The organism is Chitinophaga filiformis (genome assembly GCF_023100805.1).
In the GTDB taxonomy this organism is placed as follows: domain Bacteria; phylum Bacteroidota; class Bacteroidia; order Chitinophagales; family Chitinophagaceae; genus Chitinophaga; species Chitinophaga filiformis_B.
The window spans coordinates 1715001-1772671 of record NZ_CP095855.1; the positions used below are offsets into that span (position 1 = coordinate 1715001).

37 protein-coding genes and 2 rRNA genes (2 of these 39 cut by a window edge) are annotated in these 57671 nt (G+C 48.1%); 22 read left to right on the forward strand and 17 right to left on the reverse strand.

Annotated elements, in window-relative coordinates; translation table 11 throughout:
• Window positions 1-1831: ribosomal RNA gene (locus tag MYF79_RS07145) — 23S ribosomal RNA — on the forward strand; it begins 1047 nt to the left of the window's first position.
• 124 nt (window positions 1832-1955) lie between these two features.
• Window positions 1956-2067: ribosomal RNA gene (rrf, locus tag MYF79_RS07150) — 5S ribosomal RNA — on the forward strand.
• A gap of 65 nt (window positions 2068-2132) precedes the next feature.
• On the opposite strand, the gene MYF79_RS07155 is transcribed toward rrf, so the two are convergent.
• The 3 genes from MYF79_RS07155 to MYF79_RS07165 all read right to left on the reverse strand — a co-directional run bounded on the left by MYF79_RS07155 (window position 2133) and on the right by MYF79_RS07165 (window position 6714).
• On the reverse strand, window positions 2133-2948 hold the full coding sequence (locus MYF79_RS07155) for a hypothetical protein (protein WP_247813198.1): 816 nt from the start codon (window positions 2946-2948) through the stop codon (window positions 2133-2135).
• Window positions 2949-2978: 30 nt separating this feature from the next.
• Complete coding sequence (locus MYF79_RS07160; RefSeq protein ID WP_247813199.1) at window positions 2979-4001, reverse strand: LacI family DNA-binding transcriptional regulator; 1023 nt, start codon at window positions 3999-4001, stop codon at window positions 2979-2981.
• Between the two features lie 151 nt (window positions 4002-4152).
• On the reverse strand, window positions 4153-6714 hold the full coding sequence (locus MYF79_RS07165) for a zinc-dependent metalloprotease (protein WP_247813200.1): 2562 nt from the start codon (window positions 6712-6714) through the stop codon (window positions 4153-4155).
• A 725-nt stretch (window positions 6715-7439) separates the two neighbouring features.
• Between MYF79_RS07165 and MYF79_RS07170 the strand changes: the two genes are divergently transcribed.
• From MYF79_RS07170 to bla, 9 genes are all read left to right on the forward strand, one after another.
• On the forward strand, window positions 7440-8294 hold the full coding sequence (locus MYF79_RS07170; protein ID WP_247813201.1) for a MotA/TolQ/ExbB proton channel family protein: 855 nt from the start codon (window positions 7440-7442) through the stop codon (window positions 8292-8294).
• A 70-nt stretch (window positions 8295-8364) separates the two neighbouring features.
• Complete coding sequence (locus MYF79_RS07175; protein WP_247813202.1) at window positions 8365-9009, forward strand: ExbD/TolR family protein; 645 nt, start codon at window positions 8365-8367, stop codon at window positions 9007-9009.
• Between the two features lie 72 nt (window positions 9010-9081).
• A complete protein-coding gene (locus tag MYF79_RS07180; RefSeq protein ID WP_199657943.1) occupies window positions 9082-9675 on the forward strand; it encodes an ExbD/TolR family protein in 594 nt (197 codons plus the stop codon).
• 40 nt (window positions 9676-9715) lie between these two features.
• On the forward strand, window positions 9716-10552 hold the full coding sequence (locus MYF79_RS07185) for an energy transducer TonB (RefSeq protein WP_247813203.1): 837 nt from the start codon (window positions 9716-9718) through the stop codon (window positions 10550-10552).
• A 95-nt stretch (window positions 10553-10647) separates the two neighbouring features.
• On the forward strand, window positions 10648-12033 hold the full coding sequence (gene mnmE / locus MYF79_RS07190; RefSeq protein ID WP_247813204.1) for a tRNA uridine-5-carboxymethylaminomethyl(34) synthesis GTPase MnmE: 1386 nt from the start codon (window positions 10648-10650) through the stop codon (window positions 12031-12033).
• A gap of 98 nt (window positions 12034-12131) precedes the next feature.
• Window positions 12132-12854 carry an SDR family NAD(P)-dependent oxidoreductase gene (locus MYF79_RS07195; RefSeq protein WP_247813205.1) on the forward strand — a complete coding sequence of 241 codons (723 nt, stop codon included), beginning with the start codon at window positions 12132-12134 and terminating at the stop codon, window positions 12852-12854.
• 72 nt (window positions 12855-12926) lie between these two features.
• Complete coding sequence (locus tag MYF79_RS07200) at window positions 12927-13838, forward strand: helix-turn-helix domain-containing protein (RefSeq protein ID WP_247813206.1); 912 nt, start codon at window positions 12927-12929, stop codon at window positions 13836-13838.
• A gap of 313 nt (window positions 13839-14151) precedes the next feature.
• Window positions 14152-16797, forward strand: a complete 2646-nt coding sequence (locus MYF79_RS07205; RefSeq protein ID WP_247813207.1) for a non-ribosomal peptide synthetase — start codon at window positions 14152-14154, stop codon at window positions 16795-16797.
• Between the two features lie 13 nt (window positions 16798-16810).
• Window positions 16811-17701: a class A beta-lactamase, subclass A2 gene (gene bla, locus MYF79_RS07210; protein ID WP_247813208.1), complete on the forward strand. Its 891-nt coding sequence runs from the start codon at window positions 16811-16813 to the stop codon at window positions 17699-17701.
• On the opposite strand, the gene MYF79_RS07215 is transcribed toward bla, so the two are convergent.
• Window positions 17694-20810, reverse strand: coding sequence for a lantibiotic dehydratase (locus MYF79_RS07215; RefSeq protein WP_247813209.1), 3117 nt, complete (start codon window positions 20808-20810; stop codon window positions 17694-17696). The genes bla and MYF79_RS07215 overlap by 8 nt on opposite strands.
• A gap of 240 nt (window positions 20811-21050) precedes the next feature.
• Between MYF79_RS07215 and MYF79_RS07220 the strand changes: the two genes are divergently transcribed.
• The 4 genes from MYF79_RS07220 to MYF79_RS07235 all read left to right on the forward strand — a co-directional run bounded on the left by MYF79_RS07220 (window position 21051) and on the right by MYF79_RS07235 (window position 23430).
• Window positions 21051-21209 carry a hypothetical protein gene (locus tag MYF79_RS07220; RefSeq protein ID WP_188133776.1) on the forward strand — a complete coding sequence of 53 codons (159 nt, stop codon included), beginning with the start codon at window positions 21051-21053 and terminating at the stop codon, window positions 21207-21209.
• Between the two features lie 38 nt (window positions 21210-21247).
• The gene (locus tag MYF79_RS07225; RefSeq protein WP_199657935.1) at window positions 21248-21436 is read left to right on the forward strand and encodes a hypothetical protein; all 189 of its coding nucleotides are present in this window, start codon (window positions 21248-21250) and stop codon (window positions 21434-21436) included.
• Window positions 21437-21499: 63 nt separating this feature from the next.
• Window positions 21500-22711: a lanthionine synthetase C family protein gene (locus MYF79_RS07230; protein WP_247813210.1), complete on the forward strand. Its 1212-nt coding sequence runs from the start codon at window positions 21500-21502 to the stop codon at window positions 22709-22711.
• Between the two features lie 92 nt (window positions 22712-22803).
• Entirely contained in the window at window positions 22804-23430 is a 627-nt protein-coding gene (locus MYF79_RS07235) for a LuxR C-terminal-related transcriptional regulator (RefSeq protein ID WP_247813211.1), read from the forward strand.
• Here the strand turns inward: MYF79_RS07235 and MYF79_RS07240 are convergent, their stop codons facing one another.
• The 12 genes from MYF79_RS07240 to MYF79_RS07295 all read right to left on the reverse strand — a co-directional run bounded on the left by MYF79_RS07240 (window position 23431) and on the right by MYF79_RS07295 (window position 44673).
• Window positions 23431-24540 carry a hypothetical protein gene (locus MYF79_RS07240; RefSeq protein WP_247813212.1) on the reverse strand — a complete coding sequence of 370 codons (1110 nt, stop codon included), beginning with the start codon at window positions 24538-24540 and terminating at the stop codon, window positions 23431-23433.
• Between the two features lie 82 nt (window positions 24541-24622).
• Window positions 24623-25114, reverse strand: coding sequence for an MHYT domain-containing protein (locus MYF79_RS07245; protein WP_247813213.1), 492 nt, complete (start codon window positions 25112-25114; stop codon window positions 24623-24625).
• A complete protein-coding gene (locus MYF79_RS07250) occupies window positions 25098-26369 on the reverse strand; it encodes a condensation domain-containing protein (protein WP_247813214.1) in 1272 nt (423 codons plus the stop codon). Before MYF79_RS07250 ends, MYF79_RS07245 begins: the two co-directional genes overlap by 17 nt.
• 7 nt (window positions 26370-26376) lie before the next feature.
• Window positions 26377-27690: a condensation domain-containing protein gene (locus MYF79_RS07255; RefSeq protein WP_247813215.1), complete on the reverse strand. Its 1314-nt coding sequence runs from the start codon at window positions 27688-27690 to the stop codon at window positions 26377-26379.
• 16 nt (window positions 27691-27706) lie between these two features.
• On the reverse strand, window positions 27707-28906 hold the full coding sequence (locus MYF79_RS07260; protein WP_247813216.1) for a glycosyltransferase: 1200 nt from the start codon (window positions 28904-28906) through the stop codon (window positions 27707-27709).
• A 13-nt stretch (window positions 28907-28919) separates the two neighbouring features.
• A complete protein-coding gene (locus tag MYF79_RS07265) occupies window positions 28920-30149 on the reverse strand; it encodes a glycosyltransferase (protein WP_247813217.1) in 1230 nt (409 codons plus the stop codon).
• Window positions 30116-30943, reverse strand: a complete 828-nt coding sequence (locus tag MYF79_RS07270; protein WP_247813218.1) for an alpha/beta fold hydrolase — start codon at window positions 30941-30943, stop codon at window positions 30116-30118. Before MYF79_RS07270 ends, MYF79_RS07265 begins: the two co-directional genes overlap by 34 nt.
• Window positions 30925-31233, reverse strand: a complete 309-nt coding sequence (locus tag MYF79_RS07275) for an acyl carrier protein (RefSeq protein WP_199657925.1) — start codon at window positions 31231-31233, stop codon at window positions 30925-30927. Before MYF79_RS07275 ends, MYF79_RS07270 begins: the two co-directional genes overlap by 19 nt.
• Window positions 31221-35453: a type I polyketide synthase gene (locus MYF79_RS07280; RefSeq protein ID WP_247813219.1), complete on the reverse strand. Its 4233-nt coding sequence runs from the start codon at window positions 35451-35453 to the stop codon at window positions 31221-31223. The genes MYF79_RS07275 and MYF79_RS07280 overlap by 13 nt, the downstream gene beginning before the upstream one ends.
• 20 nt (window positions 35454-35473) lie before the next feature.
• Complete coding sequence (locus MYF79_RS07285; protein ID WP_247813220.1) at window positions 35474-42463, reverse strand: type I polyketide synthase; 6990 nt, start codon at window positions 42461-42463, stop codon at window positions 35474-35476.
• 611 nt (window positions 42464-43074) lie between these two features.
• Window positions 43075-43860: a DUF6515 family protein gene (locus tag MYF79_RS07290; protein WP_247813221.1), complete on the reverse strand. Its 786-nt coding sequence runs from the start codon at window positions 43858-43860 to the stop codon at window positions 43075-43077.
• A 156-nt stretch (window positions 43861-44016) separates the two neighbouring features.
• A complete protein-coding gene (locus tag MYF79_RS07295) occupies window positions 44017-44673 on the reverse strand; it encodes a GIY-YIG nuclease family protein (protein ID WP_247813222.1) in 657 nt (218 codons plus the stop codon).
• A 477-nt stretch (window positions 44674-45150) separates the two neighbouring features.
• On the opposite strand from MYF79_RS07295, the gene MYF79_RS07300 reads away from it, so the two are divergent.
• From MYF79_RS07300 to MYF79_RS07310, 3 genes are read left to right on the forward strand one after another with little or no spacing between them, the layout of a single operon-like run.
• On the forward strand, window positions 45151-46836 hold the full coding sequence (locus MYF79_RS07300) for an McrB family protein (protein ID WP_247813223.1): 1686 nt from the start codon (window positions 45151-45153) through the stop codon (window positions 46834-46836).
• Between the two features lie 2 nt (window positions 46837-46838).
• Window positions 46839-49115, forward strand: a complete 2277-nt coding sequence (locus MYF79_RS07305) for a DUF2357 domain-containing protein (RefSeq protein WP_247813224.1) — start codon at window positions 46839-46841, stop codon at window positions 49113-49115.
• A 36-nt stretch (window positions 49116-49151) separates the two neighbouring features.
• On the forward strand, window positions 49152-50048 hold the full coding sequence (locus MYF79_RS07310) for an aldo/keto reductase (RefSeq protein ID WP_247813225.1): 897 nt from the start codon (window positions 49152-49154) through the stop codon (window positions 50046-50048).
• 2 nt (window positions 50049-50050) lie between these two features.
• Here the strand turns inward: MYF79_RS07310 and MYF79_RS07315 are convergent, their stop codons facing one another.
• A complete protein-coding gene (locus tag MYF79_RS07315; protein ID WP_247813226.1) occupies window positions 50051-51613 on the reverse strand; it encodes a S41 family peptidase in 1563 nt (520 codons plus the stop codon).
• A 362-nt stretch (window positions 51614-51975) separates the two neighbouring features.
• Between MYF79_RS07315 and MYF79_RS07320 the strand changes: the two genes are divergently transcribed.
• From MYF79_RS07320 to MYF79_RS07335, 4 genes are all read left to right on the forward strand, one after another.
• Window positions 51976-54264: a GH92 family glycosyl hydrolase gene (locus MYF79_RS07320; protein ID WP_247813227.1), complete on the forward strand. Its 2289-nt coding sequence runs from the start codon at window positions 51976-51978 to the stop codon at window positions 54262-54264.
• Between the two features lie 119 nt (window positions 54265-54383).
• Window positions 54384-55220 (forward strand): N-acetylmuramoyl-L-alanine amidase, encoded by an 837-nt coding sequence (locus tag MYF79_RS07325; RefSeq protein ID WP_247813228.1) that lies wholly within the window; start codon window positions 54384-54386, stop codon window positions 55218-55220.
• A 16-nt stretch (window positions 55221-55236) separates the two neighbouring features.
• Window positions 55237-55992: a hypothetical protein gene (locus MYF79_RS07330; RefSeq protein ID WP_247813229.1), complete on the forward strand. Its 756-nt coding sequence runs from the start codon at window positions 55237-55239 to the stop codon at window positions 55990-55992.
• 375 nt (window positions 55993-56367) lie between these two features.
• Window positions 56368-57671: the 5' portion of a SusC/RagA family TonB-linked outer membrane protein gene (locus tag MYF79_RS07335; RefSeq protein WP_247813230.1), read on the forward strand. Its footprint extends 1894 nt past the window's final position; only the first 1304 of its 3198 coding nucleotides appear in the window; the start codon lies at window positions 56368-56370; its stop codon lies off the right edge, out of view.

Genomic DNA, 57671 nt, shown 5'->3' on the forward strand with positions numbered 1-57671 from the left:
GAACAAACGAAGTTCAAATCCTATAACAGCCAGGATGTTGGCTTGGAAGCAGCCATTCATTTAAAGAGTGCGTAACAGCTCACTGGTCGAGGGTTTGAGCACGGAAAATAATCGGGCATCAAACATACAACCGAAGCTTTAGGATCGCCACTAGGTGGTGTATCGGTAGGGGAGCATTCTAAACTGCATTGAAGGTGTATCGCGAGGTATGCTGGAGCGTTTAGAAAAGAAAATGTAGGCATAAGTAACGATAAAATAGGTGAAAAACCTATTCGCCGTAAGACTAAGGGTTCCTGATCAACGCTAATCGGATCAGGGTTAGTCGGGTCCTTAGGCAAAGCCGAGAGGCGTAGCTGATGGCAAACTGGTGAATATTCCAGTACCTGCTATAATTTCGATGGGGTAACGGAGTAGTGAAAGGACTGCGCACTTACGGAATAGTGCGTTAAAGGGGGTAGTTATATTCTGTGTAGGCAAATCCGCACGGGATGATGAACCTGATAGTACAGCAAAGCTTCGGCCGCGCTGATAATGTCCCTAATCAGACTTCCAAGAAAAACCTCTAAGGTTCGGTTATAGCAGCCCGTACCGTAAACCGACACAGGTAGTCGAGGAGAATATCCTCAGGCGCTCGAGTGATCCGTGGTAAAGGAACTAGGCAAATTGACGCTGTAACTTCGGGATAAGGCGTACTGCAGTGATGCAGTCTCAGTAAAATGGTCCAACCAACTGTTTAACAAAAACACAGGGCCCTGCAAAATCGAAAGATGACGTATAGAGCCTGATACCTGCCCGGTGCTGGAAGGTTAAGGAAGGATGTTCGGCGCAAGCCAAAGCTTCTGACTGAAGCCCCAGTAAACGGCGGCCGTAACTATAACGGTCCTAAGGTAGCGAAATTCCTTGTCGGGTAAGTTCCGACCTGCACGAATGGTCTAATGAGTTGGACACTGTCTCTACCACGAGCTCGGTGAAATTGTAGTATCGGTGAAGATGCCGGTTAATCGCAACGGGACGGAAAGACCCCGTGAACCTTCACTACAACTTAACATTGATTTTGAACAACAGATGTGTAGGATAGTTGGGAGACTATGAAGCAGCTTCGCCAGGAGTTGTGGAGTCAACGTTGAAATACCAACCTTCTGTTGTTTAGAGTCTAACCTGGAGACAGGGACATTGTTTGGTGGGTAGTTTGACTGGGGTGGTCGCCTCCTAAAAAGTAACGGAGGCTCGCAAAGGTACCCTCAGTACGGTTGGTAATCGTACGCAGAGCGCATTAGTAAAAGGGTGCTTGACTGTGAGGCCGACAAGCCGAGCAGGAGCGAAAGCTGGCTAAAGTGATCCGGTGGTTCTGTATGGAAGGGCCATCGCTCAAAGGATAAAAGGTACTCCGGGGATAACAGGCTGATCTCCCCCAAGAGCTCATATCGACGGGGAGGTTTGGCACCTCGATGTCGGTTCGTCACATCCTGGGGCTGGAGAAGGTCCCAAGGGTTCGGCTGTTCGCCGATTAAAGTGGCACGTGAACTGGGTTCAGAACGTCGCAAGACAGTTCGGTCCCTATCTGTTGTGATCGTTAGTAAATTGCGAGGACATGACCTTAGTACGAGAGGACCGGGTCGTACGTACCGCTGGTGTATCAGTTGTGCCGCCAGGTGCAGTGCTGAGTAGCTATGTACGGAAAGGATAAACGCTGAAAGCATCTAAGCGTGAAACCAACCTCAAGATGAGTTTACTTTTAAGGGCCGTCGGAGACTACGACGTTGATAGGCTACAGGTGTAAGGGTGGTAACATCGAAGCCGAGTAGTACTAATTGCCCGTAAGCTTTAATTTTATTTTTTGTGATAAACTATTACGACTTTCCCAATATGTATCTTATTGCAAGTCTGGAGTCAGATCAATCGCTGAAATAGTGCTGACTCAAAAGACGAAGATCATTCTAATATAGTAAAGATCTTATGGTGGTTATGCCGAGGGTGTTCACCTCTTCCCATTCCGAACAGAGAAGTTAAGCCCCTCATGGCCGATGGTACTGCACTATCATGCGGGAGAGTAGGTAGCTGCCATATTTATTTAAAAAAGCTCCGGACAGACGTCTCGGAGCTTTTTTATTTTATGCCTGTTCAACAGGCCCTTATTTTTTCTTCCAATCATCATACCAGTGCGCAATATTGACGGACACCCCCATGTTCAATGCCACAGGCTGAAAATAATCGTCGATATCATACCCTCCATACTTTGAATCGTTTAAGGGCACAGAGAACATCAGCTGCATCTGGAATTTTACGTATTTGTACCCGACGCGGAAGGTAAATGCAGGTTCATAAAAAGGCTGTACTTTATTGCCAATGCTCATGTAGTTTGCTCTTCTTGAAGAGTCCGTTTCAAATGCTTTGGCCCCCGCGTAGAGGTTATTGAACTTTACCAGGGAAAGCCGGGAGGTAAATGCTGCCTCAATCACAGGATGGGACAGCCCGATGCCTGGCTGGATGAAGTACTTGTTGAAATATGTTCTGAGCAGGTAGTCATTTATCACCCTGTTGGTACTACTTGTATAGTCATCTGAAAGCGTTTTAAAGCTTCCCCGTCCATAACCGGCATACACATCAAAGACCATTCTTTTCTTGGAATCCAGGGGCGTAAAATAGCCTATAGCGCCTTCTATTACGCCTCCTCTTGTATCGCTGTCTACAATGACATCTGAGCCTCCGTCGTCATTGCCACTATCCAGGAAGTCATATACATACTGGCCATTGGCCATCACCCCAATATGGTCAGTAAGCGCAAAGGCTGTCTGAAAGTTGCTTGGTGAGACACTTCCTTTGAATTCATGTTTTTCTTTTAATAATGGTTCGTTGACGGTATTCGGGACATAGATATGCTGATTACACGCAGTGAAGGTGAGGACGCAGCAAGAGGCCAGCATCGTCAGGTTGAGACAATTTCGCATATAACATATTAGGTTTAGGTAATTTGGATTTTACTGGCTGGATTCCCGTTCTATCAATTCAACGGGGAATACAAAGTGTTTAGTGATTTTCATAGTATCGCCATAGTTGATCAGCTTTATGATCGTATCTATCGCTTTTTGTCCCATCTCGTATCCTGATTGCTCTATTGTCGTAAGCGCAGGCGTAATGATCCTTGACGACTGGTCATTTGAATATCCTACTACTTTAATATCTCCCGGAACGGCAACGTGCTGCCGCTTTGCCTCCTGTATAAATGCTACGGCAGAAGTATCGTTTGCGGCAAACAGGCCATCAGGACACTGTTCTTTGGATAGTAGCTCTTTGGAGGCAATAGTAGCGGCTTCTGATGTCAGGTTATGAACGTACAGTAACTGTTCATCGAAAGGGATATCATATTTCTCCAGCGCAGCCTTATAGCCACGGAGACGTTGCTGATAAAGGTTACAGGTTAGTGTACCGGAGAAGTGCGCGATGCGTTTACAGCCTTGTTTGATGAGATGCTCGGTGGCAAGAAAACCTCCCCTGAAGTCATCTCCGGTGATAGTATACCCTGCAAAGTCGGCGGGAACACGATCATAGAATACAAGTGGTATATTGTTTTTAATAAAAGGTGTGAAGTGCTCGTAGGTAGTTGTGAACATGGACGATACTGCCAGTAATCCGTCTACACGCAGGGAAAAGAAGGTGTTTACTAATTCCTTTTCCATTTCAAGCGTATCATCCGATTGGCCTATCACAATGCTGAAGCCATATCTGTGCGCTTCATGCTGAATGCCACTGATCGCTGTACTTTGAAAATACATGGAAGTACGCGGGACTATCAATCCTATGATATTGGAACGGTTCCTTCGCAAGCTGGATGCAATCCAGTTTGGAACATAGCCCATTTCAGTGGCTGTCTGCCGTACTTTATCCCTGGTTTCCTGGTTGATCAGTTTATTGTTCTGCAATGCTCTCGACACCGTGGAAGCAGATAAATTAAGCACTCTGGCAATGTCGTAAATAGTGATCTTGGTACTTCGTTCTTTCACATTCTTGAGGTTCAGTATATAAATATAGCGATATATTGAGCAACTTTAATAAGAAGCAACATCATTATTTCCATAGAGTTAAATATTATCACATAAAAATGAGGAAGGCCCGGTATTACCGGGCCTTCCTCATTACGATAAAAAGAAATTATTATTTAGGTTCCAGTGCCTGCGAGATTCTCTCTGTCAGATCCGTAAGATGATAACGGCTTAAAGGATCCTGGACTGCTGCAGCGGCAGCACGGATATCGGCACGGAGTGATACCAGGTGAGCGCGTGCAATGCTGCTGACATCAGACTTGGTAGGATCTGCGGGTTGTATCCCGTACATGATCATCATAGGATTACCAGACTGGGAATCGCCTGCAGACAGCAGTTGTATGATATGCTGAACATATGATTTCTGCAGGTTACGGCGGAAAACGTCGATATTCTTCCGCGTATATATTTCACTGAAGACGCCTTTTTTCACATCATTGAGGAAGCTGCTTGCCTGGTAGCTTTCGGGGCCATCATTGGCTTCATTGTTGATTAATTTGGTCAGGGTCGTAGCACTCAGGATCCTGTCCAGTACAGGCGTCTGACGGGCACTGATGATAGCTGTGGCATTGTTTCCGGTGCGGGAAAGGATGTCTTTATTCAACAACCACTTAGGTGTTGTAAATATCTGCTCGTTGAGGAACAGTACGGCTTCCTGCTGAATATTTTTCGGAACTGCTTCATAAACGCCGCCTTCCTGCTCTACTGTTTTAGGTGTCTCATAGATGCCTCCGATGTTCTTGGCAACATGGCCCAGGTACCTGCCGAACTGGGTGTTCACCTCGCGATAGAGTTCTGTAAGATTCGCGTATCCTTCATTCTCTTCTTTGGTCCAGGTGAGAAGATTCGGTATAATACGCTGCAGGTTCTTAATACCATAAACGCCCGCTTTCATTGCATTGTCGCCAAGGTCTTCATTCTGCGACCTTGGATCGTCCGGATTTATCTCAGTACCGAACCAGTATCTCTTGTCTTTTAATTTTTCGATGGTCCATTTATTCAGGGTAGCCTTCTCTTCTTCCGGATTTTTTGCACCGGGTATCAGGCGATAACCCCATTCAATAGCCCATTTGTCGTAGAAATTAATGCGGGGATAGAGATCGCTTCCTGTAATACCATCTTCAGGTTGTGCAATGTAGTTGAAGCGGGCATAGTCCATGATGGAAGGAGCGTGTCCATTTTCTTTTACCCAGGCTTTATCTCTCAGTTTCTCAACAGGGTAGGCAGAACTGGATCCGAAGTTATGGCGGAGGCCAAGTGTATGACCTACTTCATGGGAAGACACAAATCTGATGAGTTCTCCCATCAGCTGGTCATCAAACTGCATTTTCCGGGCCCGGGGATCAGTCGGCGCACATTGTACAAAGTACCAGTTGCGCAGCAGGCGCATAACGTTGTGATACCAGTTGATATGGCTTTCCATGATCTCTCCGGAGCGGGGATCATGAATGTGAGGGCCGCTGGCATTAGGAATATCGGAAGGTTTATATACGATAGCTGAGAACCGGGCATCTTCAAGGCTCCAGGTAGAATCCTGTTCACGGGTAGGGGCCACCTTTGCCACGATGGCGTTCTTAAAGCCCGCTTTTTCGAAGGCCGCCTGCCAGTCATTAACGCCCTGAATAAGGTATGGTACCCACTTTTTAGGCGTTGCCGGATCAATGTAAAAGATAATAGGTTTAACCGGCTCTACGAGTTCTCCACGGTTGTATTTTTCCAGGTCTTCCGGCTTGGGTTCGAGGCGCCAGCGGGTGACCATAGAGAGGCGTTTGACGCCTTGTGGGTCCAGGTCGAAATCAGTTACTGAGGTGGTAAAGAAACCAACCCGCGGGTCAAAATACCGGGATTGCATGGGCACTGCGGGGAGCAGTATCATGGAAGAGTTGAGTTCAAGTGTAGCATTTCCGCCCGATACTGGGGCGCCCGGACCGGACTGTCCACCTGATTTTGAGTATGTCTTAACGGTTTTGATCTCCGTATTGATCGGATAAGATTTGACGTCAACTATATAGGATTTATCCTGTTGTACGGCGCCGAGTTTCAGACCGGTCTTAACACGGGTATCAAAAAAGAGGATCTCGTTATCGCCTTGTATATAGTCAGTCAGATCAATAACCGAGCTATTGCCTTTATCGGATATTGCCTTAATGTCAAACGCAGCTGCAATAGGTTGTATATTGGAATTCATTACAGCGTTAAACATTGGTTGACTGGAATCTTTCGAGATCTCAGTGTAGGAGATGTTTTTCAGGAAGATCCTGTTGTTCGGGCCTTTTTCAAAGCGGATGACATTTTCTCCTATTTCATCACCGCTGTATCCCATCATGGAAGAGCGCAGGCCGGCGGCTGATTTGGAGATACGGTTTACGACGAGTATGTCTCTGCCCAGCAGGGAATCAGCGATCTCGAAGAATACCTTGTCGTCCTGTTTATAAATATTGAACAGACCGGAATCTGCAATGGCGGCGGAAGTGATCACCTCCCCGAATTTCTTCGGCGCGGTTTTAGGACTGCTTTTGGCAGGCATAGGCGGACGGACGGTTGAATCTTTAGCTGCAATGGGTTGTTGCTCGGTCTTCTTTCTCTTTTGCGCTGACAGTGGATTGATAGTCAGCATTAACAGTAGCGTACCTGCGCTTGTAAGGGCCATGGTACGGATAAAGTGTTTGTTCATTTGCTTCTAATAACCAGATTTTAGGCAGGTAGGTGTTGAAAATACACATATTAAGCAGTAACTTATCGGGGAATTCCATGAGCGCTTAAAATGTTACAGGAATGGAGCGGGGGAAAATGAGGGACATATAGGGGTAGGGAGATGCAAGTGCCGTCTATGAATAAATTTGTTGATATGGTATCTTTTATGCTTATATTACAGGGTGAATGAAATGCGGCAGTAGCGCCATTACAAACGGTTTTCACTAATTTATGACGTTTATATTCCACGTTGAATAAGGTGAAACGGATATGTAAATCACTGTAATAGTGTAGCGTTAGAATGACACTAAAGGAAGTGAAAAGTGACGCAAAGTGCGGATGGTAGCGGGATAGCAGAAAAAAAGACGTCGGAAAATTTCTGTTGGAACATTTAAAAAATTTCTTAAATTGTGCGTCCAACTTTGAAAAAAATCAATAAATTTCAAGTTCTAAGGATAGTAATCATAAGGGGCGTAACCCATTTATTTGATATAGGTTGCATTTGACAATTAAAGTGTATGCTCAATAAAACAGGATGGTAAGGCCGGCTGCTGGCGGCTTTCGGCGCGAGCGTTAAATTTTGTGAGATTTTGAGAGCTGCACTTGTTTTTTTGGGTCAACCGTATAACTTTGCGAATCACGTATTTATATTGCAGAAATAACAAAAAACAATAGTTTAATCTTTAACACTAAAATTCAATCAACATGGCTGAGACTAAAACAACTGTGACTGCAGGTTCTGCCAAAGCAACTTCTCATCAAGCTAAAAAGTCATCCAACGTATTTGCAATGCTGGCTGTACCTATCTGTATAGTTATAGGTGTTACCTTTTATCTGTTCGTACTTGGTAATCCAGGTAACTTCCAGGGCGGTATCGTAGGCGCGCATCCAGTTGAAGAAGGTATCGGAAAATGGTTCGCAACAGTTTATCAGGGTGGTGCTATTGTACCTATTCTTATTTCTGTATTATTGATCTGTATCACTTTCGTAATTGAGCGTTTCCTGTATATCAGCAAAGCTAAAGGTAAGTTTAGCGGTGCTGACCTGGTAAGAAGAGTTCAGTTCCACCTGGCTAACAAAAACGTAGACGCAGCGCTGGCTGAGTGTGACAAACAGAAAGGTTCTGTAGGTAATGTAATGAAAGCTGGTCTGAAGAAGTACAAAGAAATGATCACAAACACTGAGCTGGATACTGAGCAGAAGATCCTGACCATCAAGAATGAGATCGAAGAAACAACTGCACTGGAACTGCCTATGATGGAAAAGAACCTGGTGTTCCTGTCCACTATCGCTTCAGTAGCAACCCTGTTAGGTCTGTTCGGTACAGTATTGGGTATGATCAAATCCTTCTCTGCGATGTCTGCTTCCGGTGCTCCAGATTCATCCAAACTGGCGTTAGGTATCTCTGAAGCGTTGATCAACACCGCTCTGGGTATCGGTACTTCCGCTATCGCAATCATCATGTATAACTTCTTTACCACCAATATCGATGGCATCACTTATGCAATCGACGAATCTGGTTTTACTTTAACTCAGAGCTTCGCTGCAAACCACAAATAATTTTTTAATTATTTGTATGGAAAACTAGCAGTTTTGAATCTATATAAAGTAAACCAAAAAAGGAGTAAAGATGCCTAAAGTTAAAATGCCCAGGAAGAGCACGCTGGTTGACATGACCGCGATGTGTGACGTGGCTTTCTTGCTGCTCACTTTCTTCATGCTGGCTACTAAATTTAAACCAGACGAGCCGGTAACTGTGGTTACTCCATCCTCCATCAATACCAAACTGCTGCCGGATTCTGATGTGATCATGCTGACAGTTGATAAGGACGGTAGAGTATTCTTCAGTATGGATGGTCAGCCCAAAAGGCAGCAACTGATTCAGGATCTGAATTCGCAGTATAAGCTCGGACTGACTGACAAGGAAATGAACAACTTTATCATCGGCGCCAGCGTTGGTACTGAAATCAAGAACCTGAAATCTTATCTCTCCATGAAACCGGAAGAGCGTAAGAAAGCAGGTCTGGAAGTAGGTATTCCAAGTGACTCAGCCAATAATGAAGTTGCGGTATGGATCGAGTATGCAAGGTCTGCACAGGGTGGAAATCCAAGACTACAGTACTGCGTGAAAGCTGATAACCAAACTCCTTATCCTAAGATTAAGGACATCCTGGATACCTTCAAAGAAAAGAAGATTCAGAAGCTGAACCTGGTTACGAATCTGGAGGCACCACCTCCCGGAACGGCAGCAGCGGAAGCTCGTGATGAACACTAAGCAATTTAAAAGTAAACAGCAGGCGGCGCTGCGGCGCTGAGTTGCTATTGACAACTTTAAAAAAGAGCTACTATGGCAGAAATGGATACCAGCAGTAGTGGCGGTAAAGGCAAACACCAGGGTACGAAATCAAAGAAGCAGTCTACACGCGTAGACATGACTCCGATGGTGGATCTTGGCTTTCTGCTGATCACATTCTTCATGTTGACTACAACCATGAGCAAGCCCAAGACAATGGACCTGATCATGCCGAAGGATACTAAGGATGAAAAAGAGCAGAACAAAGTAAAAGAAAGTACTGCCCTCACTATACTGCTTGGAAAAAAAGACCGGGTATATTATTACGAAGGTTTGGCGCAAGACCCGAATGCATCAGCCAATCCTGATTTTTTCAAGGCGACCACCTTTGCAAATAAAGGGGGAATCAGAGACGTAATTATTAAAAAGCGGGATGAGGTTGCTAAAGCGAGAAATGCAAAAGGCGAACCTGAAGATGTAGTGGTGATCATTAAAGCTGATGATGACGCTACATACAAGGATTTCGTTGACATTCTGGACGAAATGGCTATAAACCGTATTCAACGTTACGCAACGGTTGACATCAGCGATCAGGATAAAACCTGGATCCGTCAGACTGAAGCAGCTAACGGCGGTGGCTCGAAGTAATTGACAACTAACTTTTGCATCCATCCTTAAAATTTAAACAATGGATACCGCTAAAATCTTAAAGTCCGATTTTCTGGATATCCTGTTTGAGAACAGGAATAAAGAATATGGGGCTTATGACCTCAGACGACAGTACGACAAAAGGGTACGCAACTCCGTAATCGGAAGTGCTGCACTGATGTTGCTTGTTATCGCGGGTTATGCAATTAATAACTACATACTCAAGGTTGAAAGTGAGAACCCGAAGAAGCCTGTTATAGAGCAGATTAAGATGGAGGATGTGAAGCTTCCGGACGATCCGAAAACTCCACCTCCGCCTCCACCTCCACCTGCTCCGCCACCTCCGGTAAAACCTTCCGTACAGTTCACTCCTCCTGTAATTAAGAAGGATGAAGAAGTACCAGAAGATGAAGTACCGCCAAAAATCAAGGAAATTGAAAATAAGGCGATCAGTACTAAAACTGTAGAAGGTGATCCTAACGGTATCGACCCGGGATTGCTGGAAGACAGTAAAGGTACCGGTGTGGTAGAGGCCCCTCCTCCTCCTCCGAAAGAAGAGATCTTTACATTCGTAGAACAGCCGCCTACCTTCCCCGGTGGTGAGGAAGCGCTGGCTAAGTTCCTGAGCAAAAACATTCACTATCCTCGCGTAGCGCAGGAAAATGCGATCTCAGGTACTGTGTTCGTACAGTTCGTAGTAGATTCTGAAGGTAACATCAAAGATGTAAAAACTGTAGGCGCTGCAAAAGGCGGTGGTCTGGAAGAAGAAGCGATCCGTGTGGTAAAAATAATGCCTAAATGGAAAGCTGGTAAACAGAACGGCCGTCAGGTGTCTGTACAGTTCAACCTGCCAATCCGCTTTACTTTACAAGAGTAGCAGATCTAAGGATATTATCTTAAATCCCAGTACCGGTACAGCCGGGACTGGGATTTTTTATTTATTGGGTATATTGCTGCCTGAATTAGAATGTTATGCTAGGGAATAATCTTACAGGATACGATGATACGATAGTAGCATTGGCTACAGCGCCCGGAATAGGAGCCATTGCAGTGATCCGCCTGAATGGGACAAAAGCTATCGATATCTGTAATAAATTGTTCCCGGCAAAAGACCTGCATCAGCAGCCCGGCCACACGCTTCATTTCGGATCTATAGTCGAAAACGGCCGCACTATCGATGAAGTAGTCGTAAGCCTTTATAAAGCGCCCCGTTCCTATACCGGGGAAGATATTGTTGAAATCTCCTGCCATGGTTCTCCCTATATCCAGCAACAGATCATCGACGCCTGTATTCATGCCGGGGCCAGAATGGCTAAGCCTGGCGAGTATACCATGCGGGCATTCCTCAACGGTAAACTGGACCTTACCCAGGCAGAATCTGTTGCAGACCTTATTGCCAGTAATTCTGCCGCCAGTCATCAGACTGCTATGCAGCAAATGAGAGGTGGATTTTCAAAGGAATTACATGCCCTCAGGGAGCAACTGATCAGTTTTTCTGCATTGATCGAGCTCGAACTTGATTTTAGCCAGGAAGACGTCGAGTTTGCCGACCGTACCCAATTGTACCGTTTGATCAATGAAGCAGGCGAAGTAGTGAAACACCTGGTAGATTCCTTCCGTATGGGCAACGTGATCAAGAACGGCGTTAATACCGCCATCGTGGGTAAGCCCAATGCCGGCAAATCTACATTGCTCAATACACTCCTGAATGAAAACAGGGCAATTGTCAGTGACATCGCAGGTACCACACGGGACACCATAGAAGAAGTACTGAATATACAGGGAGTGCTGTTCCGCCTTATTGATACGGCCGGTATCCGGGAAAGCGCTGATGTTATTGAGAGTATCGGGGTACAGAAAACAATGGAGAAGATCAGGGAAGCGGGTGTTGTGCTGTACCTGTTTGATGTAAATGAAACTTCGCTGGCCGACCTTCAGGCACAGGTCGCCATATTCGAACAGGAAGGCGTCAATTACCTGCTCATAGGCAATAAGACAGATATTGCAGGACAGCCCGCGGCAACCGCGAAATTTGCCGGCATAGCCGGCATTCTGTTCATTTCTGCCAGGCAACATGAACACATCCAGGAACTGAAAGACCGCCTTGTACAGAAAGTAATGAGCGGCGATATCAACACCGAAGACACTATCGTAACAAATGCACGCCATTATGCCGCCTTGCAGGAGGTACTGAAAGCCCTGCAGGACGTAAGGGCCGGATTAGACAACCAGTTGCCCGGAGACTTGCTGGCACTTGATATCAGAAGATGCCTGCATTACCTTGGAGAGATCACCGGGCAGATCACGAACGAAGATCAGCTGGATTTCATTTTTAGTAAGTTCTGTATCGGAAAGTAGGACCGTAGATCTGGCATCAATAATCATAGAATTGGCGACAGCAGACTGCTCATGAACAAAGAACTTTGCCTTATCAAAAAAGGCAAAAATCTGAAAACATGAAACATGTATTGATAACTGGCGCCAACAAGGGTATTGGCTTTGAAGTTGCAAAACAAATGGCTCAGCTGGGGTATTATGTTTACCTCGGAAGCAGGGACGAACAGAACGGCCTTGCTGCCATCAATCAACTTAAGAACGAAGGGATCACCAATATAGCATTGCTGAAAATCGATGTATCAGATCTGGATTCGGTCAGGAATGCTGCTGCCATCCTTCAATCAAAAGTAGAAGCACTCGACATACTGATCAACAACGCGGCTATTGCCGGCCCGCAGCTACAGAACATATCGGCTTGCGATATTGCCACAATAAAAGAAACCTTCGATACCAACTATTTCGGTGCTATTCAAACCACGCAGTATTTCCTGCCCTTGTTAAAAAAGGCTCCCTTGCCGGTCATCGTCAATGTATCCAGTGAATTAGGCTCTCTCACTATGCAGACCAGCGAAGGCAGAAATCCTAACTGGGACAACTATTACCTGTATGGCACTACCAAGACTGCGCTGAATGCTTTTACGGTAAGCCTTGCAAATGAAATGCGTGGTACAAAATTCAAGATCAACAATGTAACGCCGGGTTCTACCGCTACCGGCCTCAATAATTTCGCCGGAATCAAAACTGTAGCTGAAGGCGCCAAACCTATTGTACGATTAGCGACTATCGGTGAAGACGGACCTACAGGCAAGTTCTTTCGCCAGGAGGGTGAAGTACCCTGGTAGAAGAGATGATATGACAACCCGCTAAAGACGTTGAAAGAATAATTAAATTGCTGTCTTCAATTGCGCATTACAATGAAAGAAGTGCGGAGATTAAAATCAATCACCGAGTTTCACCGTGTCAGAGGACTCCAGCCACCGGAGCATCCATTGATCAGTGTAGTGAATTATGCAGACGTGAAACTTTATCCTGAGAATAATAATATCAATTGGGTACTTGATTTTTATTCTATTTCTCTGAAAAGAGATCTGGCAGTAAAATTCAGGTACGGACAACAGCAATATGACTTTGATGAAGGCGTGATGTTCTTTATTGCACCGGGCCAGGTTTTTAATATAGAAGTACCACGGGAACAACCGCAAAAATCCGGATGGATGTTACTGATCCATCCGGATTTTTTCTGGAATACCTCTTTGGCAAAAGGTATAAAACAATATGAGTTTTTTGGTTATGCCACAAACGAAGCCTTGTTTTTATCTGACAGGGAAGAAACAACGCTCAACAATATCATTGAGCATATCCGGCAGGAATATTACACCAACATTGATAAATTCAGTCAGCAGATAATAATATCTCATGTTGAAGCGCTCCTGAATTATGCTGACAGATTTTACCACCGGCAGTTCATCACGAGGAAGATCAGTAATCATCAGATCCTGGAAAAATTAGAGCAATTGCTTGATGCTTGCTTTAAAAGTGAAAACCTGGTTACCAATGGCATTCCAGGTGTTCAGTTTGTATCCGAAAAACTGAATATTTCGCCCAATTATCTGACTGGTCTGCTTAAAACGCTTACCGGCCAGAGCACACAACAACATATACATAACAAGTTGATCGATGTGGCGAAAGAGCGGCTTTCAACAACCAATCTATCAGTCAACGAAATTGCCTATGAATTAGGCTTTGAACACCCTCAATCATTCAGAAAGTTTTTTAAGTCGAAAACAGAGATGTCTCCTTTGGCCTTCAGGGCCTCTTTTAGCTGACAGGCACTCACCTGCCAAGCCAATCTTCCCCCAAAGCCTGTTTGCTGATGGGCCTGTAACTCATCCTGTTTCTCCCATGTTCCTATTGTTCACCGTTTCGTATTTTTATATTACAGACAGTACAATTTTCACGGCTGGCGACAAACGTTTTTTGAATACTTATACTATCAGGAGGTATCTGCACGTTAGCATCTTTGGGGAGGTTTTTACTTACATTAGTATCGGATATAGATATGTTTTTTTTACATATTGAACCAATTCCATTTTTCCTTGTTTGAAGAATATAATCAGTACTATATCATTCTGAAGGCCTATGTGGGATAGACAAGAGAAAATTGAACGCAATCCCATACTCATATCGGACGACCATCGCAATTCAAATCCACTGGAATTACGTTCTTTACCAGAACTTATCCATGAAAAAGCGTCATTGTACCCCGATAAAGTAGCGTTACGCTTCAGGGATTACGCAATAACTTATCAGAAATTAAATAATTCCGTCAACCAATTCACAAGGCTGCTGGCCGATTACGGCATCAAACAAGGATGCATCGTCGGCCTGGCTGTCGACCGTTCTCCGGAAATGGTCATAGTCTTGCTGGCGATTATAAAATCAGGCGCTGCTTATGTTCCCCTCGATCCTGAATATCCCCAGGCACGGATTGAGTTTATGCTGGAAGACACAAAGGCAGGTTTTCTCATCACCGAAGAAAAATATGGCAACCGGTTTCACTATGAAGGCAAGCTAATCCTGATGCAGGATCTGCTCAGGCAGGTACAACAATATGCTACCTCCTCTCCGGAGATAGACATCGACATGGACAACCTGGTGTACATATTATTCACCTCCGGATCGACAGGAAAACCCAAAGGTGCACAGATCACACAACGGGGACTGGTGAATTTCCTGGTAGAAATGCAGTACGAACCTGGTCTGGATGAAAACGACCGTGTACTGGCGCTTACCACTATTTCTTTTGATATTTCAGGCCTTGAATTATACCTCCCGCTGATCACAGGGGCAGAGATCATTCTGACAGATGCACAAACCTCTAAGGATACACGGTTATTGATGGAGATCGTAAAAAAAGAGGAAGTAACTGTTATGCAGGCCACGCCGGCTACCTGGAGAATGATGCTGGAGTCGTGGGAAGAGAGGCTTCCGATAAAAGTACTGATCGGTGGTGAGGCATTGTCTAAAAGACTGGCAGAAAGACTACTGGAAAAGTGCGACTCTTTGTGGAATATGTATGGCCCTACCGAAACTACTGTATGGGCTACATACAAGCGGATATATGCCGATGATGAGATCATTACTGTCGGACGCCCTATATGCAACATGCATGTTTATATCCTGGATACTTATCTAAAACCGGTGCCTGATGGTACTGTCGGCGAGATCTTTATGGGTGGCGTGGGAGTAGGGAAGGGCTATCTCAACAGGCCCCAGCTGACAGCAGAGCTCTTCATGGACGACCCTTTTTCAGATATTCCCGGCGCCCGCATGTACAAAACGGGTGACCTCGGCAGGATCGTAAACGGCGGAGAGATCCAATGCCTCGGTAGAATAGACCACCAGGTCAAGATCAGGGGCTACCGGATAGAATTGGGGGAAATTGAACATACCCTTGGTAAACAGAAAGGGATAAAGGACGTTGTTGTGCTGCCTAAAGACGAACGCCTGGTAGCCTATGTGGTGCTCGAAAAAGATCAACACCCGCGGTTCGCCCAATGGCAGCAGGCCCTGAGAACTACCCTGCCGGAATATATGATACCCAGCAACTTTGTGACACTACCCGCCTTCCCCTTATCTCCCAACGGTAAGGTAGACAGGAACGCGCTGGAAGCGATGAGGCAGGAGATGGAAAAAGCGAACAGGGTATATATCGCTCCCCGTACTGAACAGGAAACACTGCTCGCTGATATATGGGCTGAGCTGTTGGAAGTGGACCAGGTAGGTATCCGGGACGATTTCTTTGAACTGGGAGGCACATCTATCGTTGCCATGCAGATCATGGCCAGGCTGGAAAGAGAAACCGGAAAGCGCCTGCCGCTGGCCGGATTGTTCACCGCCAATACGGTGGAAAAGCTTGCCAGGCAACTGGAGCTCGACGACCTGTCTATTTCCTGGGACCTGCTGGTACCTGTAAAGCCAACAGGTAATAAACCACCCATCTTTATCGTCAATGGGCTGGACATGAATGTGCTCCTGTTCAATAACATAGCCCGCAACGTAGATCCCGACCAGCCCGTATACGGTTTTCAGTCGAAGGGGCTGAATGGAGTGGATGAGCCTTTTGAAACGCTGGAAGATATGGCGGCAGAGTACATTGCCGCATTACTGGAAAAAGGCTTTACGGACAAGTACGCCCTGGCAGGATATTCATATGGGGGAATTGTAGCCTTCGAAATGGCCAGGCAATTACAAGCGATGGGCAAACAGGTGAAAATGCTGGCGATGTTTGATACCTATGCTTATAACAGGGGGCATTTCGAGACGGGATTGCCCAGGTATATCAGGAAAATAAAACGTCAGTTTCCCAAATTACTGTTTGTAACCGGTTCCCTGATGCGGCAGCCGATGGAGACGCTTCGCTATCAGCAGGCTTTTTTCCAGCGGAAATACAACGAGTTTGCCGTCTATATGGGACTGCAGAATCCGCAGCCTGTAGACAGTGCTGAAGACAAGATCAATGAAAAATATGAAGCGGCCTACCGTAAGTATCATATGCAGCCCTGCGATGCCTGTGTAATTGACCTGTTCCGCGTAGATACCCGCCTGTATTTCCTCGATGATCCGATCTACCTGGGATGGAAACCTTACGCATTGAAAGGTCTTGTTGTGCACAATGTGAAAGGAAACCACAAGACATTCCTGATGCCTCCCAATGATAAAGATTTTGCTATCTTGCTGCAGCAATTGCTTGACAAGCGAATGAAACCGGACGCCGATACTTAAAGTAACAACCCAAATGAGGAATCGTATTTTATCCGGCAGTATAATACTGCCTTTTTTATTGCTTACGCTTCATAGCAATGCACAGAAAAAAGCCGACAGAAAAAAGATCCATGAAATAGCAAAGACTGTCAAAGGCCATGTGGGAATGGCCATGATGTTGCTGGAAGATGGTGATACGATTACCCTGAATGGGAACGACCGATTCCCAATGCAGAGTGTATACAAGCTTCCCCTGGCAATAGCTGTACTCAACCAGGTCGATAAGGGTAAGTGCTCTCTCGACCAGGTCATCCATATTCGTAAACAAGACCTGTTGCCTGAAACGTGGAGCCCTATCCGTGAGAAATTCTCGGAAGGCACCGATATGAAACTGAGGGATATCCTGGCTTATACGGTATCTCAATCCGATAATAATGGATGCGATATATTATTCCGCCTCGCAGGAGGTACGGCCTATGTGGAGAACTATATTCACAGCCTTGGCGTAGACAGTATCGCGATCAGGGCTACAGAAGAAGAGGCCTCAAAGGCATGGAAAATACAATATACCAACTGGGCATCGCCACTGGCCATGTTACAACTATTAAAGGGTGTGCACACCGGCCGGTATTTGTCAAAACCGAGCAATGACTTTCTCCTGAAGATCATGCAGGAAACAACCACAGGTCCCGGAAGAATAAGAGGATTACTTCCTAAAGGTGCTGTAGTTGCACATAAAACGGGCACTTCCGAAACAAATGCAAATGGTTTGACCGCAGCTACAAATGACGTAGGGATTGTAACCTTACCTAACGGGAAGCACTACGCTATCGCTGTTTTCGTCAGCGATACCAAAGCAGATGCTACTGCCCGTGAGGCCGTTATTGCAAAGCTGACCCGCTTGTTCTGGAACGCTGCTAAATAAGCTGTTTCTTTTGCATGGCCACCCGGGATTCATAATATTTATTCAGGAAATGATAAATGACGAGTTCCTGTTTCCTTTGGTTGGATAGTAATATCCTGTTAAGGAACATGTGAATATAGCTGCCCATAAGGTGATCCCATCTCCCCGCGTGTGCGTTCCTGATCGCCTGCCGGATGCGGGATGACCTTATACTAAACAATGAAATAGCATCTTCTATCTCATTGCCTGCATCCTGCGCCGGATCCAGGAAACTGCTGATCTGGCGCATATATTTCCGGTAGCTGCTGTTTAACTGTGTCTGCAATGCCTGTTCGCCGCCAAACTCCTGGAAGAAATGATATTGCAGCCTTTTCAGGAAAGCCGATTTTTCCTGTAGCGAATAAGCAAAATCTTCCAGCAACATATCTACTCCCCGTAAGGCTATCAGCCACCTGTAATTTTCACCTTCTTCCCCTTCCAGCAGGTCAATGCACCCTGCTACAGCCTCACTGTCATAATAGAAAATACGCTCACTCAGTTCCATGGTAGCAGCTCCGTAGCGTTCTATTTCCCGGATATAGGTGTCGGTCTGTATCTTATGAATAAGCCCGGGATCCACCTCCCTTGAAATGATGCCATAAAGCTCGGAAAGTACCGTCTTCCAGAAGTTTTTGTCTGTTGCATGATGGAAACGTACCCTGATATGATCATCTGGATCGGTATAACGGATAAAGAACCATTGGTCTATAACGCGCTTGGCACAGAGGTCTTCTACCAGTGGCTTGATCACCGTTTTCAGGACCTTCTCTGTTGTATTGATGCCCGCATATATTTTTACGTATAGCCACTCGCTGCCCGGGGCGAAGTGCCGCTGTGGCAGCGGGGAAACTGCTGCAGGTACTATAGCGGCAGCCTGTTTGACCGTACTGCTTTTGAAAGGAATGATCAATTCGTTCGTGAACCGTCCTCCGGGGCCTGTGATCCAGCACTGATCCGGCGTCTGCAATATTTCCTGTAAGGTGATCTCTTCTTTTTTCAGCAGCGTAGTTACCAGCAGATGCACACAGGATTCATTGTCCAGGTCAATAAACAGTTCGTTATCTCCCGAAGTGATAGATACATACCTGGGTAAACGCAATGTTTGCCTGATATCCTGGAAGATGCTGAAATGTTCCTGCGCACGCGCATGCTTTACCAATGCGGGATAATCTTTCTTGTGTACTGCCCAGGTACATTTTTGCAGGATGAACTTTTTATACCGCACCCGTGGCAGGAAGGGGGCTGCAACAGGCAGATTCCATTGCCAGCCGGTAGCGTGATGTAATTGCTGGAATTGCAGATCGCACAGGAACTTGTACATAGGCAGGCTACCCATGCTGAAGTTATGGGCAGTGCTCAGGCGGGGCATGACCCGTTTATTGAACCTGCGGGATCGCAGTACGACTGCATTATTTTCTATCCTTACCATCAGGTCTGTTACCGGTATCTGATGATCTGCCGCTACGCTGCCATTGCCGAGGTAGACAATTTCGTAGTCTCTCAGCTGTGGCCGCAGCAGGATATTCCCTGTTCTTGCTTCCGGCAGGTGAATGATCTCAGCGTAGATCACATCAGGGTTGTGCTGTGCTTCTTCCACAAGGCACTCCCTTACCTTTTCTTTCAGCAGGTCATCGCCATGACAGAACCTTCCCAGCAGGTTGGCGGCAGAAGGTCCGCCGCAGGAACTGAAATCAAACAGGTAGTCCCCATTGTCTATTGCCTGCGCACTTTCGCTGACAATACTCCCCATGACATAAAAGCTGTCGGGAATGGGCGCTTCATTGCCAGTAGCAAGATGGTCTATATCCGCATCTGTTAACGTTATCTCCATCTGCTGTTGCTGCAGGCATTCCATGTACCGCTTCAGCTGGAATTGCCGCATCTCATTCCAGGAGATGCTCTCCTGGCCTTTACTGTTTTTTATAACAATATCGTCCAGCAGGGGCGCATAGGCGGAATAATGACTGGTATAAGCGCCATAGCCGATACCGGTTTCCGTATCCAGGGCAATGGCCAGTGGTATTTCCTGCTCCTCGTATCGCTCCCGGAAACTCTTTATGAAGTTTTGCAGATCACCGGTCCGCTCCGGCGCCGGTAGTTTCCATAAGGCCGTCACCTGTTCCTGTATCTCTGTAACTACCTGCTGGCTGATCGTGTTGGCAGATGTGGCAAGGAAAAGGTCCGTCTGTACCAGGTCTTTATTGTTGGTATCCGGCAGTAATTGCCTGACAAGCGTATGTGTTTGCAGGTATTTGTCAATGCCGGTAGCAGGCATGCCGAGTAAGTGCTGAATGGCCGACAATGTATCATGAATGCCTTCCGTATGTTGCAGTTCTCCCAGTCTCCTCACCAGTATACGAAAGAATTCTTCACCAGTGATAGTAGGTTCCAGTTCGCTGATCAGCAGCTGGCTTTCTATGAGTTCCAGTATGAACTCCCGGGCTTCCTCCTGCGAAATCTCGTCCTGGGTCAGGTATGCAGAAAGCTCCCCGATAGTGGCACCCCTGCCTGCCTTTTCCAGCACCTGCTCCAGGTATACAGAGTAGTTGACAGCAGTAAGGTCATACTGCCGGAATTTGTTTTTAACGGTGAATGCTGCGTACCTGTACGTATCGCCCGTTCTATAAACAGAGTTGTTGGGAAAATAGTGCAGTTGCTCCTGGACGGCCGGTATCTGTGCAATCTTCTCGGCCAGTTCGGCTACGTAGTTCATGTCCAGCCGGCAGTATTTCCGGTGTTGTTGGAGGGCTTCCAGGTGAATAGCAGTAGCCTGACCGAAAGCACCCGTTGCACAGCCGGCAAACAGGCCATATGGCGTACAACGGCTGCTCATGCGGAGCAGATACCGGAACAGCGACAATACCAGCTTATTGACGTCCTTTTCGGCCGTCAGCAATTCCTGTTGCCATTTCCGCAATTCATTGCTCAGCTCCGGCGACGCGATATAGATTGCTTCCGCCAGGTAAGGGTCCGTAAATGTCTGTTTGATCTCGTCGGCCAGTGCGGCATATGGAAGCTGTAAAAAGCGGGTTAAAAAATCTACCGGCAGCAGGGGAGACCTGAGCAGGTAAAAGCCTTTATTGGTCATCATAAGTCATGTGAATACAGATAAAAAGATAACCTTTCTACACGCATTCCAGGCCCCCCTTAAAAGGTGATATTTCAATTACTGGAAAAAAAGATCAGAAAATCCCCCTTTCCAGTGATGAGGTGAAGCAGCCTTTATCCTTATCTTTAAACATAATGAAAACCGTGCCCACATTCCCACTATAAAAACCTGACCGCTAAAGGAGATCATTCATTTCTTAATATTTAAAACCACTTGTTAACTATGAAAAAAGCGTCAAGCAGGAAGCTTACCCTTGGCAAGATCAAGATTGCCAAACTGAGCACAACAAAACAGGAAGTAGCAAACCAGCAGGCTAATGCTCCTACCTATACTGGTTGCAGCCTCTTTAAATGTCCTCCTCCTCAGGATGGCAGGAACTAAGTACAGCAGTTTATTCAAAATCTAAAACCGCATTTCTTATGAAAAAGAAAACAGAAAAAAAACTCGACCTCGGAAAGATCAGGATCGCAAGTTTAAACCGTGCAAAACAGGATATGAACAATGGTTTAGTAGCAGCTCCTACTACCACCATCCTGTCCTTTAAAGTTTGTACTGATGATATCAGCCAGGGCGCGCCTATTTGCAGCGTAGACTCCTGCCGATTCTAAATTTATCATGGTGCGGCGTAGCTGTGGTTGTCGGCCGCACCATGACTTTTGTACCAGATGAATATGAATGATAAAAGAACCGCCGGAAAAATATTACAGGATATCAGCCAATCCCTCGACCATTTTACAAAAGAAACAGCCGTTCCCGGTCTATTGGGCGGTTATACAGGCGCTGCTTTATTCTACGCTTATTATTATCAGCTCACAGGAAAACAGAAACACCTTAAGAAGGCGCACCAATTGCTGGAAAGAGGTGTGCAGGACATGGCGGGAACTGCCCTGCCATACTCTCACTGCAGTGGCATTGCCGGTATGGTATGGAATATACAGCATCTCATAAAAGCTGGTTTTGTGAATGAAGACGGCATGGACGATATATTCGAAGACGTAGATGATATACTGGGAGAGGCGATGTTGACCGCAGTACAGCAGGGACAACACGATTTCCTGCACCAGGGGCTGGGTATTGCCCTGTATTTCCTGGAAAGAGGAGAACATCCGAAGGCAAAGCACTACCTGACATCCCTGGTATCCAGCCTGGCCGCAACAGCTGTGAAAATGGAGGATGGTATCAGCTGGCAGGATCACCTGACCGGATTGGGAGCTAAGCCCCAGGAAGTTACTTTCAACATGGGCCTGGCCCACGGCGTTCCTGCTGTCATCTCCGTTCTCGGTATGATCCATCAGCAGGGCATCGCAGTTACAGCAACCAATGACCTTATCCGGAAGGGAATATCCTGGATCCTCAAAGGAGAGAACAGCCCGGAAGAGGGGCTGATTGCATTATATCCCGTCCTGACAGATGCTGATCACCAGGCCCTCACCGGTAAACAGAGCCGCCTGGGCTGGTGTTACGGCGACCTGGGAATAGCCACCCTCTTGCTGAACACCGGTATCTGGTTACAGGATAACACTTATCAGGAGAAAGCCTTACATATTTTTCATCACACTTTGACCCACCGCAACAGCAAAAACGGTAATGTACACGACGCCTGCCTCTGTCACGGAAGCGCCGGTATTGCACATATCTACAGGCGTGCCTGGCTCCGGACAAAAGACCCCGCTTTATTAACAGGTGCAACAAATTGGTTACAAGAGACTTTACAAATGAATACGCACAAGGATGCTCCCAGAGGCTTCCGCTTCTACGCAAAAGATGGCTATGAAAACAGCTATGGTATCCTGGAAGGAGTGGCCGGTATCGGCCTTGCCCTGATAGCAGCCATCGATGAGACTACAGATCCTTCATGGGACCGGTGTATGTTATTATGTTGATATTTTCGTTATATTACATATAATGCCGAAGACCTGCTGTAAGTAGCTTGTAACCCGCTACTGCCCACATTGGCATCTTAAATTGGATACCCATGATCCGCCTGTATTTCGTAAACAACCATCCGTTGATCCAGGAAGGCCTGCGTTCACTGCTTGGTACTGAACATGATATTTTATTGGCAGGACATGCCCGTAGTGGCTGCGCCTGCCTTAGGTTTCTGTTGCACAACCCCGTTGACATCGTTATTATAGATACCTGTCTGCCAGACATAGATAGTATTGAACTGTGCGCCAATATCAGGATGGAATATCCAACGGTAGCTGTATTGGTGCTGAGCGCTCTACGGGATGAAAAATACATTGCCGACCTGCTGCAATGTGGCGCCGGTGGCTATATTCTCAATACGGCAGATAAAGACGAGCTGCTTTATGCTGTTCACACTGTTTATGCCGGCGATATCTATCTCTCCCCGGCTCTCAAACAGGCTATGAGCAGCGAAAGGGTAGGCATACAAAAAAATTTCCCCTCTCTTACGAGAAGGGAAAAAGAAGTTTTATGTCTGATCTCAGAAGGAAATACGAACGTTGAAATTGCTGAGAAGTTATTTATCAGTGCAGATACTGTGAATAGTCACCGGAAAAAATTACTGGCCAAACTGGAAGTAAAGAACACCGCTATGCTCATCAAGTATGCTGTTGATAACAAACTGCTGGTATGATCAATTGCTTTTGAAAGCAATTTTATCCACCACAACGCCCAGCTTCTTCATGGCTGATGCGTCAGTCTTTACTTTCTTATCGCCGGTTACCTGGTCGTACAATTTAGGATCGCTGGAGTTATTGGCTTTAAAGGCAATATTCACGCCCTTACCTGCGAAGGCGCCGCCTTCCCAGTCTGCCACTTCACCGCCATTGTCCCACTCAAAACCGTTGATGCGGAAGTCCCTGCCGTTTACTTTTACCACTTTATCCAGCGGGTCGCCTACCTTAATTCCGAAAGGCGGTTTCCATTTGGAGTTCTCTTTGGTGAAGAAAACGCTGGTGCCTTTCTCCCCGTTAAATTGTACGATCATTTCGTTATCAGTATCCGGGAATACGTAATAGGCAGTGCCGATATCATTTCCCTGGAAGTCCTGTGCCTGGCGCTCTTCTACATGTTCTTTACCATACAGGGCATACAGCTGATCGGCCTGACGCAGTTTGAAGATCTGTCTTACATCCCAGTTGAAATTATCTGCTGAAGAAGACGGTGTGGCTGCTGCAGCCGGTGTGGTACCCGGTTCTGCCGGAACGTCGGTTGGGGATGTTGTTGCAGTAGTGGCGTTAGCTTCGCTGGTGTTATTCGCTTCTGCGCTGCTACTGTTCTGTGCTACTGCCGGTGCTAACTGCAGTGGTGGCAGGGTAGCGGGGATAGCGCCGGTAGTGTAGAGGGTAGATTTTTCCTCCACCAACTCTTTCGTTTCTCCCTTGAATTTATTCACTGTATAAGTTGCCAGCGGGAATACGCTGTTGCTCTGAAGATTGATAGCGCGCAGGTGAGCGATGAACTGTTGCCTGTTACCGTTGCTGAACTGGTAGATGAATTTCAGTGCAGCATCCAGTGCGGCAGGATCTTTTTTCAGCTCGGTCATCGTTTTATCTATATCCAATCCGGCAGCGCCGCTTCTTGACATTTGCTCTGTCACGAAAACGATAAGGGAATCATTCCTTACCTCATAGCGCTTGGCCAACTTATCGGAAAAATCTTCTGCGATCTTATCTTCCAGTTTCGTCTGCGCATGTATCGCAAGGGGTAAGATGAATGCTAATATGGCAATGATGCGTTTCATGCATGGTCGTTTTAGTAATGGGAATTGTCCTTCTTAACAATCAGGCAATTACCATGACTAAATTATGTAATATTCCTGATTGTTAGTGCGGATACAGCTTTTTTACCTTATGGATCGGCTGAAGGGTGAAGAAGATAGCCATCCCCCCGGCCAGCACTCCCGACAGAACTGACAGCATTGTACCATTAAAGCTGTAATTCTCGGGTAAGCAGGCATGTATACCAAGCATAGCGGCTAACGTCAGAAACAGGGTGATTATTGCGTTTAGCGACGCAGTTTTTAGCATGAAACGGATCTTGACCTTTTTAGGCGGCGGAGAAGTGACCAGCTGTTCCTTCTCCAGCAGCGTAGTGGTTTTGTTTAATATGTCAATAGTGATACATAAAGGCAGCAGCAGGGACATGGGCAGGAAGAACCTGGCCACGGGATGTTCTCCCCGGAACAGGTACACCGTATTAAGATCATCAAAGCCGAAATAGGGCACCAATGCATTAATGATCACATTGGTAATGAAATAAAAGAGTACCTGGCGCTGCGTAAACCGCTTTAAGGTATTGTTAATGGGCTGGTTCATGGACCGGGTTTATAGGCAGTAATTCCTGCATTTTCTGAACAATGGCCCTGGCCTTTGTTTCTTCCAGGAAGGTCTCGCAGGAAATGAATGAAAAGTCCACCTGTCCCCTGAATGTGCTGATCACCAGCGTGTTGGCATTCCTCCAGGGAAAAGCAGCACTGGGGCTGTAGAGGGTCTCCAGCTCAAAGGTCTCATACTGCTCCGGGATGTCCAGCCTGCCCATATTGGAAAGCGTAACATCGTGCGTACCCTCCGTTCTTTTCAGGAAATTGACCATCCGCCTGGCAACTGTATGAAAATATTCACTGGTGAGCAGCAGTTTTCGTACATCCATCTTCTCTATGGCACTGGTCAGGTCTGTTTTCAGCTGACGCGCCTTTGTCCAGAAGCCCGTTTCTATATTGCTGATACTCAGTTCGGCAATAGGCGCAAAAGCAAACAGCTGGTCCTGTTTTATTTCCGGAACGAACCGGCGGATGTCCACAGGGCAGATCACCTTACCATGCGAGGCATCTCCCATCACCTGGCGGTGGGCTTTCATAAAGGCAAGCGAGAATACGGCATGCAGGGAGGTGTTCTCTATCTTGCAGGCAGTGATCAATGCTGCCGTAGCTGCTTTGTCCAGCTTCCAGTGCACCATATAATGTTTCCCTTGTACGGGTGAAGGCCCGCTTGTCTTTAAGGCTAATACAATACCTGCTACCTTCGACAGCAGCCATAGTTTCACCTGTAATTTCCAGCTGGATGATAAAGCTGCCGGTATAAAGCTGTGAATAGATTCGAAAGAAGCATAGGGGATCAATACGGTCTCCGGTTTGTCCAGTACCTGCAGCAGCTCACGCATCAGTGCCAGGATGGAGGTACCATCGCAGATGCAGTGAGGAAGTACCAACAGTAGTTCAGACACCTCGTTTGAACGCAGCCATATCACTCTTGCCAGCGGCCCTTTACGCACATCGAATGTCCGCCCCCATTCGGCGGCAGACACGGCCTCCCAGTGATCGTCGTTGCGCCGTTCCACGATCTGCACCGGAACAGGAGGGATCTTGGTGTCTGACACAAAATAAGGCCTGCCGTTCTCGTCCTCCCTGATCACCACGCCCAGCAGGGGATGTTTCTGCTGCACCTTCCCCAATGCATATATCAGGCCTTCCAGGGTGATAGCGCCGCGTATCTTTGCCGTGAAGATACAGTTTACAGTTGCTGCGGCATCTACATACATGATCCGTTCGCCCAGTATTAATTTTCTATTCATAAGATGGTTAAATAATTGATGATAATGCCAGCGCCGGCGCAGCTACAGGCAGGTCTTCCAACAGCAATGTCATGGCCAGCTCTTTGATGGCCAGTGCATCCTGGTGAGCCAGGACAGCAAGATTGGACACGAATGAAAAATCGATCTGTCCCTTATAGGTGGAGGTGATGATCGTGGTCGGATTGGCAAAAGGGCCTACAACCGTAGGACTGAAAATAGTGTCTACTTCGAAGGATTGATATTTATCCTGCACATCCAGTTTTCCCATATTCGAAAACATCAGGTCATAAACAGGCTTCCCATAGGTCAGGAACTTCTGCATATGTTTAATGCCTCCATGTGCATGTTCAAAAGGCAACATAAAATCGTAGGGGTCCATCTTCGATATCTTCTGCGATGCAATGGCCTGTAAAAGCTGCACCCTTTCCCAGAAAGGAATGCCAGGGGCATTATTCACCGATAGCTCCAGTGAAAGACCAAAAGAAAAGATCACGTCTTTCTTTATCTCCGGAATGAATTTCCGGATATCCACCGGGCAGGTGATCTTGTTCATCGCCTTTTCTCCTCTCACCTCTTTAAAGGCCCGGAGAAAGGCTACGCAGAGGGCGGTATTGACAGTAACAGCATGCTTTGTACAATGCTGGAACAAGGCGGTGGACGTTTGCTGGTCCAGTTTCCAGTGTATGAGATAATCATCCGCTCTCCGGACGGTAGGCCTGTTGCGGGTAGAGATGAATGTGGATAACAAGGTCAGTACTCCCTGTATGAACGCTCCTTTCAGCTGGGCTTTCAGTACCTGGCGGGTGCCCGTCAGGATATGCTTCGGCACTATATCTTCCAGGGTAGTGAATGTCGGGTGGATGCCAATATCATAATCAGGATCATCCAGCACGGTCAGTATTTCCCTGACCAGCATCAATCCTCCGCCGCCATCGCACATACAATGATGGAAGGCCAGCAGCAGTTCCGATTGCTGATCGCCTTTCAGCCATACCATCCTGATCAGCGGACCATTGGGAATGTCAAACACCGACGCCCAGGCGGCCTTTGTTTCCTCCTGCCAGTCATCAGCTGTTATACGATCTTTAATGGTCAGGGGGATGGTATGATACACTTCAGGAATAGTAAAGTAAGGCGTACCTGTCTTGTCCTGTACAATACCAGCTCTCAGCAGCGGATGTTTGGCCTGTATCTTCGACAATGCGTTGTACAGGTGCTCAGCTGCCAGCGTGCCGTTCAGCCTGACCACAAAAACGCCGTTAAATGGCGTGGCGCCATCTCCCAGCATGATCCTTTCAGGGAGTAATAGTTTGCGTTTCATCAGAGAGAATAATTTGTTAAACAGATAAAGTGCGTTTTCTTTCCTGTGCAAATGTTTCCAGTAGTTCAACTGCTTTATCATTACCTCCGGCCTGTATGAACGTGTCTCGTATATGTTGCGCTGCCTGCCTGTATTTCCCATTGTTCAGCACTTCCCACATGGCTGCCTTCAGGTCGGGCACCCGCAGGCGTTTATATCTTAACTTAATGCCACAGCCTGCATTTTCTATCAGGGATGCTGTATGGAAATGATCATAGGCGATGGGGGTGATCAGCATGGGCAACCCGTTCACAAATGCATCATTCACCGTGTTGAAACCCCCGTGACAGATCACGGCGTCCATTTCCGGCATCAGCTGCGACTGTGGTACAAAGCCCTGCACAATGAAATTGTCGGGCCATTGGGCAAAGATGGCGGGATCGGTGGCTGCTACAATCGTGAGCGGTTCATCTGCAAAGGCTGCTATCAGTTTCTGGAAGAAATCTTTACGAATGTCGACCAGCAGGGTGCCCAGCGATACAAATACTTTCGGCGACCGGGCACGGGACAACCGGTCCCAGTCAAAAGGCGTGTTATTCGGACGGCCCTTTACCGGGCCTACAAATTTCAAGTGTGGTAATGGATCCTTACTGCCTGCAAATTCTTTTGAAGTGAACACCAGGTTCATTTCCCTGGAATGGATCACATAATCGTCCGTATAGATGCCCAGTTCATACTGCAGGTTCCTGATGAGGTTTTGCTGCCATTCAAAGATCCTGGGCGACTGCATCGCGTCGCCGGTAACGTCGGGAGGAACCGGTGTTGTTGTTACACAGGGTATATCTTTCAGATGGGCGCAGAGCGCGCCTGCAAAGGTGATACAATCGCTGATGATGACGTCCGGCCTGAATTCATCCACTATCCGGGATACCCCTGGCAGCATGAAACGCGCAAAGGGTATATAGGTGCCTTCCAGTGCCAGTTTTAATGTTTCCACTCCCGAGAGGTTCGGCCCCTCATCCTGCATCTTCAGAATGGCTTGTATGGCCACCTGATGTTCCGACAGTTCCGCGTGGGGAACAATGAATTGCCCGCCGGCAGGAATATGTTCTGCTGCCAGCTCTTTCAAACCGACCCATATTACTTCATGGCCTTTTGCCAGTAAACTGCCTCCTACGCTCAGGGTAGGGCTGATGTGGCCAAAGAATGGCGGCACAACGAACATAAATTTAGACATGCGTTGACGTTAATTAGTGATAGAAACGGTTACGGTCAAATGCCAGGCCGCCCGCTGAAGGCGGTGTTGCCAGCTTTTCCAGGAGATCAATGGCGGTGGCTGCACCTCCCGCCTGCTCAAACGATTGCCGGATGCGTTGCGCCGCGGCCTTGTAGGCAGGGTTAGACAACACATCCCATACAGCCTCCTTCAGGTGAGTGGCCTTAAACCTTTTGTAGTTCAGCCTGACCCCGCTCTCTGCATGTATCACTCTTCCCGCTACGTGCGATTGATCATAGGCAATAGGGATAACCACCAATGGCAGGCCGTGAGATAAGGTTTCACATACTGTATTGTGGCCGCCATGGCACACGACTGCATCCAGATAAGGTAGGAGCTCCAGCTGGGGTACTTTTTCCTGCACCAGGAAATTGTCCGGCCACGCTTCGAAAAGCGCCGTATCCGATACAACAATGACCGATACCGGTTCATTGCTCAGTGCTTCAATCACTTTTCCGAAAAATTCCTTTTTGTAACTGTGGTCAAAGGTGGTCCCGATAGATACTAAGATCCTTGGGTGTGTGCCCATCCTGTGAAACCGCTCCCAGTCAAAACTGTTTGCAGCCTGCCGGTGCTGAATAACAGGTCCTACAAACTTGTAATGATCCGGTAAGGACATGTCGCCAAAAAAGTGCCTGGAAGTATACACCAGTGTGAGGGCCCCGGAAGTGGCTACAGATCTTTCTCCGGGAATACCCAGTTCCTGTTGCAGTCCGACGATCTGCCTGATCTCCCATTCATGTATACCTGGCAGGTCTTCCATCATTTTGATGGCTGCCGGCGCAGTAACGGAAGTGGCATAGGGTATGTGTAAACGGCAGGCGGCAATGGCGCCTGCAAACAGTTGATGATCGTTGATGATAACATCAGGTTTAAAGGCCTGCAGGATAGTGATGATCCCATCGAACATAAACCTGTTCAGAGGGATCAGCACTTCCTCGTACAGGAACTTGATACTTTCTATACCCGATACGTTCTTCTTCGTGATCTGATCAAGATATTGTTCACTGTTCTTTTTAGCAATATCATCCTGATCGTATTGCACAAGGAGCAATTCTCCTCCCTGCGGCAATCTGTCTGCCAGTGAGGCATCGAGGCTGATCCATGCTACACGGTGCCCGCGTCCGAGTAATGCGGCGCCCAGGCTCAGTGTAGGATTGATATGCCCCATCAGTGGTGGTACGATAAACGCAAAGCTTGCCATAATTTGTGGTTGATCTGTTTGAATTTCACCTGCCAGCCCATGAAGAAATCTTTCAGCTTATTGGCGGTTTCCAGCGGCTGCTGGATGGGCAGGTTGTGATCTCCTGCTATCAGTGCCAGCTTGGAACGCGGCACCGTATGATACAGCTTACGCCCGGATGTGAGACAGTTAGAGCTTTTGCCATATATCAGCAGCGTATCGTGGGAAATGTTGCCTATGGCATCGTCGGCAAAGAAGAAACGCTCATTGTGCATATCTTCCTTGATGCTCGTTTCATAGAACAGGTATTCATACATCCGGTGATTCTTGTCCAGCTGTCTTTTACCCATGCGCATACGGGTAGTGTCTGTGTAGTTATTGATATAATCTACCAGGAACTCTTTACTATAAATATCAATAATGCTCAGCGTCTCATTGTCGCTGGGGTCAGGCGCCTCTATGATGGCCAGCTTCTTCACCCTTGCCGGGTAACGCATGGCCATTTTCATCGCTACAAGGCCGCCATAACTATACCCTGCCAGGTGTACTGACTTCAGCTGCAGCGCATCCATCAGGTCGCGCAGATCGTCTGTCATGGCATGCAGGTCATAGCCATATTCACAGCGTTCGCTCATACCATGGCTCTTCATATCATACATCACTACATGGAAGGACTGTGCCAGTACCGGTGCAATATTGAAATAATAAACAGAGAGATTGCTGAACATACCATGAACCAGCACAATGGTTTCCCTTGCGCCCTTGTTCAATTCCTGGATATGAACGCTTTTGTTTTTTACTTTGATGACTGGCATGTTGCGATGTAGTTTATAATGTCATCGAGTTTGAGGTTGATAAGCTGATCGAGGTCCATACCCGACAGCCAGCCGGTGAAGTCAATGTTCTCACCGAAATGCGATTTTACTTTCTCTGAGAAGGAGACGATTTCAATACTATCCATCTCAAGATCTCTTGTGAAGGAACTTTCACGGGAGATGTCCAGGTCTTCCACAAATTCTTCTCCTATTACTTCTGTGATGAATGATTTCAGAATAGTAAAGATCTCTTCATTGTTTAACTTGTGTGTGGTAGCTATAGTGTCCATCCTATGATATAGTTATTGTGTTTAATAGTTTGAATAGTAACATCGCCTATCGTGAGTGTATGGCCGTTTATCGAATCAATCTTGTATTTTTTGGGATTGCCCTGCAGACCTTTGCCCAGGTATTTGCCATAGGCTTCTTTGGCCACCCAGCAGCGGATGATCCATTCGGTTTTGTCTGCATCTGTAATGAGCGCCAGTTCTTCCGGATGGAAGACCAGCTCAGTAAAACCATCATTCTTTTCACTGATCACTTCGATGTCTATCCCTACCGGGGCGCCGTTGCGGGCGATGGCTACTGCTTCTTTGTCTTTATGTGCGAGAGATATATGAATGTCATTGGTCATTGTTCCTGCAGGAAATGGTTTTCCTGCATCATCGTTCCTGATCTCAAATTCTATGGGATAATATGCTTCCTGTTTTTCTTTTTTCAATAATGCCCTTATTGCATCTTTTACAGCTACCCGGCTAATGATGCGCTCCTTGCGCTTATTCGGCAACATCGCCCGCAGATCAGCTTTCTCTGCCTGGTTGAAGTAACGTTTCATGATAAAGTCCCAGGACACAACACGCTGATAGGTATTACGGAACAGGAATACACCGGGCGCGATCTCTTCCGACAGACTGTTGTGCAGCGGCGCCATAGACACTTTCCACAGCGGCTCGTCTATTTCCAGCCTGGCGTTCTGCCAGCCGGTGATGATGGCCCATACCTGGTTGTCCCGCTTCAGTATAAAATCTGCAGTAGCGGTATCGTCATTGATGTCTGTCAGTTCGCAGGTGCATTCAAATACGCCGCTTTGATCTTCCATATCGCCATAGAAAGCTACCTCCTGTATCTTCACCGGGAAGGCGATCCTGTCTTTCTCTAAGGTCAGTTGCAACCATAACCCGAATAGCTGGCCGGCATTATCGAGCAGGGAGCCTTTGCCGGAACTGCTTTCAATGATGCCTGTAATGCCTTTATCGCCCACCGCCACTATCTTCCGGATACCCTGGTAGGCAGGGCCATGGAACATGTGTTGTTCATATATTTCTGCGGATGACCTGGTAATACCTAAAGGCCTCCCGCTGTGTAAGGAGCGCAGTGGTGCAATAGCATACTGCGCTGATAAGGAGACCTGCGCATGGGCATATTTGTCAATGCTTATGGCAATAGTATAAGGGTCCTGCCATTGTCCCTGCACGGTAGCCTTGAAGGGTGTGGCTACATTCATCCACTGGAACACCTGTATCTGGGAGATGCTTTTAACTTTGGTACCTGGCGCATTGGCAGCTGCAATGTCTGCAAACAGTTCAAAGATCATGGTCATCGGGATAACCGGATCCATATCATCTGCACAATGCCATCCCGGTTTCTGCCGCAGCAAGGCATGATCAATGAGATACGGCGTATTGTCCAGGGAAATATCCAGGTCCTGCGATACCGGCAGCCTTTTAGGAGCCGCCAGGGTGCCCTGGTTGAACAAGGCAATGATCTCTTCCTGTATAGCCGAAATCTCGTCACAGTTGTCGAGGAAGGCGCGCATAACCGGCGTTTCTTCTGCCATTACGCTGACCTTTGCCGGCGCGGGGCGTAAAGATTTCAGCGCGGCAATATCTCTTACGATCGGAGACCCTAATTCCAGTTTCACTGGTATGCCTTTAGGCGCTTCCTTACCTGCTGTGATCCCTAAGAATGAAAGGTTGATCTGCTTCCCTTCTACAAACAGGGCGGCCAGTACTCTTTGAAGCTGGTCTAATCCTGCGCGGGTAGGAACATTGGCAGAAACAGCGCTGTAAGACCTGTTCTTCAGTGTGTCATCCACAAAGCCTGTCAATCCGCCTGATCCTGCCTGTATGAACACTCTTACGCCTTCCGCATACAGCTTTTCGATCAGTTGCCGGAAGCGTACCGGTTTAATAAGATGATCGATACTCAGCTGCCTGATAGCCTCAAACTCCCGTGGATAAGTATCCAGGGTAGTGGCAGACCATAAAGGGATCCTTGTATCCTGGAATTCCACCTTATTGATGCCATCCAGCAAAAGGTCCAGCTTATTCGCAACGAAGGGAGAGTGGAAACCCGACTGGAAAGGCAGGACCTGGTGGAAGATCTGTTCCGTTCTCAGCACAGGTATCAGCTTGTCAACGGCTTCAATGGTACCGCAGAGAATGACCTGCTGCGGACAGTTGTCCATTGACAGGTGAATATCCTGCACGCCATTCAGCAGGGGCGAGAGGCGATCGTATCCGCAGCCTACTACCAGGAAGCGCGTATTCTTTTGTTCAAAGGCCGCCGGGTTTAACTCCTGCAGCAACATCAGCACAGAGCTTTCTGCAGCCAGGCCAGATGAGCGGCCTGCCAGCCACTCCCCGAGACTATGGCCTGCATTCATATCCGGATAGACGCCCAGTGTTTTAAGTGCCGTATCGAGTACATGGCTTTTCTCCAGCAATTGGATGGCGGAATCCCAGACACCTTCTTTATCAGCGCCTGACTGACCCGACAAATGCAGGCCGAAATATCCTGCTACTGAATCGATCTCTCCGCCGGCCAGGCCATCCAGGCCGGGGAACAGGAAGGCTACTTTGCCTCCTTTGCTGACAAGTGGTTCGTTGCTGAACCAGATGTCCTGTTTATTCCGCCAGGGCATATTCCGCTCCACGATCTTCATTGCTTTACGGATACGTTCCGGTGTAGGGTCGAAGAGTGCAATACGGTAATCTCCCTGCCCGGGATGATTGTCTTGCTGTTCCAGCGCCTGTAGTAATGCCTCCCGGCTATCCCTTGCCAGTAGCAATACCTGCGGCTGGCGGGGTGCAAGGCCATGGAACAATTTGCGGGGAGCGAGGTTCCTTTCGCTAAAACCTTCCACTACCACATGTGCATTGATACCACCGAAACCAAAGGCATTGACACCTGCCCGTTTGGGCAGCTCAGACAGGTTCCAGTCCAGGGTTTCCCTGACAGGTTCGAAGCGTGTTTGCTGCATGATGTCCAGCGGTATATCGCAGTGCAGGGTAGGAGGCAGCTGACTATAATATAAAGCCAGGCTTGTTTTAATGAGACCTGCAATACCGGCGGCAGGCATGGCATGTCCTATCATGGACTTTACCGAACCGATCCCCGCTTTGGGTAGTTTGCCCGGCTGACCAAAAATAGCGGCCAGCGTTTCCAGTTCCGTCTTATCGCCCAATGGCGTACCGGTACCGTGCGCTTCAATGTAGCCCACCTGCTGCACGTCAATACCTGCTGCTTCCCAGGCCTGCCTGATGGCTTTAGCCTGTCCTTTTACAGAAGGGCTCATGACACTGGTGCCGGCGCCGTCGCTGGATACGCCCGTGCCTTTAATAACAGCGTATATCCTGTCCTGGTCCCTGATCGCATCTTCCAGTCTTTTCAGCACGACAAAACCACAACCTTCTCCTATCAGCAGGCCGTCCGCCTGTTGATCGAAGGGACGGATCTGCTGACGCCGGGAGAGCGCTCCCAGTTGTGTAAAGATGCTCCAGAAAGGAGCATTCTGTGAAACATGTACACCTCCTGCAATGACCATGTCGGCCCTTCCGGTACTTAATTCGCCGATGGCATGGTCTACTGCTATGAGAGAACTCGCGCAGGCGGCATCTATCGTATAGGCCGCTCCGCCAAGATTAAGCCGGTTAGCCACCAGTGAAGCTACCAGGTTGGGAATAAGCCCCATCGCGGTATCGGGACCAAAACGCCCTTTCTTTAGCTGGAACTCTTTTTTCACTTTATCCAGTTCTTCGTCACTAAGCCCGGGCAGGGCCGATTGTAAGATCTGTACGATCTGTTCACCGGTACGTACTATCTCAATGGCCCTGGTGGCGCCGGGACCTGTATAGTTCCCTTTTCCGATGATAATGCCCGTCCTGTCCAGTGGCGCACTGTCTGGTACGCCGGCATCCTGTAATGCCTGCCTGGCGAGTGAAAGTGTGAGGAGTTGTTCCGGTTCCGTACCTTCCACTGCCAGTGGCAGAATGCCAAACTGGATAGGATCGAACCAGGCATAATCGTCTATGAATCCGCCCTTCCTGCAGTAGAAACGGTCTACCGCATTAGACCGGGGATCAAACAAACTGGCGTCCAGCCTGTTGCCGGGCACCGTTTGTATAGCGTCTCTTTTATTGATAATGTTCTGCCAGAACGTATGTATATCGCCGGCTCCGGGGAATATCCCGGACATACCTATGATGGCAGCATCAGCCTGTTTTTTCATTGTCATGACTTTAATGATGATTATTCCGCCATGATGAGCACCTGGCTTTCATTACCGTATTTCAACTCGTTTACGAAGGTTTCCATGCCTGCCTGTAAGGGTATCAGCGCTATGCCTCTCCGTTCGTATTCCTTCTCCAGTGTGGGCGATACCATGCCGGTGCCTTTCCATGGCCCCCAGTTGATGGTGGTTACCTTTCCTTTGATCACATTTTTCAGTTCCCAGGCATAACGGTCCAGCACACTGTTGGCAGCGGCGTAGTCGGTTTGGCCGCGGTTGCCATATACAGATGCCACGCTGGAAAAGAGCACTACAAACTGTGTATCCGGTCTTAGTTTTTCCGCCAGTATGCGCAGCGGCGTTACCTTGGTGGAGAACACCCTTTCGAAGGAGTCGGATGTTTTCTGGCGGAACAGTTTATCTTCCAGCAATCCTGCGCCATGCACCACCCCGTCTATCTTTCCGTACTGTTCATAAAGCTTGCTGATAAAGGCTTCCAGTTCACTTTCATTTCTCAGGTCGAGCGCCTGGTACGTAACAGTGGAGCCATTGCTTTCCAGTGAGCGGATGGTTTGCAGGATCTGGTTGGACTTGTGAATATCTGCTGCATGTTTTTCGATGGCGGCCGGTGTTGTCAACTCCCCTTCCATGATCAGCTGCTGGCGTATCTCGTCTTTGGTTTTAAGAGAGGAATAGTCAGGCAGTTCCTGTGCCCGCGGGTCGGGCGATCTGCCTACCAGCACATAATGACAGGGATATTCTTTCGAGAAGCGGACCATCAGTTCTGCCGTAATGCCCTGCGCGCCGCCCAGCACCAGTACCAGGGAGTCTTTATTCAGTTTGATATCCGGTGTGTCTCCTGTGCTCAGTTGTGTCGGTATCAGGTCAAAGATGTGCCGCACGCCATCATGATAAATGACTTCTGCAGGTGTATCCGGATGTAATAATTCACCGAGCAGGATAGCGGGGATCTTTTCCGGCGAAACATGGCCGCTCAGGCTGATGCTCCTGCATTTTGCATGATCCCATTCTTTATCCAGGCTTTTCAGGAAACCGGGATATCCCTGCAGCTCACGCAGTTGCTTTGGATCGCTGTTGGTCGATCCTGAGATGGCATACACCCATTTCACATTTTCCGGATGCAGTTTTTTGATAGTGGCAAAAGTGCTGAGAATGTCAGGTCTTTCAGGAGCAGCTACCATATCCAGGATGATCAGGCCATGATAGTTTTCCAGCATATCCTTTTCCGTTACAATGTGAACCGATGCGCCCTGTTGTTCCAGCAGCTTTTTAATGGCTAGTGGCAGGTGACTACCGTCATCAGTTACTGCCAGGCTTTTGCCGGCAATGCTCACTGTTTCTTTTTCGTTGAAGCCGCAGGGCACTAATGAGAACCGTATCCTGGAAAGAGATGCCGGTGTTGTTGCTGATACAGGTGCAGGTTCCTCAGAAGATACTGGTGCAGGCGCGGTACTGGCGGGCATATTACCGGAGATCCAGCTGACCAGGCCATTCAATGTTTTGATGCCGGCCAGTGCCTCTGTTTTCTCGTCAGATTGTGCTAATCCGCCTATTTTAACCCGCAGCTCACCCAGTATTTCCATCCGTTTGATAGAGTCGATGCTCAGATCTGCTTCCAGATCCAGGTCCATTCCCAGCATCTCCTGCGGATAGCCTGTTTTTTCGCTGACAGTCAGCAGTATGGTACTCCTGATGTCATTTTCCGTCCAGCCCTGACTGGCGCTTGTGTTATTAGTTGGTTTTTCAATGGCATGTTGTAATGAGATACCTCCCGTTTCTGCCTGTGCATCGCTTACATTATTGGCGATCCACTCCAGCAGGCCGTTCAGTGTTTTGATACCCGCCAGCTGCTCTACGGCTGTTTCATCGCTCTTCCCGCCTGCATGAAAGCCGCCCATCTGTGTTCTCAGTTCACCGATGATCTCCATCCTTTTGATAGAATCGATGCTGAGATCTGCTTCCATATCCATCTCCATACCCAGCATTTCATGCGGGTAACCGGTTTTCGCGCTGACTACTTCTATCAGGATCTTCTTTACATCCTGCTTGCCTCGTGCTGGTTGTGTGCTGACAGATACTTTCACCTGTGCCGACGCCGGCTCCTGTTCTTTCTTTGCAGGCGCTGCCGGTCTGGCGGCAGGGGTATCGGGTATTTCCAGGCGACTGATATTCGCGGGATTTTGTCCCAGGTAGCCTAATATCACGTCTCGCTGCGCCTGTACCAGGTATTTCACGCTGTTCAGGTATTCCTGTACCAGGTGTTCCGCATTCCCGTTTGCCGTGATGACAGGTTGTGCTGCAACAGCCGTTTTTAGCTGTATCGGCGTTAATACAGGCAGTGCCCCGTGTGCAGGCAGCTTGCCCGTGGAGGGCACCGCCAGCTGGCCATTCACGTGCCAGATGGTAGCGCTCTTCTTATACTGTTCCGGTGCATCTAACCGGATGATTTTTGTAGTACGGCCTTCGAAGAGTTTATCCAGCTGTACATCCCGCCCGCTGGCAATATACTTTGCGATGGTATTGAGCAGATGCGCGATAGCAGTAGGCTCACTATCTTCTGTATGCAATACCAGCCCCTCTTTTCCAATGACAGCGCGGGTCAGGTTGCTCAATACTTTACCCGGGCCTACCTCAATGAATACCCTTGCACCGGCTGTATACATCTTTTCCACCTCTTCAGAGAACAACACCGGGCTTACCAGGTGTTCCGCCAGTCTTTCCTTAATAGCGGCATCAGTGTCGGGGTATAATGCTGCCGTAGTGTTGGACCATACGGGTATCGCCGGTTTGCTGAAGGATGTTTTACCGATCGCTGTTTTATAGAGCGTTGCTGATTTAGCGATCAGCGGACTATGAAACGCGCAGGCCACTTCCATTTGTTTGAAAGAGATCTTCTGCTCCCGCAGCTGGGCCATGAGCTGTTCCATATCTTTCGTAGTACCAGCCAATACCCATTGCTGTGGCGAATTGTGATTCACCGCATAAACGCCGCTTCCTTTTCCGGTGAAGGGGGCCAGTGCTGCTGCTGTGATATTCACCGCCACCATCACACCTTTATCTCCTTCCACCGCATCGAGTATAGCTTTTGCTCTTTTCTCGCTGAGTGGCACCAGTTGTTCTTCTGCAAATACGCCTGCAAAGCAGAGCGCAGGCAATTCCCCGTAACTGTGCCCTGCCACCATATCGGGCTGGATGCCCAGCTCTTTGAGGAAGGAAGCCATTGCCAGGTCTACAATGCCCAGCAGTGGTTGCGTGATGCGGGTATCTTTGATCTTTTCCTTTTGCTGCTGTAATGCGCTTTCGCTAAAGGCAGCAGAGGGAAAGAGTATTTTTTCATATTGCGGATATGCTTTCAGCAGTTTACGCATCTGCGGGAAAGCAACGAACAGCTCTCTGGCCATATTGACCCGCTGACTGCCCTGTCCGGGGAACATAAAGGCCACTTTGCCTTCGACCTTGCTGGTAACATGGATCTCCCGGGAAGTAGCACCTGATAGTGCCAGGTCTGTTTTCAACATCAGGTCTTCACGGCCGCTGGCAACGATGGACAGGCGAACCGGGGCATCGCTGTAGTGGTAAAGGCTATAGGCGATGTCTCTCAACGGTACCTGGTCATTGTATTCGAGGATGCTGTGTACCGTCTGTACCAGCTGTTTTACAGCTGCATCATTTTCGCCTCGGAACACAAACAGTTCTGCGGGCCAGGAAGTCAGGGCAACCGGTTTTTCCTTTCCTGCCGGGTCGTTTTCGATCACTGCATGGAAGTTGGTACCGCCAAAGCCGAAGGCACTGATACCTGCCAGGCGGTGCTCATCCAGCCATATGCCTGCCTGTGTATTGAACAGGAATGGACTGGTAGTTTCATTATAGAAAGCGTTAGGCGCTTTGATATGCAGGGTAGGAGGCTTTACCCCGTGGTATACAGAAAGGGCGGCTTTGATGAGCCCTGCCAGTCCTGCAGCGCATTTGGTATGCCCTATCTGTGTCTTCACAGAGCCCAGGTGGGTTTGTCCGGCAATAGCGCCTGACTGTATCAGCATATCCGATAAAGCGCTTAGTTCTGTTTTGTCGCCCACTACTGTACCTGTGCCATGCGCTTCTACAAGGCCAAGTGCAGCAGGAGACACGCCGCTCTGCTCATATGCCCTTTCCAGTGCTTTTATCTGCCCTGCTTTACGGGGAGCGGTCAGTCCCAGGCTTTTGCCATCGCTGGAGCCGCCAACGCCTTTTATTACGGCATATACATGATCGCCGTCGCGTTTTGCATCGGCATATCTTTTCAGTACCAGCATGGCCACTCCTTCACCCAGCGCAATACCATCGGCGCCGGAGTCGAAGGTCATACAGCGACCTTTGCGGGACAGTGCATGTGTGCTGGCAAACATGAGGTAGTCGTTAATACCGTTATGCAGGTCGGCAGCGCCGGCCAGCACCATCTCCGATTTACCCAGTATCAGTTCCTGGCAGGCCAGGTCAATGGCGGCCAGGGAGGAGGCGCAGGCCGCATCTACGGTATAGTTCCTGCCGCCCAGGTTCAGGCGGTTGGTAATGCGTCCTGAGATTACATTGGCCAGCACGCCGGGGAAAGAATCTTCCGTCAGCTTTGGCAATGCCGCATCCAGTTCTGCCGGCATCTCTCCCAGGAACTGGCGGTAGAGTGAACGGAAGCCGTAGTTATTGGCGAGATCATTGCCGCCTTCAGCGCCAATGATCACAGAGATATCTTCTGTATCATGATCGGGATTGCCATAACCGGCATTCTCCAGTGCCTGCCTGGCCACCAGCAATGCTAATAACTGTGTAGGGTCAATAGCCGCCAGCGATTGCGGAGGTATACCAAAAGCAACCGGGTCAAAATCTATCCTGGGAATGAAGCCTCCCCATTTGGATGGGGACTTATCCCCGTCCGGAGAGTTGGCGTCATAGTACAATTCCTTATTCCAGCGTTCGTCCGGTACTTCTGTCACACAGTCCTTACCGGCCAGTATATTGCTCCAGAACTCGTCTATGTTACGTGCGCCGGGGTAGATACAGGCCATCCCGATAATAGCGACATCCAGCGCTTTTTCAGGATGAGTAACAGGTGCGGGTACACCGGCATTTTGTATAAGTGTAAAATTATTTTCAGCCACGTCTTTGTGCAGATCGCTCATAGTCACCACCTGGTGCCGCAGTGCAGCTACCTGGCCAATCATGTACATGCCTTCCTGTAGCTGTTGTGCAGTATCGATGTCTACGAGGCCCTTCTCTGTTCTGTCCACTCCTTTGGCGGCAATGCGCAATCTGCCTACATTCAGCGCCTCCAGCCTGCTCCAGATCTCTTTTTTATCCAGCTGTTCCGCATGGAGTTTATTTTTTTCTTCCCGGAAGAAATCAGCAAAAGGCGATTGCAGGCAACGTGTTTCGTGGCCTGGCGCTGTTTCCAGCAATACCGTGCCGGTATGCTCAATGGCCTGGTCCTGGAATTGCTGCAGGATAGCGCCGGTTTCCACCGCTTCTTTCGTATAGATATAGGCAGTGCCCATCAGCACACCGATCTTCGTGCCTTTGGTAGCCAGGGAGGCCGCCATTACGGCAATAAAAGCGGCAGACAATGCATCGTGTATACCTCCTGCAAAGAAGACGTTCAGTTGCGCTGCCTGTTCTTCCTGCAATAAGCGTTCTACCTGTTTCTCCCACAACACAAGACTGGACAGCGGTCCTACGTGACCACCGCATTCCCTGCCTTCAAACACGAATCTCCTGGCGCCCTCTTTCAGGAACATGTCCAGCAGGGAGGCTGATGGCACATGCAGGAAAGACTTGATGCCCATATCTTCCAGTGCTTTCGCCTGCGAGGGCCGGCCGCCGGCAATCAATACCAGGGGCGGTTTTGCTTCCTTGATGATCTCTATCTGTTCATCACGCAGTTCCTGTGGCGCAAAGCCAAGTATACCAACGCCCCAGGTATTATCTTTAGCGAGGGCTTTTGTTTGTTGTACAAGGTCCTGTGCAGCTGTGCCTTTCAGTAAAGAAAGGGCTACAAACGGTAAGGCGCCGGCATCGGCCACAGCGGCGGCAAATGCTGGTACGTCGCTTACGCGCGTCATGGGGCCCTGGGCAATAGGGAAGGTGATGTTTAATTCTTTTGCCAGCGCATTGCCGGGACTGATCACATTCACCGTCTTTGCCTGTAAAAGGTGGCCGCGGATGGATTCATGAATGCCATTGATCATCCTGCCCAGTTTCCTGTAGCGTTTTACAAGGTCGATGGATATAGCAACATCCTGGCCTATCGGCAGGAGGCCTTTATCAATGTCTAAGATGCGAAGGAAGGGAGTAATGTCTTCACGTGTAGCGTTGTCCGGTAGTGCAGGTGAATTGGGCCGTACCAGTACCCGGTAGCCGTCTATCACCCTTGCCTCATTGCCGTTCAGTTTTTCGCAGACGCTCTTGATGGCGGCAGGCGCTTTACATTCAGGAAATAATATCAGCTGACTGTCCAGCACTACGCCACTGGCGCCGGTGGCCATCAGTGCCGCTGTAGTATGAATACCAGCGCCACCCTGTACCCATATCTTTGTATCAGGAAAGGCTTTAACGATCTGCTGAAAAAGAATGAAGGAAGATTCATCACCTACTTTACCTGCGCCTTCATTTCCTTTTATAATGATACCGTCGGCTTTGTCGTGCACCGCCTGTTGTGCTTCGAACAGTGTATGCACCTGGTATAGTATACGTGTTCGCTTACGCGCGCTTATTTTAATATGGTAAGGAGCGATGATGAGTGTAACCTGTTCGGGTAAAGGAATGTCTGTCATTTCTTTCTCCGCATAACAGACACCAAAGGGATAACCATGTTGTGAAAGGTCTTCAAGAGCTTTAATTGCGGTGTCTTTATTGCGTCCGAGATGTAATACAGGGAACGCATTTTCTTTGGCCAATGCGAGGGCCAATGGCACATCAGGGTGCTCCATCGGGGTGATCCCGATAATAGTAGGTGTTTCCATTCCTGGGCGTTTAATTGGTAACAGGCATGACTGGGCCTGACCATGATTTACGAATCATAGATAAATGCTATACCGCACGTATTAATTTTAGATATCTGGCTGTAGTTCCCGGTCATGCCCTGAGGGACGTCATGGACAAGGCATAACCATCCTGTTTTTCGAATAGGATGACATTTTCATAGCGCAGAACTATAGAGGCTAAACGGCCCGAATCTATCACATGAGCAACACGACAAGTGTTGTGGTCATTGTTCAATGTTTACGACAAAATCAGTGGTTCTTTTTACTCTAACGGACATTCAACAGGACCGGCAAATAGTGCTAATGGTTTTCCCTTGCGGGTTGCGTCTTTTAGTTGGGTTATAGGATTCATAAAACGATTATGGTGTTTATGGTTATTTGAGCAGATCCTGCCTAAAAGCTAAAGCGTGAATCTTAAAGGTATGTTAAAACTAATAAAATTATTTTTATAAAAGAAGCGACAAATTGAATTACAAGCGCGTTAACGTGAACTTAATATGGAACAGTTGTACTGATGTAAATAAAAAAATAAGTGGAACATTATAGCATAAGCTACTATGTTCCACTTATTCATTTACTTAGCGGGACGCTTAGTTATCCGCAGAAGTTTTTCCAACTATTTTATATCCCCGTGAATTATCGGGATTGGTTACTTCCTGATAATACATGCCATCCGGAGAAACATACAGTTGCTGTCCGTTGATTTCTACACCACGGCTTCCTTCAGGTAACGTTGCCATCACATCTCCGGAAACAGGTGCGGCATTCTGGTCCTGGCTATCTTCACCCGAGCCGGTATTCAGCTCCCCATTCTTGCCGACCACTACGTATTTTGTCTTATTATCCTGTTCTATTTCCTGGTAGAAGGTACCATTCTTTTCATAGTAAGTGTTACCGTCTATCTTCACCTTTTTCGCACCGCTTGGCAGGTCTGGCACTACAACACCCATAGGCGGATCCACTACTTCATACTGTTCGGTCTGTGTTTGTGTGTTGGCATACGGACGGTAGAAGAAACCATCATAGTAGTAATATGGGCCCCATCCTGTGTTGAATGTCAGGAACCCGTAGGGCAGGATGCTGACACGGAAACCGATGGGCGGACCGTAATAACGGAAAGGATAATAATGAGGGCGATAATAGTATCCGCCATACCCGTGGTAATAACGGACAGGTGCGCGGTAGTGATAATAACCTCCGCCATATCCGAACCCTACCCCAACTCTTGCCGACACGCGTGGTGATGACACGATCCTGCTTCCGCCCATATAAACATGTCCTCCTCCAAAGCGTCCCCGCTGTGCATACGCGCTGTTTACCGTACTCACCCCGGCAAGGAGAATGAGCGAGAACAGTAAATATATCCTGTTTTTCATGTTGATAGATGATTTAAAAAGAGAGATCCCATCCCCCTGTTAATTAGTAATTAGACACTTACTAAACGGCAGGGTTTAACTTATATTTTATTTTAACAAATCCTGTACCAATACAATTAGCATTTGATAATCAGTTGCTTGTAGCGGGACGGTTTACTAATACAGCTGGTTGCGGAGTATTCTCCTGATCATCTGGATGGTAGTGCGGCTGATCTGGCCTTTATATCGTTCGAGGATGGCATTTTCGCTCAGTCCCTCTCCCAGGTCGTTCACCACCCTGAGCCATTTACTGAGGAATTCGGAATTGGGGGTACGGTATTTCAGAAGGCGCCTCACCGTTTCAATGACGGCTTTGCTGACCTGGCCTTCATTCAGCTCGAAGATCTCGTCTGTACTGAGACCGAGTTCAATATCCTGTGCTACCCGGGAATAATCCTGCAGGTACTTCTCATTGGCTTCCATTACCTGCAGCAGGGGATTGTCGCTATAACGGATCACGGCATATTTCCTGGCCTGCTTATGCAATTCTGTAAGGGCGTAGTTGCGGGCAATATTGTCGCAAATGACCAGGTCGTCCTTCGTCAGTTCGAACCATTCCCCTTTGACGCGTTTATGCTGGAAAACGATATGCAGGCATTCTTCCAGTTCGGTCATGTTTGCGGAAGCGTATTGCCTGATCACCCTGAACATAACGGGCAGGTGGGTATGGTAAGCGGCCAAACGCTTTTGCAGATCCTGCGTCTTGCCGATCTTATAAAGGTTTTTCCCTGTGTTGATAATGTAAACGCACTTACCGATCTGTACTTGCTCCATCGGGTGAATTAGTTCATGGGTGTAGTAATGACAAACTTTCTTCTTTTCCGCTACGCTGGTTACCAATGCAAGTTGCCGATTTTTTTTGAGAAATACAGGTTTTCTGCCTGAACAGGGCAGGAGCAGTCTCGCCACTGTTTTCCGGAATGGGTATTGTACCGGGTATCGGGGGAGATATTCCGCTTCAGGTCCTGTCTGGATCCGCTCAGTGTCTTATACCATTGTGTTTCCAAAAGGTCATTTAGAGGTCACCTCAATATCCTTTTGATATCGGGATGGCAGCGGCACCTGAGCGAACCAAAGACGGGTATAATCACTATCTGGACAGTACTGGCCCGATGCGGTCCGTAATTGGGAGGATGGCTGTATTGATATTTACAAGATCATTATGATTACATGATTGTTTTATTGATAAAATATTGATAATTAGTTGTTTGTATTGATTTTTGATCTGATATTGAGGAGAAATTGCATTACATGGAACGTGCAAGGATATATGATGTCAGGAATGGCAACACTGACTATCAGAACCTGTTATCCCACAACAAGCGCTTCATCTTCTGGGATGATGCCATACTGCAAAACGCCCGGCCGGGGGATATTGTCTTTTTCGTGAACAGGGAAAAAAGGGAGGTGCTGTATGCGGTAGCAACAGATGCTGTACGTGTAGGTATCCGGAACCCACGTTCATGGCTGAAGGAATTTGAATACCAGGGATGCATATACGGCTCCCGGGAAGGAGACGATTTCCGGAAGTATGAGGTACGGCAGCAGGCTGCCATCCCCGAGGGCTGGAAATGGACCAAACCCCTGAGGCACAACGGAATTGCAGATCTGTGGGGGACCGGCACGCGGGACAATACTACCCGGCTTGCCAGGGTGCAGGACCTCCGGCAGTTATTTCCGGCCGGACCGGCGCTGGAGATGCTGGAGAGGTGTAGCCTGCATGTAGAGGGGGCAAATATGACCATTAACGAGACAAAAGTAGAAATGCAGCTCGTTACCCTGCCCGGTTCGGAAAACGGTCTGAATAGGGCTAAAAATGAGCATAACGGGATTACGTTCGGGCATCCCTACCGGCAATTGCTCGTGGCGGTCAAAACCAAACCTTTCCTGTTACTGAGCGGCGTGAGTGGGACCGGCAAATCCTGGCTGGTAAGAAAACTGGCCTACATGACCTGTGCCGATCCCGCCCTGAGGAATGCAAGATATCCCGGCAATTTTGAGATGATCAGGGTCCGGCCCGACTGGCATGAACCCGATGACCTGCTGGGATACCTGGCCACCCGTGGCGATACTGCCCGGTATCATTGCCCCGACCTGCTCCGCTTTATTGTCAAGGCCTGCCGGTACCCGCATATCCCTTTCTTTGCCTGCCTGGATGAAATGAACCTGGCCAGGATCGAGCATTATTTCCCGGATTTCCTGAGTATACTCGAAACCGCCCGGCAGGAGGGCGGTACGAGGGTTTATGATGCTTTCATCAGCGGGCATAATGTAGCTGTATACAGTCAGTTGGATCCCGGTTTCTGGACAAAGCTGGGCATAGAAGGCGACTCCCGCCTGCAGTCCTGTTTCCTGGAAAGAGGGATCGCTATGCCGGCCAACCTGACCCTGATCGGGACCATCAATACGGATGAAACCACCCATACCCTCAGTCAGCGGGTGCTGGACAGAACAATGGTGATCGAAACGCAGGGAATTGATATGGAATACGGGCTGAGCTCCCCCGCGGAAACATGGGAATACCCAGATACTTATGAAGCGGTAACAGTTTTGACAACCGGTAAAGTAAACAGCGCCGAAGCATATAAGAACAGCCCAAAAACAGGGGGCCGGGTTATCCGCGAACTGAAAAGGTTACAGGATATACTCAAAGATTCTCCGTTTGCCCTTTCCTACCGCGTAAGAGACGATGTGCTGCTATACTGCGCCTACAATGAAGCATTGGCTGCTAACGGGGCTATGCCGGGAAACTGGCTGAATACCTGTCTCGATGAAGTGATCTGTATGAAAATACTGACAAGGATAGCAGGCGATGACGCTGACTGCGGAAATATCATTGAAGAACTGAAGGTTGCCACCAGGCAGTATCCTGCCTGTCAGCAGAAGTTATCAAAAATACAGTATCAATTGAGGAAAACCGGCCTCACATTCCTGTGATTATGAATATACTAACTATCCATCATAAAGACTTCTCCCTGGAAGTCGACCTGCTGAATCCTAACGGAAGGCTGGACTTTGAGAAAACATTCGAAACCTCGAAGAAAAGGCATCGTCCTGAGAACTTTGAAACGGGTTATATTTTCACAGGCCCGGTCAAAAGATTCGAAATCTGGCAACCGGGATCAAAGGAAGTGGAAAAAGCTGATATCTATGCGGTGAAACATCCTGTCTTCTTTGAGAACATAGAATATTCGTTAAGCATCGATTTTCATCCGGATGTGGTATCTGCTTCCATCTATTCGCGTGTGAAAAATGTGAAGAACATGTTTAAGGTGAGGACGACCCAAGGTGATACCCAGTTCGCTTCCGGGGAATTGAAATTTAACAATGAACCGGGAGAATTTGACCTGATCGTCGATTATCAGCTGAAAACGGTTTCGCTCAGTATCCTTTTCCAGTTCACCATATTTTCGTCGAAGCTTGACACCCAAAAAGAACATCCTGCCATGGTGAGGCAGGTGGAAAAGATATATCCCCGGCTGGCAATCGACTACCTCAGGAAAACCTATCATTTTTTTGAGGCACAGGGCAACGGCGAAGGCGATATTCTCTGGTGGACTATCTTCGAAAATCTTTTCAGAAGCATTTTGCGGCATCTCAATGTTATTGTAAAAAATCCCCATAAAGAGCTCTCCACAGAAAAGACTATCATGCATGGGGATAGGATCAGAACGGCTAAAGGACCGCTGGCAGATAAGCTGGAGCGATTTGCCGATCGTCCGGACAAATACTTTGTAGTGGACACTAAAGTACTAGTGGAAGACAATTACGAAAACAGGTATGTGAAGTATGTTATGACAGACATACTTGAACACTATAAACGCATTTATAAACTCATTCAGAAAGACGGCAGTAATGCCCGGATGGAGAAGGAATACCGGATGCAGATCGAATTCGCAGGAGAAGCGATCACACATTTGCTGGCACACCCGGTTTTCAAAGGCGTGGGAAAACTGAAGGACAGAAAGCGGAACTCGCGGATATTGGCAAACAAGCCGGGATATGCAGGCCTGATGAAAGACTGGGAAACCCTGAAGATGGGATTTGAATTGCAGCAAGGGCTGTACGAAATAGAGCTGAAGAACATTGCCTATCTCTACCAGCTCTGGTGCTTCTTTGCCATGACAGACATGATACAACAGATTACCGGAGTAGCGCCGGAAGTAAAAAAAATGCCAACAATAAAGAGCGATAACTTCCGCGTCTCGCCGGATAAGAACATGCATTCCAAACTTGTTTTTGAATGTGAGGACAATATCAATATTGAACTCTACCAGGAACTGTGGTACACAAATAAATTCGATGCAAATGAAGCAGGAACCGTCAATGGAAATAAATGCCCTGACATTGTGCTGCGGATAGGTAAAAGAGATCAGCCGAGAAATCTGTACCTGACTTACCTGTTTGATGCCAAATACCGCCTGATGGAATCAGACAGGTATAGCAAACTGGAAAAAATGGATGAGCCGCTGCAGGAAGACCTGAGCAAGATGCGTGACTACAGGGACGCTATCATGAACCGGAGAAGAAAGGGTAGCAGGTATGAACATACTAAGGAGGTGCTGGGCATATATGTACTGTTTCCCGGGATCGGCAAGGCAGAGTATTATGACCGCTATTATCGTCAGATTGTTCTTAAAGAGGATGCCGGTGGCTTCCCCTTTCTGCCGGGCAACGCAACAGGACTGGAGTTATTGCAGAAACACCTGAGGCATATTATAACAGAAGATTCCGTAAGCTTGATGGAGAAAGCGCTGCCCTACAAGGGAAAGGCGTACAAATATGCTGATGCTTATGTATTGGTAGAGCTGGTGCCTGTGGCAGAAAAAGCACTGTACGATGACCTTGTAACCGGCAATGCAACTGATTATATCTGCGGGAAATTTGATCGGCTAATGGGCTCCGGTGTAGTACGCTATTTCGCTCCCTATGTGGAAGGGAAAGGTATTCCCTGTTTTTATGAAATTATAGGCTTCGATCAGCTGCCACGCAGAAAGGTGTTCCCTCCAGGACATCCATTGTTCCTGGACGATGGCCGTAAATGCATGGTATTAAATCTGGATGAGAAGGAAGCGCTGGACGCCTGTGTACAGATCAAAGGCATGGCGGGCAACAAAAGATATACGAAGATAAAATACCTCTATACCCCTAAAGGCGGTTTCATCAGGACTATTCCTGAGAAAGATATACGAGCGGCTGGTCCTGGTAAGGAATAGCCCTGCCATAAGCAGAAATGCTTAAATTTAGGGTCTATGAACTACAATATTCTAGGCAACTCTAATCTCGACATCTCCGAGATCGCATTCGGTTGTATGTCTTTAGGCAATAATGCCGCGGAAAATGAAAACCTGATCAGCCAGGCATTAGACAAAGGGATCAATTTTTTTGACACGGCAGACCTGTATCAGCAGGGTGAAAATGAAAGGCAGCTGGGCCGGGCTCTCAAAGACCGCCGGGGCGATGCCATCATTGCCACCAAGGTGGGAAACCAATGGAGAAGTGATGGTAGCGGCTGGGATTGGAACCCCTCACCGGAGTACATCAAAAAAGCCGTGGACGATAGCCTGCGCCGGCTGGGAACAGACTATATTGATCTGTACCAGTTGCACGGCGGCACCCTGGAAGACCCTATTGACGATATCATCGATACTTTTGAAGAGCTGCAGCACCAGGGAAAGATCCGCTATTATGGCATCTCTTCCATCAGGCCCAACGTCATCAGGGAATACGTGAAAAGATCCAATATCAGCAGCGTGATGATGCAGTATAGCCTGCTGGACAGGAGACCGGAAGAAGAGGTATTTGCATTGCTGGAAAAGAACAATATTGGCGTACTGGCAAGAGGTAGTGTAGCCAAGGGCTTGCTGGCAGGAAAACCTGCGGAGGCCTATCTGAATTATAGCGCGGAAGATGTGAGCAAGATGGCGAAAGCAGTAGTTAAGTTTTCGGAAGATAAACGTACCCCCGCACAAACCGCTATTTGTTATGTATTGGGAGAGCCGGTAGTAAGAGCAGCCGTAGTGGGAATAAGAACGCTGACGCAATTGGAAGAGGCGGCAGGTATGCCTGCTACCACCCCGCTCACGTCAGCGGAAAGAGTATTGTTAGGGTACGAGCTGGTTGCAAATTACTACGACCAGCATCGCTGATATTATTGCATCCGTTTACCTATGCGGTAATCCACCATCCCGTTGAAGCGGGGAGATACAACGGAGGACTGGATCGCAGCCCGTTGATTGGCAGTGGTTTCTGTCAGCACACGGGCATTAGCCGATGTCCTGGCAAAGCTACCGGTAGTAATGTAGTTGAAGATCCGGTCCAGGTTCTCGTCATCATTCCTGTATCCCCAGGGCACATTGATATAATCATTCGCCAGCTGATCGGGCGCTATACCTGTGTAATAACCACCCACATGGCTGGCATTTTCCGTCGCAAAGTTGATGGCATACAGGTCTGCCAGGTACTTCTTGGCATGTGTGCTGTCATACTTTGAGATATTGAATGTGATAAAACCTACCGGCTTGCCATAAGTAGTATCACCTACCAGTTTTACATTCATATAAGGCCTCAGGTTGTTCAGCGTCAGCTCGCTGGCAGAGGCGGTGTGGGAGCCGGTGATAAAGAACACATTGTTCAGCGCCAGTCCGCCGGTAAGGCCGGGGAATTTGACGCTGGTTTCCAGCCCCGTACCATCCAGGTTGGCCGTCAGCTTATCATTATACTGGTAGTAGTACATCGTCTTGTTAGCTGCTGAAGCCGGGGCAATGGCACTATCTATATATTCTGCCGTAGTTACAGAGCCTCCCTGGTTATAACGGAGGTCTACGATCAGGTTGGTAATGCCGGCTGATCTGTATCTGGCGAAAAGTGCATCGAGCTTGCTTTTCGTTAAAGTAGCAGCCCCGCTTGTATTGTAGGTATTCGTGAAAGTGTAAAAGACAAAATACCCCACCTTTTGATTGTTCACCGTATAGAGTGTGTCAAACAATACCGGGTTGATGGTGAAAGAGCCGGACGTAAGCGTATAGTTCGCCTGGGCACCCGTGATAGCCTTTTTTACCCGGAGGGTCACGGAAGTAGAATAATAGATGGCATTGGTCACCTTGGAGACGTTCGTGCCATTAGCTCCGTCATAACTGATGTTGGTGTCTCCGTTCACGGCAATGATCTCATCTCCGCGGTTCAGCCCCTTCTGGCCGGCAGGTGAGTTTTTATCTGCATAGACGATATACAGGTAAGACTTAGTCCCGTCAGATGCATAGCTGACCTCCATACCGTAGTTGCCGGTAGCGCTTATTTTGTTGAAAGTCTCGGAAAGTCCGTTCTGTAATGAGCTGGACAATGAGCCCGTACGGTCCAGGAAGCTATATCGGTCCAGTACTGTGCCGCTGCTGTTTTTGGAATACGTTTTCATGGTATTCAACAGGTCATCGGCAGTAGCATAGGTGCTGCTGGACGGGTCCAGTTGCGGCACCTGGTTGTACCAGAAATAAGTTGGCAGGTCGGTGGTCTTGTTACGGCCCCCATCCACATATGTTACCTGCATGATGCGGTACATAAGATATTTGAGGGAATCTTCATCTGACACTACTGTGGAGGAAGTTGGCGTAGTATTATCTACCTTGTTACTGTCCTTACGGCAGGCGCTGAATACAGCACTGCAAAGAACACCAACCACGACCATTTTCATGGCTAGCGTAAAATGTCTATTCATATGTTCATGTTCTTTTAGGTAATTGACTTGAAACGGGACTTGCGAACATTAAAATGATTTGATCCGAACTAATTTAAAACGGCAGAGTGGCATCTTGTCGTATAAAGGAACATCACATGGCCTCTTTTCATCTGTAAAACGACAAAATCTATCGTTTGACTTCAAAAGTCGGGGCAGGTTTATTCTTGCGGTTACGAAACATATTAGTTTTTAAATAAAGATGGCATTCTGAAGGTGTAAAGCTAAATCATTTAAGCATCCGTGTTGGTCACGGTTTCGCCATTTTAAAAAAAGCCGTTTACTTTTCGCCTGAAAAGCTATTTTTACAGACAATAAAAGCTAAAATTCCATTTCGTCTCAACATGAAAAGAGTTATTCTATCAGCCCTTATGCTGGCTTCCTGCTGGGTAAAGGCACAAACTGTCAACAGCGTAACCGATCCGGTAGAATGGGTCAACCCGCTGATGGGGACCGATTCTAAGATTGACCTGTCTACAGGTAACACCTATCCTGCTATCGCTACTCCCTGGGGGATGAATTTCTGGATGCCTCAGACCGGCAAAATGGGGGACGGCTGGGCCTATACCTACGATGCTGATAAGCTGCGCGGTTTTAAACAGACCCACCAGCCCAGTCCATGGATCAATGACTATGGCCAGTTTGCCATCATGCCGGTTACCGGGAAGGTAAAATTTAAGGAAGATGAAAGGGCCAGCTGGTTCTCTCATAAATCAGAGGTGTCTAAGCCGTACTATTACAGCGTATACCTGGCTGATCACAATGTGACTACCGAGATCACGCCAACGGAAAGGGCAGCGGCTATCCGCTTCACTTATCCGAAGACAGACAGCGCTTTCGTAGTGATAGACGCGCTGGATAGAGGCTCTTATATCAAGGTATTGCAGGCAGAACGCAAAATTGTTGGTTATACCACCAAGAACAGCGGCGGCGTGCCATCCAACTTTAAGAACTATTTCGTACTGACTTTCGATAAGCCGTTTACCTATGTGGCCACTTTCAAAAACGGTGAGCTGAAAGCCGGTGAAGCGGAAGCCAAAGATAAACATGTGGGCGCCGTGATCGGTTTCGCTACCGTAAAAGGAGAGAAAGTGAACGTAAAAGTGGCTTCTTCCTTTATCAGCCCTGAACAGGCTGAGCTGAACCTGCAGAAGGAGATCGGCGGCAGCGACTTTGAAGCTGTAAAGGGCAAGGCGAAAGCTGCCTGGAACAAGGAGCTGAGCAGGATCAAGGTGGAAGGCGGCACTTCCGACCAGACCCGCACCTTCTATTCCTGCCTGTACCGCGCTATGCTGTTCCCGCGCAAGTTCTATGAATATGACGCGAAAGGCGCCGTGGTACACTACAGCCCTTACAATGGCCAGGTACTGCCCGGTTATATGTTCACCGACAATGGCTTCTGGGACACTTTCCGTGCTGTATTCCCCTTCTTCAACCTGATGTACCCAACTATGAATGCGCACATTATGGAAGGTATGGTGAATGCCTACAAGGAAAGCGGCTGGTTGCCTGAGTGGGCAAGCCCTGGTCACCGCGACTGTATGATCGGTTCCAACTCCGCCTCCCTGATCGCGGATGCATATTTAAAAGGCGTAACCGGTTTTGACGTGAACACCGCTTATGAAGCGCTCCTGAAGAATGCAGATAATGCCGGCCCGCTGACCTCTGTTGGCCGCGCCGGTGTGAAATATTACAATGAGCTGGGATACGTGCCTTATGATGTAGATGTGAATGAGAATACTGCCCGTACACTCGAATATTCATATGACGACTTCACCATCTACAAACTGGCAAAGGCGCTGAAACGCCCGGCTGCAGAAGTAGAAAGGTTTGCAAAACAGGCCCGCAACTACCGTAATGTGTTCGATCCTGAAACGAAGCTGATGCGTGGTAAGAACAAAGACGGTAAGTTCCAGGCGCCTTTCAATCCTTTCAAATGGGGTGACGCCTTTACAGAAGGTAACAGCTGGCACTATACCTGGTCTGTATTCCATGACGTTCAGGGCCTGATAGACCTGATGGGTGGTAAGAAGGTCTTTGCCGATATGCTGGACTCTGTATTCGCAATGCCTCCGGTATTTGACGACAGCTACTATGGTGGCACCATCCATGAGATCCGCGAAATGCAGATCATGAACATGGGGCAGTATGCACATGGTAACCAGCCTATCCAGCACATGATCTACCTGTACAACTACGCAGGCCAGCCATGGAAAGCGCAATACTGGCTGAGAGAAGTGATGGATCGTCTGTATTCTGCTACTCCGGAAGGTTATTGTGGCGATGAGGATAATGGCCAGACCTCTGCCTGGTATGTATTTACGGCTATGGGCTTCTATCCTGTATGTCCGGGTACACAGCAGTACGTAGTAGGTGCGCCCCTGTTTAAAAAGACCACTGTATCACTGGAGAATGGCAAGCAGCTGATCATCAATGCTCCTAAGAACAGCGATACCAACCGTTATATAAAGGGGATGACCTTCAATGGTAAGCCTTATACCAACAACTGGCTGGATCACAACGCGATCATGAAAGGCGCTACTATCAATTTCGATATGGATGCAGTGCCTAACAAGACAAGAGGTACAGCCGACAAGGACGTTCCTTATTCCCTGTCGCAGGAACTGAAATAGTAAGTACATCAGTCCCCTGACTGATAGCTACCTATACGGAAAAACAAAGCCCGGCATCTTTAAAACGAGCCGGGCTTTGTTATTAATTAACGGATAATCATTAAATTAAGATACCAAAGATGAACACAATGAAACCATATCCACGTTTAATGTTATGGGTAATGGCCGCAACGATATACAGTTGTGCTCCCAAACCTTATGCAACGACCAATAAGGTATACCGTCAGCAGGCAAAACAATATGCCGGTATGCTGAAGGTACAGCCAGCGCCGGTACCTGCAGATGGTGCTCCCACAGTAGTGAACTGGATAGGCACGACGAATTTTAATATGCGGAAGCCCAATTATGTCATCATCCATCATACGGCACAGGGCTCCTGCGATTCTACTTTCCGCACCTTCACCCTGCCGCGTACACAAGTGAGCGCACATTACGTGATCTGTGGCGACGGTACGATCAATCATATGCTGAACGACTATCTGCGTGCCTGGCATGCCGGCCTGTCCAAATGGGGCAATGTGACCGATATGAATTCCTGCTCTATCGGTATTGAGCTGGATAATAACGGTCTTGTGCCCTTTCAGCCGCAGCAGATTAACAGCCTGCTGGTATTGCTGGATTCCCTGAAACACCGGTACAATATCCCGGCGGCCAATTTCATTGGTCATGGCGATATTGCTCCCAGCCGTAAGGTAGATCCCAGCGCCTATTTTCCCTGGCAGCAGCTGGCGGAAAAGGGTTTTGGCTTATGGTATGGCGATACGGCAAAGATCATCCTGCCGGTAGATTTCAACAGCAAACGGGCCTTGCGTATTGTAGGATACGATACCCGCGATACGACAGCCGCTATAAAGGCCTTCAAACGGCATTTTATCCCTGCTGATTCCACGACCGGAACTGAGTTGAATGAAGGGGAAAAGAAGATACTATTCAGCCTCATGGAACAAAGTGAATAACCTTTTAATTATTGTTATGCGATCCTTGTCTATTAGCCTCTGTTATCTTTTGTGTCTGCTCGTTTCTCCTGTATTTGCCCAGAAGGGCGACTGGTATACGTTTACTAACGGGAATGAGCCGGTTTGTCACCTGCTGATCGATGATAATGAACTGATTGTCGGAAACGCAGCAACACCGTCCCGGCAGTTGAAGTTAGCAGGGGTGCCCGGCAAGGGGAGTGGTGGCAATGAGCGCCTGGAGGTAAAACGGGTCTTTGACAATGGCAGGATGTATACCATCCACCTGTCGGACGATAATATCTATTTCTGCACCACCTTCCAGTATTTCAAGCGGCAGGATTCCCTGGTCATGTTCTGTGCCGATGGTGTGGACGATGGTTACAAAACCATGCAGGAAGCGCTGGCCGCCATTAAAAAAGATACCGGCTCCCATTTCTGTATTACCCTTTATAAAAAGGAGCAGTTAGATGCCCTGAAGCGGAAACCGGCTGTTACCAAGGCAACGGAGGAAGAGTTCAGCGCCGGCCTGGAACAATTTACCCGGCGGATGGACCAGTTCTGGCAATACCGGGGATATGGCCGGTATGAGCCTTATTACTCCTGGATGAACCTGATATATGGCAATGCTTTTGCCGATGCATTTCGTGATAAATTTAATCCCTTAAGCCTGGATGCGAAGAATCTGAAAGGTCCCATATCGAAGTACAGTACGAACCCGGCTGTAAAAAAGCAGTTGCAGGACGCAGGATTATTGCCTGCAGACGATCATTAGATACTTATTTCTCTTTTATCTGGTATTATTTAAACGGAAATAAATATTATTTAGCCTATTAAGTCTACTTACTTTGTAGATTACTAAATGTATGTTAATTTTGGCCGGTAATTAAACGCCAGCATTAAATGGTCATAGCCTATATGTTCAATCAGGGTACAACAGCAGCAGTCTGTAGTAAATCAGCCGAAACCATGTCCCGGTATTGTACCGGCATGCATTGTTCTTCTTACATGTGCATGTAAAGCCAGTTTTCAGATAATTAATTAGTAAACCAACTTATCGTCGTAGCTGCAGGCCTCCGCCTGGCAGATGGAATTTTTTTGTCCCGACAGATCAGTAAGCATTCTTAAAACAATTCGTAAATCTGATACAATGATCAAACAATTAAAAACAACAGCTGGCATACTGCTGTTCGTGTTACTGGGCCTGCAGTGGGCACAGGCGCAGGATAACAAGGTATCTGGTGTTGTTACTTCCCGCTCCGATGCACAGCGTATTCCGGGTGCGATCGTTACTATCAAGGGAACTACCCGTGGTACACAAACCGATGCTGATGGTAAATTCAGCATCACTGCAAAACCAACAGATACACTTCACTTTTCTTTTATAGGTTATACGCCGGTCGATCAGGTTGTAGGTACAGGCAAGGTGGTGAACATTGCACTGGAAAATACCGAGAGCCGCCTGAACGAAGTGGTGGTGACCGCGCTGGGCATCTCCAGGGAGAAACGTTCCCTCGGTTATGCCGTACAGGAACTGAAGTCGAAAGACATCGCGGAAGCCAAAGAGACCAACCTGGTCAACGCGCTGGCAGGCAAGATCGCCGGTGTAACGGTGACCAACAGCCAGGGTAACCTGGGTTCTTCCCGTATCATCATCCGTGGTGAAACTTCCATAGCGGGCAATAATCAGCCCCTGTTCATTGTAGATGGTGTACCGGTAGATAACAGTCAGCTGGGTGTCGGCACCGGCCGTGATTTTGCCAACGCCATCTCCGACCTCAACCCGGACGATATCGAATCGCTGAACGTACTGAAAGGCCCTAACGCTGCCGCATTATACGGTTCACGTGCAGCGGCAGGTGTACTGGTGATCAAAACAAAGACCGGCAAAGGCGCCAAAGGCCTGGGCATTACTGTGAACTCCAGCGCTACCTTCGAGAGCCTGCTGGTACTGCCTAAGTTCCAGGATGTATATGGACAGGGTTCCGGCGGACAATTCTCCTATGTAGATGGTAAGGGCGGTGGATTGAATGATGGTGTGGATGAAAGCTGGGGCCCAAAAATGGATGGCCGTCTTATTCCGCAGTTCTTCTCTAATGGTCAGCCGGCGCCTTTTGTGCCACATCCTGATAACGTAAAGGATTTCTATGAAACAGGTTATACACTGAACAATGGTTTATCCGTAGGCGGCAGCAATGAGAAACTGGATTACCGCTTCTCTTTCAATAATACCAAACAAACAGGTATACTGCCTAATACCGGGATCACCCGTAACTCATTTACACTGAACAGCACTTACCGTATTGCTCCCAAACTGACGCTGAGCACATTCGCCAACTATACCAGGGGCGGTGCAGACAACCTGCCGGGTGTGGATGGCCGTCGTGGTAACAGTGTGACCCTGCAGTTTATATGGTTTGGACGCCAGGTAGACACCAGGTTGCTGCGTAATTA

Bases quoted from the DNA above. Each gene is read 5' to 3' on its own strand.
- MYF79_RS07155 (WP_247813198.1), bottom strand. From the start codon at position 2,948: ATGCGAAATTGTCTCAACCTGACGATGCTGGCCTCTTGCTGCGTCCTC.
- MYF79_RS07165 (WP_247813200.1), bottom strand. From the start codon at position 6,714: ATGAACAAACACTTTATCCGTACCATGGCCCTTACAAGCGCAGGTACG.
- MYF79_RS07170 (WP_247813201.1), top strand. From the start codon at position 7,440: ATGGCTGAGACTAAAACAACTGTGACTGCAGGTTCTGCCAAAGCAACT.
- MYF79_RS07175 (WP_247813202.1), top strand. From the start codon at position 8,365: ATGCCTAAAGTTAAAATGCCCAGGAAGAGCACGCTGGTTGACATGACC.
- MYF79_RS07180 (WP_199657943.1), top strand. From the start codon at position 9,082: ATGGCAGAAATGGATACCAGCAGTAGTGGCGGTAAAGGCAAACACCAG.
- MYF79_RS07185 (WP_247813203.1), top strand. From the start codon at position 9,716: ATGGATACCGCTAAAATCTTAAAGTCCGATTTTCTGGATATCCTGTTT.
- mnmE (WP_247813204.1), top strand. From the start codon at position 10,648: ATGCTAGGGAATAATCTTACAGGATACGATGATACGATAGTAGCATTG.
- MYF79_RS07195 (WP_247813205.1), top strand. From the start codon at position 12,132: ATGAAACATGTATTGATAACTGGCGCCAACAAGGGTATTGGCTTTGAA.
- MYF79_RS07200 (WP_247813206.1), top strand. From the start codon at position 12,927: ATGAAAGAAGTGCGGAGATTAAAATCAATCACCGAGTTTCACCGTGTC.
- MYF79_RS07205 (WP_247813207.1), top strand. From the start codon at position 14,152: ATGTGGGATAGACAAGAGAAAATTGAACGCAATCCCATACTCATATCG.
- bla (WP_247813208.1), top strand. From the start codon at position 16,811: ATGAGGAATCGTATTTTATCCGGCAGTATAATACTGCCTTTTTTATTG.
- MYF79_RS07215 (WP_247813209.1), bottom strand. From the start codon at position 20,810: ATGATGACCAATAAAGGCTTTTACCTGCTCAGGTCTCCCCTGCTGCCG.
- MYF79_RS07220 (WP_188133776.1), top strand. From the start codon at position 21,051: ATGAAAAAAGCGTCAAGCAGGAAGCTTACCCTTGGCAAGATCAAGATT.
- MYF79_RS07225 (WP_199657935.1), top strand. From the start codon at position 21,248: ATGAAAAAGAAAACAGAAAAAAAACTCGACCTCGGAAAGATCAGGATC.
- MYF79_RS07230 (WP_247813210.1), top strand. From the start codon at position 21,500: ATGAATGATAAAAGAACCGCCGGAAAAATATTACAGGATATCAGCCAA.
- MYF79_RS07235 (WP_247813211.1), top strand. From the start codon at position 22,804: ATGATCCGCCTGTATTTCGTAAACAACCATCCGTTGATCCAGGAAGGC.
- MYF79_RS07240 (WP_247813212.1), bottom strand. From the start codon at position 24,540: ATGAAACGCATCATTGCCATATTAGCATTCATCTTACCCCTTGCGATA.
- MYF79_RS07245 (WP_247813213.1), bottom strand. From the start codon at position 25,114: ATGAACCAGCCCATTAACAATACCTTAAAGCGGTTTACGCAGCGCCAG.
- MYF79_RS07250 (WP_247813214.1), bottom strand. From the start codon at position 26,369: ATGAATAGAAAATTAATACTGGGCGAACGGATCATGTATGTAGATGCC.
- MYF79_RS07255 (WP_247813215.1), bottom strand. From the start codon at position 27,690: ATGAAACGCAAACTATTACTCCCTGAAAGGATCATGCTGGGAGATGGC.
- MYF79_RS07260 (WP_247813216.1), bottom strand. From the start codon at position 28,906: ATGTCTAAATTTATGTTCGTTGTGCCGCCATTCTTTGGCCACATCAGC.
- MYF79_RS07265 (WP_247813217.1), bottom strand. From the start codon at position 30,149: ATGGCAAGCTTTGCGTTTATCGTACCACCACTGATGGGGCATATCAAT.
- MYF79_RS07270 (WP_247813218.1), bottom strand. From the start codon at position 30,943: ATGCCAGTCATCAAAGTAAAAAACAAAAGCGTTCATATCCAGGAATTG.
- MYF79_RS07275 (WP_199657925.1), bottom strand. From the start codon at position 31,233: ATGGACACTATAGCTACCACACACAAGTTAAACAATGAAGAGATCTTT.
- MYF79_RS07280 (WP_247813219.1), bottom strand. From the start codon at position 35,453: ATGAAAAAACAGGCTGATGCTGCCATCATAGGTATGTCCGGGATATTC.
- MYF79_RS07285 (WP_247813220.1), bottom strand. From the start codon at position 42,463: ATGGAAACACCTACTATTATCGGGATCACCCCGATGGAGCACCCTGAT.
- MYF79_RS07290 (WP_247813221.1), bottom strand. From the start codon at position 43,860: ATGAAAAACAGGATATATTTACTGTTCTCGCTCATTCTCCTTGCCGGG.
- MYF79_RS07295 (WP_247813222.1), bottom strand. From the start codon at position 44,673: ATGGAGCAAGTACAGATCGGTAAGTGCGTTTACATTATCAACACAGGG.
- MYF79_RS07300 (WP_247813223.1), top strand. From the start codon at position 45,151: ATGGAACGTGCAAGGATATATGATGTCAGGAATGGCAACACTGACTAT.
- MYF79_RS07305 (WP_247813224.1), top strand. From the start codon at position 46,839: ATGAATATACTAACTATCCATCATAAAGACTTCTCCCTGGAAGTCGAC.
- MYF79_RS07310 (WP_247813225.1), top strand. From the start codon at position 49,152: ATGAACTACAATATTCTAGGCAACTCTAATCTCGACATCTCCGAGATC.
- MYF79_RS07315 (WP_247813226.1), bottom strand. From the start codon at position 51,613: ATGAATAGACATTTTACGCTAGCCATGAAAATGGTCGTGGTTGGTGTT.
- MYF79_RS07320 (WP_247813227.1), top strand. From the start codon at position 51,976: ATGAAAAGAGTTATTCTATCAGCCCTTATGCTGGCTTCCTGCTGGGTA.
- MYF79_RS07325 (WP_247813228.1), top strand. From the start codon at position 54,384: ATGAACACAATGAAACCATATCCACGTTTAATGTTATGGGTAATGGCC.
- MYF79_RS07330 (WP_247813229.1), top strand. From the start codon at position 55,237: ATGCGATCCTTGTCTATTAGCCTCTGTTATCTTTTGTGTCTGCTCGTT.